General features: G+C 71.2%; 51 protein-coding genes and 5 pseudogenes (2 of these 56 only partly in view). 20 read left to right on the top strand and 36 right to left on the bottom strand.

Translation table 11 applies throughout. The features are described from left to right. Nucleotides 1–2 (bottom strand): annotated as a pseudogene (locus ACIP4Z_RS14005) (transposase); its annotated part reaches 124 nt to the left of the window's first position; the annotation flags it as partial. A gap of 212 nt (nucleotides 3–214) precedes the next feature. Here ACIP4Z_RS14005 and ACIP4Z_RS14000 point away from each other — a divergent pair. Further along, nucleotides 215–379, top strand: a complete 165-nt coding sequence (locus ACIP4Z_RS14000) for a hypothetical protein (RefSeq protein WP_401307592.1) — start codon at nucleotides 215–217, stop codon at nucleotides 377–379. Between the two features lie 203 nt (nucleotides 380–582). Here ACIP4Z_RS14000 and ACIP4Z_RS13995 read toward each other — a convergent pair whose 3' ends face one another. The 4 genes from ACIP4Z_RS13995 to ACIP4Z_RS13980 form a co-directional block, all read right to left on the bottom strand. Further along, the gene (locus tag ACIP4Z_RS13995) at nucleotides 583–2,436 is read right to left on the bottom strand and encodes an SGNH/GDSL hydrolase family protein (protein ID WP_401307589.1); all 1,854 of its coding nucleotides are present in this window, start codon (nucleotides 2,434–2,436) and stop codon (nucleotides 583–585) included. A gap of 1,710 nt (nucleotides 2,437–4,146) precedes the next feature. Beyond that, nucleotides 4,147–4,440 carry a VOC family protein gene (locus tag ACIP4Z_RS13990; protein ID WP_401307586.1) on the bottom strand — a complete coding sequence of 98 codons (294 nt, stop codon included), beginning with the start codon at nucleotides 4,438–4,440 and terminating at the stop codon, nucleotides 4,147–4,149. A gap of 242 nt (nucleotides 4,441–4,682) precedes the next feature. Beyond that, nucleotides 4,683–4,862: a hypothetical protein gene (locus ACIP4Z_RS13985; RefSeq protein ID WP_401307583.1), complete on the bottom strand. Its 180-nt coding sequence runs from the start codon at nucleotides 4,860–4,862 to the stop codon at nucleotides 4,683–4,685. A gap of 55 nt (nucleotides 4,863–4,917) precedes the next feature. Continuing rightward, nucleotides 4,918–5,490, bottom strand: coding sequence for an RHS repeat-associated core domain-containing protein (locus ACIP4Z_RS13980; protein ID WP_401307581.1), 573 nt, complete (start codon nucleotides 5,488–5,490; stop codon nucleotides 4,918–4,920). A 306-nt stretch (nucleotides 5,491–5,796) separates the two neighbouring features. Between ACIP4Z_RS13980 and ACIP4Z_RS13975 the strand changes: the two are divergent. Then, a pseudogene (locus tag ACIP4Z_RS13975) lies at nucleotides 5,797–5,904 on the top strand (aldehyde dehydrogenase); the annotation flags it as partial. An 89-nt stretch (nucleotides 5,905–5,993) separates the two neighbouring features. Here ACIP4Z_RS13975 and ACIP4Z_RS13970 read toward each other — a convergent pair. Next, entirely contained in the window at nucleotides 5,994–6,644 is a 651-nt protein-coding gene (locus ACIP4Z_RS13970; RefSeq protein ID WP_401307578.1) for a hypothetical protein, read from the bottom strand. Nucleotides 6,645–6,866: 222 nt separating this feature from the next. On the opposite strand from ACIP4Z_RS13970, the gene ACIP4Z_RS13965 reads away from it, so the two are divergent. The 5 genes and pseudogenes from ACIP4Z_RS13965 to mgtA all read left to right on the top strand — a co-directional run bounded on the left by ACIP4Z_RS13965 (nucleotide 6,867) and on the right by mgtA (nucleotide 13,013). After that, nucleotides 6,867–7,757 carry a helix-turn-helix domain-containing protein gene (locus ACIP4Z_RS13965; RefSeq protein WP_401307575.1) on the top strand — a complete coding sequence of 297 codons (891 nt, stop codon included), beginning with the start codon at nucleotides 6,867–6,869 and terminating at the stop codon, nucleotides 7,755–7,757. 193 nt (nucleotides 7,758–7,950) lie between these two features. Beyond that, nucleotides 7,951–8,250: a transposase gene (locus tag ACIP4Z_RS13960; RefSeq protein WP_401307572.1), complete on the top strand. Its 300-nt coding sequence runs from the start codon at nucleotides 7,951–7,953 to the stop codon at nucleotides 8,248–8,250. Further along, the gene (locus tag ACIP4Z_RS13955; protein WP_401307569.1) at nucleotides 8,247–8,681 is read left to right on the top strand and encodes an IS3 family transposase; all 435 of its coding nucleotides are present in this window, start codon (nucleotides 8,247–8,249) and stop codon (nucleotides 8,679–8,681) included. The genes ACIP4Z_RS13960 and ACIP4Z_RS13955 overlap by 4 nt, the downstream gene beginning before the upstream one ends. Nucleotides 8,682–9,360: 679 nt before the next feature. Further along, a pseudogene (locus ACIP4Z_RS13950) lies at nucleotides 9,361–10,149 on the top strand (IS5 family transposase). Between the two features lie 170 nt (nucleotides 10,150–10,319). After that, nucleotides 10,320–13,013, top strand: coding sequence for a magnesium-translocating P-type ATPase (gene mgtA, locus ACIP4Z_RS13945; protein WP_401307566.1), 2,694 nt, complete (start codon nucleotides 10,320–10,322; stop codon nucleotides 13,011–13,013). A 25-nt stretch (nucleotides 13,014–13,038) separates the two neighbouring features. Here the strand turns inward: mgtA and ACIP4Z_RS13940 are convergent. After that, nucleotides 13,039–13,728, bottom strand: a pseudogene (locus ACIP4Z_RS13940) (cation transporting ATPase C-terminal domain-containing protein). Nucleotides 13,729–13,825: 97 nt separating this feature from the next. Further along, a pseudogene (locus ACIP4Z_RS13935) lies at nucleotides 13,826–13,987 on the bottom strand (hypothetical protein); the annotation flags it as partial. Between ACIP4Z_RS13935 and ACIP4Z_RS13930 the strand changes: the two are divergent. Further along, the gene (locus tag ACIP4Z_RS13930) at nucleotides 13,979–14,308 is read left to right on the top strand and encodes a substrate-binding domain-containing protein (protein ID WP_401307563.1); all 330 of its coding nucleotides are present in this window, start codon (nucleotides 13,979–13,981) and stop codon (nucleotides 14,306–14,308) included. The pseudogene ACIP4Z_RS13935 and the gene ACIP4Z_RS13930 sit on opposite strands and share 9 nt — an antisense overlap. 154 nt (nucleotides 14,309–14,462) lie before the next feature. Beyond that, the gene (locus ACIP4Z_RS13925; protein ID WP_401307560.1) at nucleotides 14,463–15,941 is read left to right on the top strand and encodes a glycoside hydrolase family 6 protein; all 1,479 of its coding nucleotides are present in this window, start codon (nucleotides 14,463–14,465) and stop codon (nucleotides 15,939–15,941) included. Between the two features lie 1,126 nt (nucleotides 15,942–17,067). Here ACIP4Z_RS13925 and ACIP4Z_RS13920 read toward each other — a convergent pair. The 7 genes from ACIP4Z_RS13920 to ACIP4Z_RS13890 form a co-directional block, all read right to left on the bottom strand. Further along, a complete protein-coding gene (locus tag ACIP4Z_RS13920; RefSeq protein WP_401307557.1) occupies nucleotides 17,068–17,568 on the bottom strand; it encodes a hypothetical protein in 501 nt (166 codons plus the stop codon). Nucleotides 17,569–17,651: 83 nt separating this feature from the next. Continuing rightward, nucleotides 17,652–17,897, bottom strand: a complete 246-nt coding sequence (locus ACIP4Z_RS13915) for an NUDIX hydrolase (RefSeq protein WP_401307554.1) — start codon at nucleotides 17,895–17,897, stop codon at nucleotides 17,652–17,654. Between the two features lie 1,673 nt (nucleotides 17,898–19,570). Further along, nucleotides 19,571–21,088 (bottom strand): aldehyde dehydrogenase, encoded by a 1,518-nt coding sequence (gene adh, locus ACIP4Z_RS13910; protein WP_188283206.1) that lies wholly within the window; start codon nucleotides 21,086–21,088, stop codon nucleotides 19,571–19,573. A gap of 189 nt (nucleotides 21,089–21,277) precedes the next feature. After that, the gene (locus ACIP4Z_RS13905) at nucleotides 21,278–22,510 is read right to left on the bottom strand and encodes a GAF domain-containing protein (protein ID WP_355335078.1); all 1,233 of its coding nucleotides are present in this window, start codon (nucleotides 22,508–22,510) and stop codon (nucleotides 21,278–21,280) included. A gap of 305 nt (nucleotides 22,511–22,815) precedes the next feature. After that, a complete protein-coding gene (locus ACIP4Z_RS13900) occupies nucleotides 22,816–23,262 on the bottom strand; it encodes a hypothetical protein (RefSeq protein ID WP_401307550.1) in 447 nt (148 codons plus the stop codon). A gap of 186 nt (nucleotides 23,263–23,448) precedes the next feature. After that, nucleotides 23,449–25,347, bottom strand: a complete 1,899-nt coding sequence (locus ACIP4Z_RS13895; protein ID WP_401307547.1) for a coagulation factor 5/8 type domain-containing protein — start codon at nucleotides 25,345–25,347, stop codon at nucleotides 23,449–23,451. Between the two features lie 195 nt (nucleotides 25,348–25,542). Further along, on the bottom strand, nucleotides 25,543–25,962 hold the full coding sequence (locus tag ACIP4Z_RS13890) for a TOBE domain-containing protein (protein ID WP_355335071.1): 420 nt from the start codon (nucleotides 25,960–25,962) through the stop codon (nucleotides 25,543–25,545). 253 nt (nucleotides 25,963–26,215) lie between these two features. Here ACIP4Z_RS13890 and ACIP4Z_RS13885 point away from each other — a divergent pair, with 253 nt between their 5' ends. Further along, entirely contained in the window at nucleotides 26,216–26,611 is a 396-nt protein-coding gene (locus ACIP4Z_RS13885; protein ID WP_188283203.1) for a molybdopterin-binding protein, read from the top strand. A gap of 60 nt (nucleotides 26,612–26,671) precedes the next feature. Here ACIP4Z_RS13885 and ACIP4Z_RS13880 read toward each other — a convergent pair whose 3' ends face one another. From ACIP4Z_RS13880 to ACIP4Z_RS13865, 4 genes are all read right to left on the bottom strand, one after another. Next, nucleotides 26,672–27,979 carry a hypothetical protein gene (locus tag ACIP4Z_RS13880; protein ID WP_401307542.1) on the bottom strand — a complete coding sequence of 436 codons (1,308 nt, stop codon included), beginning with the start codon at nucleotides 27,977–27,979 and terminating at the stop codon, nucleotides 26,672–26,674. A 135-nt stretch (nucleotides 27,980–28,114) separates the two neighbouring features. Beyond that, nucleotides 28,115–28,462, bottom strand: a complete 348-nt coding sequence (locus tag ACIP4Z_RS13875; protein WP_401307539.1) for a hypothetical protein — start codon at nucleotides 28,460–28,462, stop codon at nucleotides 28,115–28,117. Continuing rightward, entirely contained in the window at nucleotides 28,455–28,988 is a 534-nt protein-coding gene (locus ACIP4Z_RS13870) for a SigE family RNA polymerase sigma factor (protein ID WP_355335065.1), read from the bottom strand. The genes ACIP4Z_RS13875 and ACIP4Z_RS13870 overlap by 8 nt, the downstream gene beginning before the upstream one ends. Nucleotides 28,989–29,075: 87 nt before the next feature. Then, entirely contained in the window at nucleotides 29,076–29,537 is a 462-nt protein-coding gene (locus ACIP4Z_RS13865; protein WP_401307536.1) for an SRPBCC family protein, read from the bottom strand. Between the two features lie 218 nt (nucleotides 29,538–29,755). Here ACIP4Z_RS13865 and crcB (ACIP4Z_RS13860) point away from each other — a divergent pair, with 218 nt between their 5' ends. Together crcB (ACIP4Z_RS13860) and crcB (ACIP4Z_RS13855) are read left to right on the top strand one after the other, a co-directional pair. Beyond that, the gene (crcB, locus tag ACIP4Z_RS13860; RefSeq protein WP_401307533.1) at nucleotides 29,756–30,286 is read left to right on the top strand and encodes a fluoride efflux transporter CrcB; all 531 of its coding nucleotides are present in this window, start codon (nucleotides 29,756–29,758) and stop codon (nucleotides 30,284–30,286) included. After that, entirely contained in the window at nucleotides 30,283–30,657 is a 375-nt protein-coding gene (gene crcB / locus ACIP4Z_RS13855; protein ID WP_391162691.1) for a fluoride efflux transporter CrcB, read from the top strand. Before crcB (ACIP4Z_RS13860) ends, crcB (ACIP4Z_RS13855) begins: the two co-directional genes overlap by 4 nt. Nucleotides 30,658–30,670: 13 nt before the next feature. On the opposite strand, the gene ACIP4Z_RS13850 is transcribed toward crcB (ACIP4Z_RS13855), so the two are convergent. Continuing rightward, nucleotides 30,671–31,468, bottom strand: a complete 798-nt coding sequence (locus tag ACIP4Z_RS13850; RefSeq protein ID WP_401307530.1) for a hypothetical protein — start codon at nucleotides 31,466–31,468, stop codon at nucleotides 30,671–30,673. Between the two features lie 75 nt (nucleotides 31,469–31,543). After that, complete coding sequence (locus tag ACIP4Z_RS13845; protein WP_355335053.1) at nucleotides 31,544–32,419, bottom strand: LysR family transcriptional regulator; 876 nt, start codon at nucleotides 32,417–32,419, stop codon at nucleotides 31,544–31,546. A 214-nt stretch (nucleotides 32,420–32,633) separates the two neighbouring features. Here ACIP4Z_RS13845 and ACIP4Z_RS13840 point away from each other — a divergent pair, with 214 nt between their 5' ends. From ACIP4Z_RS13840 to ACIP4Z_RS13820, 5 genes are all read left to right on the top strand, one after another. Continuing rightward, entirely contained in the window at nucleotides 32,634–34,124 is a 1,491-nt protein-coding gene (locus ACIP4Z_RS13840; RefSeq protein ID WP_401307527.1) for an FAD-linked oxidase C-terminal domain-containing protein, read from the top strand. A gap of 1 nt (nucleotide 34,125) precedes the next feature. After that, entirely contained in the window at nucleotides 34,126–35,310 is a 1,185-nt protein-coding gene (locus ACIP4Z_RS13835) for an FAD-binding oxidoreductase (RefSeq protein ID WP_401307524.1), read from the top strand. Further along, a complete protein-coding gene (locus ACIP4Z_RS13830; RefSeq protein WP_401307522.1) occupies nucleotides 35,311–36,981 on the top strand; it encodes a (Fe-S)-binding protein in 1,671 nt (556 codons plus the stop codon). 181 nt (nucleotides 36,982–37,162) lie between these two features. Continuing rightward, nucleotides 37,163–37,519 (top strand): hypothetical protein, encoded by a 357-nt coding sequence (locus tag ACIP4Z_RS13825; RefSeq protein WP_355335042.1) that lies wholly within the window; start codon nucleotides 37,163–37,165, stop codon nucleotides 37,517–37,519. A 288-nt stretch (nucleotides 37,520–37,807) separates the two neighbouring features. After that, nucleotides 37,808–38,161, top strand: a complete 354-nt coding sequence (locus ACIP4Z_RS13820; protein WP_355335039.1) for a PRC-barrel domain-containing protein — start codon at nucleotides 37,808–37,810, stop codon at nucleotides 38,159–38,161. A gap of 167 nt (nucleotides 38,162–38,328) precedes the next feature. Here the strand turns inward: ACIP4Z_RS13820 and ACIP4Z_RS13815 are convergent, their stop codons facing one another. From ACIP4Z_RS13815 to ACIP4Z_RS13800, 4 genes are all read right to left on the bottom strand, one after another. Next, nucleotides 38,329–39,609 (bottom strand): alpha/beta hydrolase, encoded by a 1,281-nt coding sequence (locus ACIP4Z_RS13815; protein WP_401307517.1) that lies wholly within the window; start codon nucleotides 39,607–39,609, stop codon nucleotides 38,329–38,331. 10 nt (nucleotides 39,610–39,619) lie between these two features. Beyond that, nucleotides 39,620–40,372 (bottom strand): response regulator, encoded by a 753-nt coding sequence (locus tag ACIP4Z_RS13810; RefSeq protein ID WP_391162682.1) that lies wholly within the window; start codon nucleotides 40,370–40,372, stop codon nucleotides 39,620–39,622. Then, nucleotides 40,369–42,600, bottom strand: a complete 2,232-nt coding sequence (locus tag ACIP4Z_RS13805; protein ID WP_401307513.1) for an ATP-binding protein — start codon at nucleotides 42,598–42,600, stop codon at nucleotides 40,369–40,371. Before ACIP4Z_RS13805 ends, ACIP4Z_RS13810 begins: the two co-directional genes overlap by 4 nt. A 511-nt stretch (nucleotides 42,601–43,111) precedes the next feature. Further along, nucleotides 43,112–43,753, bottom strand: a complete 642-nt coding sequence (locus ACIP4Z_RS13800) for a GntR family transcriptional regulator (protein WP_401307510.1) — start codon at nucleotides 43,751–43,753, stop codon at nucleotides 43,112–43,114. Nucleotides 43,754–43,925: 172 nt separating this feature from the next. On the opposite strand from ACIP4Z_RS13800, the gene ACIP4Z_RS13795 reads away from it, so the two are divergent. Continuing rightward, nucleotides 43,926–44,786 carry a MaoC family dehydratase N-terminal domain-containing protein gene (locus ACIP4Z_RS13795; protein ID WP_401307507.1) on the top strand — a complete coding sequence of 287 codons (861 nt, stop codon included), beginning with the start codon at nucleotides 43,926–43,928 and terminating at the stop codon, nucleotides 44,784–44,786. A gap of 50 nt (nucleotides 44,787–44,836) precedes the next feature. Next, nucleotides 44,837–45,712 carry an HpcH/HpaI aldolase/citrate lyase family protein gene (locus tag ACIP4Z_RS13790; protein WP_401307504.1) on the top strand — a complete coding sequence of 292 codons (876 nt, stop codon included), beginning with the start codon at nucleotides 44,837–44,839 and terminating at the stop codon, nucleotides 45,710–45,712. A 102-nt stretch (nucleotides 45,713–45,814) separates the two neighbouring features. On the opposite strand, the gene ACIP4Z_RS13785 is transcribed toward ACIP4Z_RS13790, so the two are convergent. Both ACIP4Z_RS13785 and ACIP4Z_RS13780 read right to left on the bottom strand, forming a co-directional pair. Then, nucleotides 45,815–46,582, bottom strand: coding sequence for an enoyl-CoA hydratase family protein (locus ACIP4Z_RS13785; protein ID WP_401307501.1), 768 nt, complete (start codon nucleotides 46,580–46,582; stop codon nucleotides 45,815–45,817). A gap of 72 nt (nucleotides 46,583–46,654) precedes the next feature. Beyond that, nucleotides 46,655–47,620, bottom strand: coding sequence for a LysR substrate-binding domain-containing protein (locus tag ACIP4Z_RS13780; RefSeq protein ID WP_401308147.1), 966 nt, complete (start codon nucleotides 47,618–47,620; stop codon nucleotides 46,655–46,657). A 90-nt stretch (nucleotides 47,621–47,710) separates the two neighbouring features. Here ACIP4Z_RS13780 and ACIP4Z_RS13775 point away from each other — a divergent pair, with 90 nt between their 5' ends. Then, nucleotides 47,711–49,177, top strand: a complete 1,467-nt coding sequence (locus ACIP4Z_RS13775) for an aspartate aminotransferase family protein (RefSeq protein WP_401307498.1) — start codon at nucleotides 47,711–47,713, stop codon at nucleotides 49,175–49,177. Nucleotides 49,178–49,263: 86 nt separating this feature from the next. On the opposite strand, the gene rpsR is transcribed toward ACIP4Z_RS13775, so the two are convergent. The 9 genes from rpsR to ACIP4Z_RS13730 all read right to left on the bottom strand — a co-directional run. Further along, on the bottom strand, nucleotides 49,264–49,527 hold the full coding sequence (rpsR, locus tag ACIP4Z_RS13770; protein ID WP_391047842.1) for a 30S ribosomal protein S18: 264 nt from the start codon (nucleotides 49,525–49,527) through the stop codon (nucleotides 49,264–49,266). Between the two features lie 59 nt (nucleotides 49,528–49,586). Next, nucleotides 49,587–50,747, bottom strand: a complete 1,161-nt coding sequence (locus tag ACIP4Z_RS13765) for a CobW family GTP-binding protein (protein WP_401307495.1) — start codon at nucleotides 50,745–50,747, stop codon at nucleotides 49,587–49,589. Then, the gene (locus tag ACIP4Z_RS13760) at nucleotides 50,744–50,998 is read right to left on the bottom strand and encodes a type B 50S ribosomal protein L31 (protein WP_355335009.1); all 255 of its coding nucleotides are present in this window, start codon (nucleotides 50,996–50,998) and stop codon (nucleotides 50,744–50,746) included. The genes ACIP4Z_RS13765 and ACIP4Z_RS13760 overlap by 4 nt, the downstream gene beginning before the upstream one ends. Before the next feature lie 62 nt (nucleotides 50,999–51,060). Then, nucleotides 51,061–51,231: a 50S ribosomal protein L32 gene (gene rpmF / locus ACIP4Z_RS13755; RefSeq protein WP_355335007.1), complete on the bottom strand. Its 171-nt coding sequence runs from the start codon at nucleotides 51,229–51,231 to the stop codon at nucleotides 51,061–51,063. A 330-nt stretch (nucleotides 51,232–51,561) separates the two neighbouring features. Beyond that, nucleotides 51,562–51,765 (bottom strand): hypothetical protein, encoded by a 204-nt coding sequence (locus ACIP4Z_RS13750; RefSeq protein WP_401307491.1) that lies wholly within the window; start codon nucleotides 51,763–51,765, stop codon nucleotides 51,562–51,564. Further along, entirely contained in the window at nucleotides 51,762–52,052 is a 291-nt protein-coding gene (locus ACIP4Z_RS13745; protein ID WP_401307488.1) for a hypothetical protein, read from the bottom strand. Before ACIP4Z_RS13745 ends, ACIP4Z_RS13750 begins: the two co-directional genes overlap by 4 nt. 240 nt (nucleotides 52,053–52,292) lie before the next feature. Continuing rightward, nucleotides 52,293–52,901 (bottom strand): Fe-Mn family superoxide dismutase, encoded by a 609-nt coding sequence (locus tag ACIP4Z_RS13740; protein ID WP_391047834.1) that lies wholly within the window; start codon nucleotides 52,899–52,901, stop codon nucleotides 52,293–52,295. 340 nt (nucleotides 52,902–53,241) lie between these two features. After that, nucleotides 53,242–53,958 carry a FadR/GntR family transcriptional regulator gene (locus ACIP4Z_RS13735; RefSeq protein WP_401307485.1) on the bottom strand — a complete coding sequence of 239 codons (717 nt, stop codon included), beginning with the start codon at nucleotides 53,956–53,958 and terminating at the stop codon, nucleotides 53,242–53,244. Between the two features lie 377 nt (nucleotides 53,959–54,335). Beyond that, on the bottom strand, nucleotides 54,336–55,723 hold the 3' portion of the coding sequence (locus ACIP4Z_RS13730; RefSeq protein ID WP_401307482.1) for a phospholipase C. 175 nt of this gene lie beyond the right edge of the window; 1,388 of the gene's 1,563 nt are visible here — the last part of the coding sequence; the start codon falls outside the window, past its right edge; the stop codon is at nucleotides 54,336–54,338.

The raw sequence follows: 55,723 nt of genomic DNA, 5'->3' as shown, positions 1-55,723 counted from the left end.
CGGCGACCGACAGCACGAGCGCCGCAGCGGTGAACGCACCGCCGCAGTGTCCTCGCAGGTAAGAACACCATCGTCAGCGCGGAGTGCCGTCCTGAAGCAGTACCGGGCTCGGTCGACACGGCTCAGGCACACCAACGATGACAGAGACGACAGCAGGATAAGACCGTGAGGATCGCGTGGACGCACGAAGCTTCCCGCAGCGCCGGAGCCCGGCGTGGCCTACAGTCCGGCGGCCGCCGACGACTACGAGACGCGTAATGAGGCCAAGGTCGGCGTCTCCGACGTTCGGCGCATCGTTCCGCTCGAACACCCACCGGGCTGGCTGCGCCAGGACCAGCTGTGCCGTCTCAGTAACCACCAGGTGCCTTCAACGGTGTAGGAGACGTGGCACAGCGGCCCGATCAGCGTCTTCACCCGCGTCGGCGTCCACGGCTGGTCCGCCCATCCGTGGACTAGCGGACCGCGCTGCAACTCTTGCTCCAGCCGGGCGATCTGCGCGTCACTGAGGCGAGGACGGCCGGGCGAACCCTTCAAGGCCACTCCAGCCTCGCGACACTCACCGGCGGTGTGGCCTGGTGGTGGTCAGACGGCGTCGATCACCCGCCGTACTGCGGATTCGATGGCGCGTTGTCCGGCGGGTAGGGGGTGGCCGCGGTTGTCGCCGCCGTTCCGGCCGACGTCGTAGACCCATGGTGAGGCGCTGCACAGTTCGTGACCGTCGAAGCTGTTCAGGACCGAGACGTAGGTAACGTGAGCGCGGGCGGCCGCGGCCCGGGTGGCGGCATCCATCTGCGCGGCCAGGTCGTTGAGATTGGAGCGCTCAGAAGGTGTGAGCCAGCCGCACCGCCTGGTGGCCGACTGCTGCGCGGGGAACAACCGCGGATAGCCGACCACGACTACCCGGGCATGCGGAGCTGTCGTTTTGACCAGCTGATAGGCGCTCAGCAGCTTCCCCGGGAGCGTCTGGCTGATGTAGCTCCTCGCGTGGGCGAGGGTGCGATCCAGGACGCAGTCGCTGAGGAAGCAGTGGGTCAGGATGCGGGAGAAGCCGACATCGTTTCCACCGATAGTGAGCGTGACCAGGTTCGGTGCGGGCCGAAGGGAACGCAGACGGGTCGTCACCTGTGCGGGTTCCCCCTTGAACGTCGAGCTGAGCGCCGAGATTTCCGCCCCTGAACACGCCAGGTGCGCTACGAGATGCACGGCCGCGTCGTCTACCGCCAGCAGCCGGGGCCACGCCTGCGGGCTACGATCGCAGGCGTGGGAAGCGGCATCGAACGGCGGATTGCCCTCGCCAGAGGAGTAGGAGTCGCCCAGCGCGACAGTCGAGACCGGCGCCGGAAGCGGCGCACTGGATTTCAGGAGCGTGGCGCGAGGTTCGTCCATCCCCAGCCCCGGGCGCGGCATGGACACCAGCACGGTCTGCCAAGTGCCACATAGCCCGTCCGGGGCGGTGCACTGGACTTGTTCGACGTAGAGACGGCCTTCGGCTAGGGCGTACTGGCTGCTGTTTCCGCCTGCGCCGGAGTCGAGCGCGGAGGTGTCGAAGGAGTCCACCGGCGCGCCGGTGGTGTGGCTGTAGGTGTCTACCTGAAAGCTGGTGGAGGTGTACGCGTTATAGGTGACATTGCGCAGCAGCACGATGTGGCCGCGGCTGTCGGCTTGGACGGCGACCGGTGCGTAGGCGCGGTCGCGGGCGTCGTCTCTTTCGGGGACGGTACGGGTGAACAGCAGATGGCCCCTGGGATCGACAGCGATCAGGCGGTCGGTGCTGCTTCCAGCCTGAGTGACAGTCAGCAGGACCGGCACCCCCCACGAGGCAGCGGTCCAAGCGTTGATGAGTGGGTCGGCGCAGTATGGCAGGGCGTAACGGCCGGTGCGGCCACTGATGTTGAACACATCGAGGCGGTTGACCGGGTCGTACCGCCAGCAGTCGGGTTTGGAGGTGGGGCCGCTGCGGTTGGTGAGGTACGCGAACACGTAGCCGTCGGGGTTCACAGCGAGCCGCTGCGGCATCTCGGCAGCGGCGGACACCACGCGAACGCGGCCGATGTCGTTACCGTGGTAGTCGATGTACCGCACGCCGTCTCCGGCGTAGTTCTCCACTACCAGGCCCCGCCGGTAGGCCCCGACGATGCCGGAAGCGTCCGCGGACCGGTTGGCGAACAGCAATGCCCCGGTCGTCGCGGATATGCCGAAGATCACGGCTTGCCAGCCGCAGTTGGTGTACGCGGTGCCGGCGCCGTAGATGTTGCCGTCCGCGCCCGGGACGAGCTGTCCGTATCCGATAGCGACAGGAGACTGGCCGCACGTCACGCTGATGGGGCGGGTCCACTTCAACGCCGCGCCCTGGTACGCCGCCACGACCGAAGGATCGGTGCCGTCGCCGTGCGGGCGTGGGCGGATGCCTACCGTCAGACCACTGGCACTCACCATGCTGACACAAGACGCCAGCGCTCCTGCGGGCGCGCCGGGAAGCGGAGACCCACCGGCAGTGAACCGCTGCACCATCGGCCCTGTGCTGTCGTTGCCCGTGCATCCCTGGACGCTGGAGTTCCCCTGCAAGTCCGTATGGAGCAGCCCTGAACTCTCAACGGGCTGCTGCCATGCCGCAGCCGACGGCTGCGGCATGTCCTGCGGGAGTTCGGCACGTGCCGCGGGTGCCATGAGCCCCGCCGCTAATAGCATTCCTGTCACCGCTGCGACCAGCGCACGTCGTGTCCCCGGCATGAGTCCCACCCCTCAGCTCACCTCCGCGGACCGCCGGGCGGATCACCCGGGCCAAGCGGAATCAGGCGATGTTAGCGGCCGATGTGTCCTTATGAGCCCTGTTCGCCGTTATTGCCTGTCAGACGCTCATTTGGCATCTCCTCCGATACGCACTGACAAGCACCTGCCTGTCAGCAGGCGCGTCCGCCCCACCGACTCTCCGGTGCCCTCTGCGCCGTCACAGGCCCCGGGCCCGGACGGGTCCCGCTTCGAAATTCCCCGGGCCCGCTGTCACCGTGGATGACCCGTCTAACCGAACTAAGTTGATCGCATGGAGTTGACCTGTGTGGACTTGATTGAGTGAGACGGCTGCGTGTTGCGATTCCGTGGACCAGTACAACACCTAACTGTTCGTTCCCCACCAGCACACGCCCCCCTCACCCCTCGCGCGGACTGAACACGCTATCCGCCGACTCCCCCCGGCCGCTGGCCAAGCGAAGGACCCACCTCGGCGCAGCAACCCCACTCTGAGAACGCGGCCTCATTCCGTCACCCCGCACACGCCATTTCGTCGGTGCTCCTTCGTGTTGGCAGGGACTGGAGCCGGATGACAGCGCCTCCCGGTCAGATACCGGCCGACGTCCCGGAAACCAGAACCGCCGCTCCCTCCTCGGCAGCAGCGGCTCGATCCGCTCCTACAGCTCATCCGACACAATCCACGGCGAGGCACTAACGACCAGCCCAACGCTCAACTCATAAGCCGGGCCCGGCCACCAAAACCGATTCACCTCATTGTGTTAGCCGTTGTATCAACTCGTCTACGTGTGACGCACCGACCGTGCAGCGGTGGCCGCACGAGTCTGCCCGCCGAGCGAGCAGAGCGCGACGACCAGCTGTGAAGCTGACGGCATACCGTCTCGCAGCCCCGGCCGTCCACGCCACCGGGTAACGCCCGGGTCTCGATTCCCTCCGATTCCAGTGTGGAATCCAGGTGGGCGCCTGGGTGCCGGCGCGCGGAGGGCATAGAGGCGGTCGGGGTCCCGGGGCGGGTTTCGCCGACTGCGGCGAGCAGTGAGATGAACTGGTCGGCGAAGTAGGGGCTGGGCACGGGCAGGCCGACGTCTTCGGCGAGCAGTTTGCCCGCCGTGCGGGATACCGCCCGCTCGATTCGGGGTGCCGGGCCGGGATGCGGCTTGTACTGGCCGAGCCATGACGCGGCTGTGGGTTCTCCGCGTGCCAGGTGACAGGTACAGGCAGTGGGAGGCTGCGCGGTCCTCACCGGCGGCGTACTGCCACCACCGGCGGGCGTCGTAGGTGGCGTCGGCGAGGTTGAGGATGCAGCCCAGGACGCGGGCCGCAGCGTTGTCGGCAGTTGCTCGGTGACCCATTCACTGAGGTTCACGGCGTCCTGGGCCATGACGGCCTCGCCCAGTTGCGTCAGCGGCGCGGCGGGGCTCTGTGGGCCTGTTTCGCTGCCGCGTGGTCCAGGCCCACCCGGTCCTCGCTGAAGCGGTCCGAGGCGACCGGGCGCAGCCCGAGCAGGGAGTCACCGAGTCGGCAGCTGACGCCGCCGTAGAGGAACGACAGTTCCTCGCGCGTCTTGTCGTCCGCGTCCGCGGGCAGCTCGAAGGCCACGGGCAGTCCGAAGAGGTCCTCGTAGAAGGCGCGGGAGCGGTCGACGCCGGTGACCGTGAGGCAGATATGGGCGAAGGCGCGCGGAGTGATCTGCATCCACCCATCATGTGGCCCAGGCTACGGAACGCCCGGTAATCGGGGAAGCGTGAGCGTTCCGGGTGTTGGTGGCGGCCCGAACGGTATGGGCTATTTTCGACGTCGGATGATGATGTAGTACCCGACGACGATTGCCAACGAGGCGAGGAACACTACGGCAACCGCCTGTCCGGCACCGGGCTCCGGCGTTGAAACGAGGCTGAGCTGACCGAATGCCTGTGTGGGATCAGGGATGCGATGACTCATTTATTGCCAGCGGCGGAGGCGCGGTGGCTGATCCACGCTATAGCCCCGATCATGCCTATACCGAAGAAGAGGGGGATGACGGCCAGCGCCCCGTTGCCTTTTATCGCCGCGCTGACACCCAGAACGATAAGAATGACCGCCGCGAAACCTGCGATCGTCAGAAGCGGTTTGACCATATGTATCTCCTCGCGAGGGTGGGTGCCGCGTGACACCCACCCTCGCCACGGTTTATTACTGAGCGGCTTCTGTGCCAGCGGTGGCCGCCGCAGCGAGGCCGGATGCCAGCACGGTGCAGCCCGTGATGCCTAGGCCGATACTTGCTCTCAGAGTAGGCGCGGCTCCTGCAGCGGCGGCTGCATCGCAAATCGCTTCTGTTCCGATTCCCACAAAAAATCCGACTTTAGCAGCGAACGCTCCGCTGTCGTCTTCGGTTATTAATTTCTTCGTCAAACTGACGAAATATCCGAACTTTGAGGCTTTGCCGAAGAATGATCTTCCATTGGGGTCGGTGTGGTTGATGGGGTCATCGGCGAGGGCGGTGTAGGGGTTGGTTTCCTGGCCGGAGGGGTCGGTTTGGGTGAAGTGGCCGGGGGTGGGGTCGTAGTAGCGCGCGCCCGTTTTGTACGGGCCGCTGGGCTGGAGGTAGGTGCTCTGGAGGCGGTAGGGCTGGGGCACCGCTTCGACGGGGGGCGAGGCGTCCTGGCCGTAGGGGTTGTGGTTGTGGGTGCGGGCGGCGTTGGCCAGGCCGTGGACGGAGGCGTCGATGTCGGTGAGGTAGTAGTACGAAGTGCCCCCGGTATTCATGGAGTTGAGTGTGCCCTGGGGATCGCGGGTGTATCCGGTGTCGGTTCCTGCGGTGGTGGAGGCGGCGAGTCCTTCGGGTCCGTTGTGGAAGGTGGTCGCGCCTAGGCGGGTGCGTTCGCCGTTGTCGGTGCCGGAGTATGCGGCGGTGAGGCGGGTGAGCTGGTTGAAGGCGCAGGTGGTCCTGGTGTCGGGGCACGTGAAGAGGGTGTCGACGCCGGTCGTGTTGCCCGCCGCGTCCAGGCAGTAGTGGATGGCGGTGGGGGTGTCCGCTTTGGTGAGCCGGTTGTCCGGACGGGGCTACCGGGCGCCGAGCCGTCGTTCATCGTCTCGCACGAGCTGCCCCTGTACGCCGACGCCTACCGGCACTTCGACGACCGCGACCGGGGATGGACGAAGGTCGTCCTGAAGCCGTGACCCGGCGCAGTGCCGCGGCCGGGCGCCGTCCAGACGGCGCCCGGCACCGGGACAGGCGCTCAGGACGAGCCCTCGGCCCGCGCTCCAGGTCAGTGGCAGGCCGGCAGGTGGGCGGCCTGGACGAAGCCCCAGCGGCCGGACGCGGGGGCGTAACCCAGGATCCAGGCACGGGTGTTGTGCTTACCGCAGTGCTCGGTGGTGAGGTAGAAGGCATCGCCCGCCCGGACGTTGCCGATGGCGAAGGACTTCCCGGCGTCGCGCAGGGTGCCGACCTGCCCGGTGCCCACGTGGACGAGCCCCCGCTTGGACTTGCCGGCGTGCGGGGCGCTCATCGCCACCGACTTGACCGCCCCGCTGCCGCCCACGGCACGACGGTCGGGGAGCTGGCGGTGGTGCGTGTCGTAGGCGTGCGGATCCGTCAGGCAGGATGTGGCGACGAAGCCCCAACTGGGCTCCCCGGCTGCTCCGTAGTCCTTCACCAGCGCGTAGCCGCGGTAGGTGTACCGGACTCCCACGTGGTAGGAGCCGCCCTTCGGTGAGCGCTGCGGCTTCGTCCATCCCCAGTCAGCGATGCCGGCCTTGGGGTAGTTGGCATGGATGAAGCAACTCGGCTGCGAAAGAGTGGTGGAGTGGGTGTACTTGTCGCCCTGCCCGTTGGCGGCGAAGGCGGGGGCCGCCAGGACGGAGGCGGACGCCGCTACTGTGGCGGCGGCGAGTGCGAAAGGCTTCCACAGACGCATGGGGGATCTCCTGATGTCGTGTCGTCGAGGTGTCGTCAGGTCGTCGCGCCGGTGCGAGCCTGGGCGTCCGGCCGGGGCGGCCGGGCGTCCGCCGGACGGCGGCGCCACTGACAGGTCTAGGTGTCCAGGGGGGTGTCCGCCCAGCTCTCCGTGTCCGCGGACGTCCGCGGACACCGGCGGACACCTGACGCGGGCAGAGCTTTCGAGGAGACGAGGAACGGGATGACACAGGCACCGGAGCCGGTCGCGGCATGGCACGACCTGATGGCGGCACTCGTGCGACGATCCGGGCTGAGCGTGCGCCAGCTCGCCGCCAGGGCGGGCTACAGCAGCACCTACTGCAACGAGGCGACCAACGGCACGCGCGTCCCGCCGTGGCCGGTGGCCGAGGCGATCATCACCGCCCTCGGGGACGGTGCCGAGGCCCGATTACCCGCCTGGCGTGCCGCTCGCCAGGCCCTGGGGATGTCCGCGGACACCGGCGAGAACGCCGACGCCGGCCCGCTCGTCCCCCCGGCCGCCACCCCGCCGGGAGTGCCGGGAGCAGCCGCGCCCCGCGGGCCGGCCGAAGTCCCGCCGACGCCCCCGGCCGAGGCTCCCCCGGGGGTGCCCGCCACCCCTGACCCGCGCCCGGCGTCCGCCAACGGGCCCGCGGCCCCTGCCGCCGGGCCGACCGCACAGCCGGCGCCGCCCGGAGCCACCCCTGCGCCGCCGTCACGGCAGCGGCGGGTCCTGCTCACCGCCTCAGTGACCGCGATCGTGCTCGCGGCGCTCGGCTACGCGGCCGTCGCGTTCCACCCCACCGGACACCGGAACGGCGCCGTCCCGTCCGGTCCCGGCCGCACGCCGGGGCGGTCCCAGCCGGACGACTTCCCCTGCCGCGCCACCCGCCAGTACGTCGTCACCAGCGACGGCGACGTCCTCGACGCCCACGGCGCCCCGGTGGGCGACGGCATCCACCGCGGCGACTACTTCGACCTGGCCCCGGAACAGCCGCACAGCCACTACGCCCACCGCTACTACGGCTCCGTCGTCGGACGCGAACTCTCGGGCTACGTCGACCAGGCCAGGATCCACCTGAGCGGCACGGTATGCCTCACCCCCCGCCGCTGAGACGCCGGCAGGCCAACGGATCGCGCCGTGGCCGACCGGCCCCGCGGACGCCCAAGTGCCCCCGCGCAGGCAGAGGTCGCTGGTCTGCGCCGGGGTGACGGGGTGACGGGGCAAGCGCGTACGGGCCTGCCCCCTGGTCTTGGACACACGAGACACGGGATCCTGAGGACCTGAGGACGGACATCTCGTGGTCATGAAGAGCTATCCGCCGCAGTTCAAGGCGGACGCGGTCACGCTGTACGAGTCGCGGCCCGAGGCAGCGATCAGGCAGCTTGCCGCTGATTTGGGGATCGACCCGGAGACGTTGCGGAACTGGGTCCGGGCGGCCGGAGTCGGCCGGCCACGGGGACGCCGGGCAGCGGCACCCGCGGAACCGCCGACGCCGTTGGAAACGGAGAACACCGCCCTGCGTAAGAAGGTCCGCGAACTGGAAGAGGAACGGGAGATCCTGCGGAAGGCGGCCAAGTATTTCGCCGGGGAGACGCGCTGGTGAGTCGCTTCCAGTTCGTCGCCGACCACCAGCGCCGCTACGGCGTCAAGCGGCTGTGCGCCATCCTCGGCATCGCCCGCTCCAGCTTCTACTCCTGGCACGCAACAGCCGGTGCACGGTCAGCCCGGCAAGCGGCAGACGCTCACCTCGCCGCCCGGATACGGGAAGTGCACCGCGAATCGGACGGCACCCACGGCGTCCCCAGGATCACCGCCGAGTTCCGGAAGGCGGACGAGTACGTCAACTACAAGCGCATTGCGCGCGTGATGCGGAAGATCCCTCGGTCAGGCTTTTCAGCAGGTATCGTGAACATCGCTCAATTCCTACTAGCGGCTACCAGGCCAGCAGTTACAGGTCCGATACTCTTCTTGATTTCTTCCATTGGAAGGCCTGATCCGGCAAGGATTTCGATTACTCGAATCTTCACTGCTTGACGAACCTCCGAACTGGGGGAAGTGACGAGCTCTTCAAGGAGGCGAGCACATCTCACCACCACGGGGTCACCTGGTAGCTGCCTCTCTAGCGCAGGGACGAGCACAGGCCAGACAAACGCCTCGGACAGCAGCGAATAAATCCCTATTTCCTGCGGAACTAGACCTAGGTCGCGCGCCGACTCGACCTCAGCGGCCTCCAGCTCCTCAACCAAGGGAAGGCACTCGGGCAGCCAGTGGAGCAGAGCTGCGCGCACGTACTCGCCATCAGAAGATATTTTTTTAGACACGGGCACAGTCACCTCGCTGCATCATCGATTTTTTGGGGCTACGCCACAGGGGAGGCCCGCAGTCCCCGCCAGAAATCTCACAATAGATCATCCCGCCCCTCAGGTACTGTACAACGACGTCGACTATGAGGAGGCTATCGGTAATGCCACCTAGCGTACTCAGCATGCCCGATGTTCTCAGGCTCGGGCCGCTGGTCCGGAGCACGGGCTTGTATGGCCTCTCCTGGAACTGCGAACCTGTGACCGATTCAAGCGCTGGCGAATTCGCAACTCGGTTAATTGCACCGCGAATAGCCCTAGCAGCCTCAGTGGGTTCCTTGAGGTACGTCGTAACCTCGCCAGCCTTGTCGACGGATTCGTCCGTTCGTGATGGCGTGAGCAAGAAGCCATGGATCGTGGATGACGGGTTGTGGGCTCGGATCGAGCCGCTGCTTCCGGCATGGCCGAACCTGTCGCCGGGCCCGCGGCCTGTGGATAATCGGCGCTGCCTGCAGGGCATCCTATTCGTGCTGTACACCGGCATCACCTGGCAGCAGTTGCCGCTGGAGCTCGGCTTCGGCTCCGGGCAGACCTCCTGGCGGCGCCTGGGTCGCTGGCAGGCGGCCGGAGTCTTCGAGGACCTGCACCGCACACTCCTGGCCGAGTTGAACACGGCCGGCCTGATCGACTGGACACGCTGCGTGGACGCCTCCCACGTACGCGCGAAAAAGGGGGCGAGGCGACAGGCCCCTCGCCGGTTGACCGCCGCACGACCGGCAGCAAACACCACCTGATCAGTGACGGCGGCGGCATTCCGTTCCACGTGATCACCACCGCCGCCAACGTCAACGACGTCACCCAGACCCTCGACCTGGTCGACGGGATCCCGCCCGTCGCCGGCCGAGTCGGGCACCCCCGCAAACGCCGCGACGCCCCTGCTCGGGGACATGGGCTACGACAGCAACCCCAACCGGCGACAACTGCGCCAGCGCCGGATTCTGCCGGTCATCTCCCGCAAGGGATCACGGGACATCGTCGGCCTCGGCAGGCTCCGCCACGTCGTCGAGCAGACCTTCGCCCAACTCCACGAGTTCAAGCGACTTGGCGTCCGCCGGGAACGACGCCTCGACCTCCACAACGCCTTCGTCTCACCCGCCTGCGCACTCATCTGCTGGCGACGCCTCAACAACGCATCCTCATGATCGTGTTACGAGTTCTCAGGTGTCAACGCCCGCTTCGGTCGCATGTCAACGCGGGCGAACCTGCCCGCACGTTGGCGCGCGTGGCCACTCACCGGTGACGCGCGTACGGTTGGCACGATGCCCCGGTCCCCGGCAGCGGGTTTTTGATCTGTCTGGAAGAGGCGCATCGGGTGCATGTATTTCACGCAAACCCAAGGGCGCGTGGGCGCGCAACAGCGGCGCCCGGGGGCATCGACGCCCGGACGCCGCACACGGTCACTGCGGCGGCCAGTCTTCCGGCCGACCGTGTCGTCGGCGAACTGGCCGCCAGCAGGGACGGTCTTCCCGTGAAGGCGGCGGCGGAGCGGCTGCTGCGATGGGGGCCTAACGCCGTGTCGTCACACCGTGCGCGGGCGCTTCCCGTGCTGTGGCGGCAACTGCGGTCTCCGCTGCTGGGACTGCTGCTGGCTGCCGCGGCCGTCTCCTACGGTGTCGGAGAGCGCAGCGCCGCCGTGATCATCGCGGTGATCGTCGCCCTCTCGGTGGGCCTCGGCTTCGTCAACGAGTTCCGGGCCGAGAAGGCCGCCGAGGCGCTGCACAGCCAGATCCGCCACCAGGCGATCGTCTTCCGCGACGGCAAAGCGGTGAGCGTTCCGGTGACCGACCTGGTACCGGGAGACGTGGTCAGCCTCCGGCTGGGTGACATCGTGCCCGCCGACGTGCGGCTGCTGGAGGCGACCGACCTGGAATGCGACGAGTCCGTCCTCACCGGTGAGTCGCTGCCGGTGTCCAAGGCGACGGACCCGGTTCCGGCCGGGACGGCGCTGGCAGACCTGACCTGCTGCGCCCTGATGGGCACGGTCGTCCACTCCGGCAGCGGCCGCGCTCTGGTGGTCTCCACCGGCGCCGATGCCGAGTTCGGGAAGATCGCGGTCGGGCTGAGCGGCCACCAACTGGAGACGGAGTTCCAGCGCGGGCTGCGCCGATTCTCCATGCTGCTCGTCTACGTCGCGGGCTCCCTCACCGCGTCGATCCTCGTGATCAACGTGGCGCTCCACAAGCCGCTCATCGACTCGCTGCTCTTCTCGCTCGCCATCGCGGTCGGCATCACCCCCCAACTGCTCCCGGCTGTCGTCTCCACCAGCCTGGCCGCCGGGTCGCGGCGCATGAGCCGCCGCAAGGTACTGGTCAAACGCCTGGTCTGCATCGAGGACCTCGGTGACGTCAACATGCTGTTCACCGACAAGACCGGCACCCTGACCCTGGGGCGCATCGACTTCATGCGCGCCGTGCCCGCAGGCGACGACTCTCCCGAACAGGTACTGCGCTGGGGCCTGTTGAGTACCGAGAGCAATGCCGCCGACGGCTCGGCGGTGGGCAGCAATCCACTGGACGCCGCCTTGTGGGGCTCACCCGCGGCGCAGACCCAGCACACGGCTCTCGCCGCCTGGACGCAGGTGGCGGTACTGCCGTTCGACCACCAGCGGCGGATGGTCTCCACCGTGGTCCGCGACGGCTCCGGCACGGCGATCCTGGTCACCAAGGGCGCCCCGGAGAGCGTGCTGGAGCGCTGCGTCGACGTACCGGACACCGCCAGGAAGGCGCTGGAGACCGAGTTCGCCGCGGGCAACCGCGTCGTGGCCGTCGCCACCCGGCCGGCTCCCGGCTTGCGGAAGCCCACCGCCCCGGACGAGAACACCCTGCACCTCAGCGGCCTGCTGGTATTCCTCGACCCGCCCAAGCCCGATGCGGCAGCGGCGCTGCTCCGGCTCGCCGGCCTGGGGATCGACGTCAAGATCGTCACCGGCGACAACCCCGCGGTGGCGGTCCGGGTCTGCCACGACCTGGGTCTGCCCGCTGCCACCGCCCTGACCGGGACAGACCTGAACACGCTCGACGACAACCAGCTCATCGAGGCGATCGAGCGCACCACGGTGTTCGCCCGCGTGAGCCCGGAGGACAAGGCACGCATCGTCCGTGTCCAGCGCACCACCGGAAACGACGTGGCGTTCCTCGGTGACGGCGTCAACGACGCCCTCGCCCTGCACGCCGCGGACGTCGGGATATCCGTCGACTCCGCCACGGACGTGGCCAAGGACGCCGCCGACGTGATCCTGCTGGAGAAGGACCTCGACGTCCTCGCCGACGGGGTCACGGAGGGACGCCGGATCTTCGCCAACACCATCAAGTACGTCCTCATGGGCACGTCCAGCAACTTCGGCAACATGTTCAGTGCGGCCGGTGCCTCGCTCTTCCTCAGCTTCCTCCCGATGCTGCCGTCGCAGATCCTGCTCAACAACCTGCTGTACGACTCCAGTCAGCTCGCCATCCCCACCGACAACGTCGATGAGGCGCAACTGCGCCGCCCCTCGCACTGGGACATCGGGTTCATCCGTCGCTTCATGATCTGCTTCGGGCCGATCAGTTCGGTCTTCGACTTCGCGACCTTCGGCGTCATGCTGTGGGTCTTCCACTCCGGTGCGACGCAGTTCAGGACCGGCTGGTTCGTCGAGTCACTCGCCACCCAGACGCTGGTGATCTTCGCCATCCGTACCCGCCGCATTCCGTTCTGGCGCAGCCACCCCAGCCTTCCCCTGGTGCTGGCGGCGTTCGGCGCGGCTGCGGTCGGCGCCGTACTACCGTCGACTCCGCTGGCCCACACCCTCGGATTCCAGCCTTTGCCGGCAGGGTTCTTCGCGGCGCTGGCGGCCCTGACCGTCTGCTATCTCGGACTGATCGAAGCGGGCAAGTGGCTCTTCTACCGCACCTTGCCGTCGCCGGACACTGTTCCCTTGCCACACGCGGGTCACCGGCGCCTGCTGCGACGGCGGGCCGCACGCTTCAGCTCGCTGAAGCGTCCAGCAGGCGGCACGGCCCGGGTGTAGGCGTGTACTGACCCTGAATCGATGACTACGGCGGCCCGGCCCTCTGGCCTGGTGTGTTCCGGCGGCGGAGCCACCGGAGCAGTTCGTCGGCTCCCCAGACGATGAAGGGGAACGGCGCGATCACGGCCAGCTGTGACGGGCCGAGCGACGCGGTGCCGAAGAGGTCCTGGAGCGGGGACGTATAGACGACGGCTGCCGTGAAGGCCAGTTCGAAGGCGATGCCCCACGGCAGGCGCGGGTTGGACCGCAGGCCGATGGTGAACAGCGAGGCGTCGTCGGTCCGGGCGGCGAACGCCGTGCTGATCTGGCAGGCGACGATGCCGGCGAAGGTGATGGTCGTGGCCTGCAGATAGGCGTGGTGAAGGGCCGTACCGCCGCCGGTGGGGTCGCCGGGGTGCCAGCCGGCCCGTCAGAGGGTGAAGAAGAAGCCGCCCATGACCAGGACTGCCGAGATGCTTCCCAGGAACGCCCAGGCGCGGATGAGCAGCGCCCGGTCGATGACTCCGGCGGTGCGGGGTCGCGGCGGCCGGTCCATCACTCCGGGTTCGGCGGGCTCGCGTCCCAACGCCGGCGCGGGCAGCGTTTCCGTTCCGAGGTCGATGGCGAGGATCTGCAGGACCGTCAGCGGCAGCGGCACCGCGCCACCGGACAGCGCGACCACTTCGCCGCGGGCCTGCACCGCCTGGGCGACATCTTCGCGGGGCGGGTCGGCCATCGCCACCAGACCGATCAGGGTCAGCCCGGCTTCGGCTTCCTGCCTGTTGTCCAGAGCCCCGGGTACGACGCGCCGGGCGACGGGTTTCGAGTGCGCCCTTGGTGTGCACCACGAGGTCGCCGGAGGTCTGGTCCACCGTCGACATGCGCTTGAGGTGGGCGTCGAAGTGGAAGACCGCCCGGCGTGCGGCCGTACGCTGCGATGAGGTCACTCCTACCCCGAGCTCCGATGCCAGCCGCCCGCCAGGGACATGGTGCACGACGGCCTCGACTTCGACGGTGTCTTCTGCGCGACCGGCACGGTGGCGATGGGCGTGCCGCGCGGCCTCGCCGACTCAGGGGTGCGGGTGCCCGGTGAGGTCAAGCTGATCGGCCTCGACAACGTCGAGACGAGCGCATACCGCGCCCCCTCGCTGTCCACGATCGACCCGGACGACGACGCGAGGGCACAGTCCGCGGTCGGCCTCCTGGCCCGGCGGTCGCGTCGTCGGTCAAGGACCAGGAAGGGATCGTCAGCCGCGTCACTCCGGTGGCCAGGGAATCGAGCTGCCGATGAGGCCAGATGGACCGCGGCAGAGTGAGCCGACCCGAAAGTGCGTCCCGCGCAGGGGATGACGGGCCCTCGTCGTACTCGCTAGGCTCAATCCAGCAGTGGGAGCGCTCCCACGTACCCCGTCGCATCTGGCCCTCGCTCCCTGAGGGCCCTCTCCCCCCACGAGAGCACGGAGGAAAACTGTGACACCCCCCATCGGTACCCCACGCCCGGCCGAGGCGGTCAAGGCTCCCGCGCGCGGGTCGCGGCTGCGCAAGGCCATGGCGCTCGGCGTAGCCGCAGGTCTGGCCGCCACCGGCATCGTCCTGAGCACTGAGATCACCGCAGGCGCCGCGGCGCAGGGCAGCCTCCCGACCGGGACCCAGCTCTACGCGGACCCCAACTCCCAGGTCGTCCGCTGGGTTGCCGCCAATCCCGGTGACTCCCGCCAGCCGGTCATCGCCCGGCGGATCGCAAGCCAGCCGCAGGCGATCTGGTTCTCCAACTACCGCCCCTCCACCGTCACCGGTGACGTCCGGGTGGTCACCACGGCCGCGGCCACCGCCGGACAGGTGCCGGTGCTGGCCGTGTACGAGATCCCCAACCGTGACTGCGGCGGCGCGTCCGCAGGCGGCGCACCGGACCTGGCCTCGTACGACGCCTGGGTGCGCAACTTCGCCGCCGGGCTGGGCAGTGGCCGGTCGATCATCATCCTGGAGCCCGACTCCATCGCCCTGACCACCTGTCTGACCGCACAGCAGCAGGCCGACCGGTTCGCCTCGCTCTCCCGGGCGGGAGCCGCCATCCACGCCGCCGCACCCAACGCAAAGGTCTACCTGGACGGCGGCCACTCGGCCTGGAACAGTGCCTCGGAGCAGGCCAATCGGCTGCGCAGCGCCGGCATCCTGACGAATGCCGACGGCCTCTTCACCAACGTCTCCAACTTCAATACCACGGCCAATGAGGTCAACTTCGCCAAGAACGTGCTGGCCGCGCTCGGCAACCCGGCCAATCTGCACGCCGTGGTGGACACCAGCCGCAACGGCAACGGTCCAGCGGGCGGCGGGGCATGGTGCGACCCGTCTGGCCGGGCGATCGGCGCCTATCCCACGACCAACACCGGCGACCCGGCGATCGACGCGTTCCTCTGGGTGAAGCCGCCAGGGGAGGCGGATGGCTGCGCCGGCGCCGCAGGTACCTTCCTGCCGGACGTGGCATACGCGCTGGCATCCGCCGGAACCTCGGACCCCGTTCCGCCGACGACCCCGCCGACTACCGCCCCGCCGACCACCGTTCCGCCGACTACCGCCCCGCCGACGACCCCGCCGACCACGGCCCCGCCCACGACTCCGCCGCCGACAGGTGCGGCCTGCTCCGTCAGCTACAAGATCGTCAGCGCCTGGACGGGTGGCTTCACCACGGACGTGACCCTGCGCAACGCCGGCGGCAGCGCAGTCAACGGCTGGTCGCTCAAGTGGACTTTCCCTGCCGACCAGAAGATCACCAGCGCATGGAACGCCACGACCACCCAGTCCGGCGCCACCGTGACCGCCACCGACCTGGGCTACAACGGCGCCGTCCCCGCGGGCGGCTCCACCAGCTTTGGTTTCCAGGGAACAGGCTCCGGCACCGCCTCGCCCACCGCGTTTACGCTCAACGGCGCTGCCTGCACCGTCTCCTGACGCACCATCCGCTCTACGGCGGTGGCCGGCCCGGAATCTTCCCGGGCCGGCCGCCGCAGTACGCCCGGCATGGGCGATCGATTGGACGAGCCCCCGTGCGGGGGAAAGCGGTAATGATCGCGTCTTTGAGTCTGACTGGGGCCGGCCCTGCCGACACCGGCTGACAAGGTCAGGCGGCCGCGCACACCGTTCCGTTGACAGGGAAGCTGTGCGGCACGACGTTGCTTGTGCGGTAGGCGGCGGTGAATCCGATGTCAACGGTGCCGCCGGATGCCAGGGGGGCGATGTATCCGCGTCCCGTGCCGGGACGGTCTGGCCACTTCGGGGCAGTACGCCGTTCCACGCTTTGCCGATCCGCTGGTCACCGCCGAAGACCCAGGTCGCGCCCCAGTCACTGGTGACGGTGTAGGCGGCGGATCAAGGTCGGGGCCCGGTATGCGGGATGAATCCCAGAAGGTGTCTGGGGTTGGTCCACCCACGACCCAACCCTGTCAGTCCGTCACGAACATACCTTCGGGGAAGAACGTGCCCCCGACGGGAACGTCGACCTCGAAGAGCTCGTTCGTGGACAGGACGAATCGCAGACGTTCGTTGTCGCCGCAGTGTCGGGATGAGTGGCCCAGCAGCAGGAAGTGCTCGTGGGGCCTGAACTCGAACTCGCCCTTGGCCGGGATGACGACCTTGTCCAGGATGACCTGCTACAAGCCCGGTGAGCAGTCCAGGCTGATCTACGCGATCCGCGAGTACCGGGGCCGCAAGGACGAACCGAAGGGCTTCGGCTGGAAGGACTACCGCGACCTGGTCATCCGCGCCCACACCCAGCTCGGCGGCCCGATCGTCCTGGTCTGGGACAACTTGCGCATGCACCTGGTCGCACCCCTGCGGGCGTTCTTCGAAGCCGACACCGCCTGGCTCTCCGTGTTCCAGCTACCGACATACGCTTCCGGACCTCAACCCGCAGGAGGGCGTCTGGTCACTGGTCACACGCGACATCGGCAACCTCGACGCCGCCGACCTCAGCCAGATTATCCGCGCGGTGAAACGCAAGCTCAAGATGCTGCAGTACCGACCGGAGGTCATCGATGGCTGCCTGACGGGCACCGGCCTGAACTTGTCGGGGTAATCGTCAGAAGTAGCCGAAGAAGCGATTCCACCAGGTGGGCCGCTGGATGTGCGGGTGCAGTCGGCTCGGCCCGTCGTAGTCGCTCTCCAGCAGTTCCTCGGGAACCACGACGTAGTCGAGCTCTTCCAGCGCCCGGTTGACCCTGGCGAGGTCAGCACCGTCCAGCTCACCCTCAGCCTGCGCGTCGTCCGTCCCGAGGAAGGCACCAGGATTGTCCGCGCACACCAGCGCCAGTGAGCCGAACTGGCTCACACAGACGACGATCCGGGTCCCGCACACAGTCGCGTCCCCGGGCACGTAAATACGTCCGTACTCGCTGGAGTCCTGATTCTCCTGCCCGGCCACGGTCGTGCAGGGAGCTGCGAAGCCACCTTCGAGTCGGTCTACCAGCTGACCGAAGCGCACGGCGATCTCGCGACGGTCGAAGTCCCGCGGCCACTCCAGCCACTCAGGATCATCCAGCTCACGTAGCAACACCAGCAGATCCGCGTTGTTCTCGGTCATGCACTCATCCTGCCGCGACGCCTCCCCGGGAGCCAGCGTGGGCAACGCGATGCACACCGCTCCCCGACAACACCCGTTCAGGTTCAATAGCCCAGGGACCGAATCGCGGTCGCGCATAATCCCGTTTCTTCGCCGGTCTCGCGGACCGCCGCATGCTGCGGGTTTTCGCCGGGCTCGATGCGTCCGGCGGGGAACTGCCACAGCAACGTGCCCTCCGGAACCGTGCGGCGCACCAGGAGCACGCACCCGTCATGAAGGATCACGGCGGGGGCGACCGATGGCTCGTGCCCAGGGCGCAGACCCGCAGCGGTGGTGTGTGTCCCGGTCATGGTGAACCGGCGGCAGTGGTGAGGAGACGGCTGGTGGCGCCGTGGCAGCGTGCAGGCATCGAGGCGATCCTCCCGTAGTCGTTTGGGTGGGGATGGCCGCGCCGCGTGGGCGGCGCGGCCATCGGTTACCGGCCGACGTGACGCCGCCGGCTAGTGGGGGTGGCTATCCCTGGACCGGTTTGACGCTGCCGGTAGTTGGGGGGCCAATGTCGGAGCGTGCTCCGGGCGGTAACCCGATACGGAACAGACGCAACTGCACGACGTGGGGGTCTGCCGCACGATTGGGTGACATCTTGACCTGACCTGTCAGCCAAACGTGCAGCAGACTCCGAAGGCCACCTCACGGTCGTCCGTGGCGACTGACAGCTGACCCTTGCGCGCCGCCCACCGGCCGATTCCCGGCCACCTGATGGGCTATTGCGGCAAGGCGCTTGCTGCGCGCCCCTCATCGGCTTCCCGCATGTGCGCCAACTGCCTTCGCTTGGTCGAGTCCCTCGACCGCTTCCGGCAGCGGGTACCTGAGCTGGACCTGCCCGAATCGGAACCCTGCCACGGCGACACCCACCTGTGGACCGTCAAAGGCCAGACGAACCCGGTCACAGGACACCTTCGCACCGGTCTCGTCGGGACCTCCTGGCCCCAGCGCCGCCAGCTCGACGTCTTCGGCGGGCCCGCCTGCGCCCTGCGCGCGGGCGACGCCTACCGCCTGTCGGGCTGCGCGCACACGCACGCACTACGTCGAGGCTGCAACCGATCGCAATTTCTATTGTTGCGAATGGTATTCCCACCTCGTTTGGTGAACTCCGATGGTGGGGCGGGTGCAGTCTCTTCTGTGTCCGCCCCGCAAGTGCCGCTACTTGCAGTTGCTCAGAATTGAATCGACATCCGGGATGCTGACCCCGAATGTGATTCCGATTTTAGCGATCGAACGCTTGTTGCTCCGACGATGAGGCGAGCGGCATTTTCTACACCCTCCAGTTCCCGAATCGCGCGCTTGATTTTCAGGATCTTGGCGGCGGGCAGCTACAGTGATGCTACGACAAGGCCATGGCGCTGGCGAACTTGAGGATTCTCCAAGCTTTGCGTGATCGGCAGGATATCCGTAGCGATTCGGCGAGACGTCGGCGACCGGATCATTTTGCAGGAATCGTCCAGATGCCGGATCGTAGAGGCGTACCCGGAAGAACCGTGATGACGTCCAGATCGCCGTCAATGCCGTGGATGGAAACTCGCAATATACCCCTGCCGCCGTTCGCTATGGCTGGCTCGGGGGCGAATAACGTAGGTCTTGATACTCGGGAAGCGGCCGTATGACCTTCGGCACGCGGGCGTCTCTTTCTGGCTGGTTTCCGGCGTTGAACCTGCGAGTGCGCCCGAAGGGCCGGGCGTCCAGGTGATGTTCAGCTACTGCGCCACGTTCCTTGCTGGAGCGCAGGACTACGCCGACGGTCGCATCGAGGAATCCATGCGCCGATGGGCGACGGCCACAGACGCCGCCGATGACCAGTCTCAGAGCATTTGGCCCGGAAATGCCCCGGGACAGCTGGTCAGAGGGGGGGAAACCAGGGGGAGATGTCGGGAGAACACCGGGCGCCGTACACCGACGGCGCTGAGGACACCAAGGCGGCGCCCGACCTGGCGAAAGGCCAGGTCAGGCGACATATTTGAGGAGTCTAGAAGAAGCCGAGTTTCTTCGGGGAGTACGAGACCAAGAGGTTCTTGGTCTGCTGGTAGTGCTCGAGCATCATCTTGTGGTTCTCGCGGCCGATGCCGGAATTCTTGTAGCCGCCGAAGGCCGCGTGGGCCGGGTAGGCGTGGTAGCAGTTGGTCCAGACGCGGCCCGCCTTGATCTCGCGGCCGAGCCGGTAGGCGGTGTTGCCGTCGCGGGTCCAGACGCCCGCGCCGAGGCCGTACAGGGTGTCGTTGGCGAGCTTGAGGGCCTCGTCGGTGGAGTCGAAGGTGGTGACCGAGACGACCGGGCCGAAGATCTCCTCCTGGAAGATCCGCATGTTGTTGGTGCCGCGGAAGATCGTCGGTTCGATGTAGAAGCCGCCCTCCAGGCCGGGGACGGTACGGCTGGTGCCGCCGGTCAGGACCTCGGCGCCCTCCTGCTTGCCGATGTCGAAGTACGACAGGATCTTCTCGTACTGGTCGTTGCTGGCCTGGGCACCGAGCATGGTCGCCGGGTCCAGCGGGTCGCCGCCGACGATGGCGCGGGTCCGCTCCAGACAGCGGGCCATGAACTCGTCGTAGATCGAGGAGTGGATCAGCGCGCGGGACGGACAGGTGCAGACCTCGCCCTGGTTGAGGGCGAACATCACGAAGCCCTCGATCGCCTTGTCGAGGTAGTCGTCGTCCGCGGCCATCACGTCCGGCAGGAAGATGTTCGGGCTCTTGCCGCCCAGCTCCAGCGTCACCGGGATGATGTTCTCGCTGGCGTACTGCATGATCAGCCGCCCGGTGGTGGTCTCACCGGTGAAGGCCACCTTCGCCACCCGCGGGCTCGACGCGAGCGGCTTGCCCGCCTCCACGCCGAATCCGTTGACGACGTTGAGCACACCGGCGGGCAGCAGGTCGGCGATCAGCTCGATGACGACCAGCAGGCTGACCGGAGTCTGCTCGGCGGGCTTGATGACCACGCAGTTGCCCGCGGCCAGCGCCGGCGCGAGCTTCCATGTGGCCATCAGGATCGGGAAGTTCCACGGGATGATCTGGCCGACCACGCCCAACGGCTCGTGGTAGTGGTACGCGACGGTGTCGGCGTCGATCTCCGAGATGCTGCCCTCCTGGGCGCGCAGCGCGCCCGCGAAGTAGCGGAAGTGGTCCACCGCCAGCGGCAGGTCGGCGGCCAGCGTCTCGCGGACCGGCTTGCCGTTCTCCCACGTCTCGGCCACCGCCAGCCGTTCGAGGTTCTCCTCGATCCGGTCGGCGATCTTGTTGAGGATGTTCGCCCGCTCCGTGGCCGAGGTGCGGCCCCACGGACCGGCGGCCGCGTGCGCGGCGTCCAGGGCCAGCTCGATGTCCGGCGCGGTGGACCGCGCGACCTGGCAGAAGGTCTCACCGGTCACCGGGGACGGGTTGTCGAAATACTGTCCCTCGGCCGGTGCGACCCAGTCGCCCCCGATGAAGTTGTCGTACCGCTGGGCGAAGCTGACGATGCTGCCCTCGGTGCCTGGCTGCGCGTAGACCATGGCGGCGCTCCTCGGTGTACCGGTGTGCGGGTTACGGTGTCAGCACTCACTGTGGTGGCCCGAGGTTGGCAAAAGGTTGGCGCCGCGGGGCCTGTGCGGACACCGGGGCACGCAAGGTTGGCGGCGCGGGGCCTGTGCGGACACCGGGGCGCGCGGGCGCCGCTTCCCGCACGGCCGGAGACCGTCGCGTCAGCTCCGCAGCGCCGCGTTCAGCCGGCTCGCCGCGATCCCGCGCCGCGCGTCGCCGGGACCGAGCAGCCGCAGCGCGTGCTCGTGCACGGCGGCGTCGTACGGCGCCCGCTCCCCGTACCGCAGCGCGTGCTCGGGGCGGGTGTCGGCGAGCACCGCCTCGCGGACCACCACTTCCAGATGCTCGCGCCAGGCCACGATGCCCGGCGCCTCCGACATCGGCAGCAGCGGCCCGCGGTAGTGGCCGACGGCCGCCGCGATGTCACCGCACTCCAGCGCCCGCAGCACCTCGGCCGCGTCGCAGCTCACCGGCACCGTCAGCGCGTACCGCCTGGTCGCCACCCCTCCGTTCAGCGCGCGCCGCAGATGCGACAGCTCGGCCTTGAACGTGGACGCGGTCACGCAGCGGTCGCCGTACAGCGACGCGCGCAGCCGGTCGGGCGCGAAGCCCTCGGGCTCCAGGGCGAGCAGCGTCAGGATCTCCAGTTGGCGCGGCGGCAGATGCAGCGGCTCACCGTCGCTGCTGGCCTGCGCCGTACCGAGGCAGCGCAGTTCGAGACCGGCGGGGCGCTGCGGCTCCGGAGCGCCGTCCAGCAGCCGGGCCTCGATGGCGGAGGCCAGGGTGCGTACGGTCGGCAGGGCCAGCGGGTGCGAGCGGTCCCAGGTGGTGGAGAGGTCGAGGACGCCCAGCACCCGGCCGTCGGGGGCGTGGATGGGCGCGCAGTAACAGACCCAGCCGTGCAGGGCCGCGACCAGGTGCTCGGCGGAAAAGACCGTGCTCGGGCGGCCGGTGCGCAGCGCCAGGGACAGCGCGTTGGTGCCCATCGCGCGCTCGTCCCACCGCCCGCCCGGCGCGAAATTGACCCGCTCCGCCCTGCGCCGCATCAGCCTGCCGCCGCACGTCCACAGGATCGTGCCGGACTCGTCGGTCACCGCCGCGACGAAACCCGCGTCCTCGGCGATGCTGTGCAGTTCCCCCGACAGGTCGGCGACCGGCGCGCGCAGCGGCGAACCCTTCCACCGCGGATGGACCGCGCCGTCCTCGGAGACCGGCGCGCTGTCCCGCGCGGGATCCACCGTGCCGACGCTGCGCACCCAGGAGTCGGTGACCTCACGGCGCAGCGGAGCCGGGCCCGCCGGATAGCCCCCCGCCGACCTCAACTGCGGTACGCGGCGGGCCCATTCGTTTTCCAGTACGGTCCTGCGGTGCTGGAGCGCACCCTGCTCTGCCATGGCCTTCCCGACTTCTGTGTCGTCTTCGTCGTCGACATGGATGTCCGGGCACTGCCGGGTGCCACCTCGTAGGGGAGGCGGCGTGATCCGCATCATAATCGGACACCTCGCCCGCAGGAAGGCTGTTCGCGGCAGTCCGCACCGCGTTCACGTCCGGTCGGCAGCAGAACGGCTCGGGCCGCTCGTACCGCTCGGGCCGCTCGTACCGCTCGCGCGGCCCGTACGGCTCCCAGGGCGCGACGGAGGGCGGCGCCCCCCGTGACACGGGGGGCGCCGCCCTCACGGCATCCGAGGACCGCGGTCGGTCAGTGGCCGAACAGGTGCCGCACGTGACGGTGCCGCGGTGTGGCCGCCGTCTCGGAACCGTCGGCGCTGTCGGCCGCCGTGGAACCGCCGTACGCGTAGTCGGTCCCGGTGTCCCCGGCCGGTGCGGCCGTGGTGTCCGCCGTCTCCAACCGGGCCGCCAGCGCGTCACGTTCCCTGGCGTTGTCCTTCGCGGCCCTGCGGGCCTCGGTGAGCTTGCGGGACTTGCGCCGGTGGCTCACTCCGCCGCCCATCGCCATCGCGGCGCCGAGGCAGAAGATCAGGGCGAGCGCCAGACCGGCGCAGAAGATCTGAAGGGTGTTCATGGTCGCGATGGAGTGCCCGAGCACCGACACGTTGTACTCGGGACCTCCCGACGTGTTGTCGGCGATGGCGAGGCCGGTGAAAGCACCGGCACCGGCCAGGAGCAGCAATCCCAGGACCAGCATTGCGGTCACCTCCGATGGTGAGCTGCGTACCCCTCGGCTACCCGCCGGACGGCATCACATACGTCCCGCCCGTATCGGCCGCCGATCGCCCGCCGCACACGCCGCACGCGCCGCCCCGGCGACGCGGCGCGTCACCGGGGCCCGTCACCACGCGTCACCGCCCGCCACCCGGGCGTGCGCGCGGCGTCAGTGCGTCGGCGGGTAGCTCACCACGTCCACCGGGACCGTCGCCGAGCCCTGCGCCGCCGCGCCGTAGTCGTTGATGACGTGGTCGATCACGCCGTCTCCGTTGAGCGAGACGGTCAGCAGGTCGTGGAACCGTACGCCCGGGCGGTCGGGCACCTCGAAGCTGTGGGCGTTGTGGATCGTCGGGTCCACGTTGAAGAAGCAGTAGCTGCCAAGACCCCAGCCCTCGTGGTGCCGGACCGAATCCGCCACCTTGTACGCGGCCCAGCCCGCGACGCCGTGATGCCCGTAGGCGGCCTGATTCGGCGGGTCGTACGGCAACTCGTTCTGGAACATGACCGTCCGGCCGTGGTCGCCGTTCCAGATGACGTTGTACTTCTGGTAGTGCTCCACGAACAGGCCGGTGGCCAGGACGTGGTCACCGTTGACGACCACGCCGGTCTCCGCGGTGTTCACCGTCCAGCCGACGCCCGTACCGTGATCCGCGCGCCAGGCCCAGATGTGGTCGAGCAGCACATTGTCACTGTTGACGACCAGGCTCGTGGTGGCCTTGCCCGCGCCCGCGCCGCCGATCCGGAAGAACACGTCCTGGAGCGAGGTCGGATCGCGCGGGTCCGTACGGCCGCCGCGCCTGCTGCCGACCTCCAGCAGGGCGGGGGAGTTGGTCTTCCCCGCGTCGAAGAGCAGCCCCGCGACGCGGACGCCCTTGACGTCCGCGACCGTCATCGGCACCGCTCCGCCGACCGGCGTGAGGGTGGGGAAGCCCAGACCGAGCACCACTGTGCCCGACCACTTGACCTTGATGGACTCCGCCAGCCGGTAGACGCCCGGCGTCAGGAGCAGGTGCTTGCCCTGCGCCAGCGCGCGGTTGATGGCGCGCACCGAGTCCGTGGGCTTGGCGATGAAGAACCGGTCGATGGGGACCGAGGTGCCCTCGGTCGTACCGCCGGACCAGGACGCGCCGACCGCAGCGTGCCGCAGCGACGGCAGGAACACCCGGTAACGGCCCGCCGAGTCGACGTACAGGAAGGGCTTCTCGCGGCTGAGCGGGCTGGTGGCCAGCGTCGTGTACGGCGGGTCGGGGAAGGACTGCTCGGGGGCGCCGACGACACCCGCGAAGACCTGGTTCCACACGCCGTTGGACCAGGAGCCGACCGAGCTGTCCCGCGTCAGCCACTGCTGCTGCGAGGCGTTGATCACCTGCCCGTCCACCACCGAGTCGGCGATGAAGCCGCCGCTGGAGTAACCGCCCTGCCGGGGGAAGAGGAAGAGCTGGCCGCGGATGTGCACCCGGCGCAGCGGCGCGGCCTGCGACACCGCCCACCAGTTGATGCCGTCGGTCGGGTTGACCGCCAGATTCTCCGCCGAGCGCCAGAAGTTGGTGAGGGCGCTGTCGCCGCCGCCCGGCTGCGCCTGCCCCTCGACGCGCACCGCGCCGTTGATGGTCACGTCGTCGGGCGACAGCCCGAGGCCCGCGACCGAGGTGTAGTAGCCGAGTTGCGCGTCGACGTCGTACGTGCCCGGCTTGAAGAGGAAGGCGTAGCGCTGCGTGCCGAATTCGTTGGCGACCTGTACGGCGGTGGCCGCGTCCAGCGCGGCCTGGATGTCGGCGGCGGGCATGCTCGGGTCGAAGACGGTGACGTTCGGGCCGAAGTCGGGTTCCGTGGACGGCGAGTGGCCGCCGGGGGAGTGGGAGCCGGGGGAGTGCGTGCCGGCCGACCGCGCCGCGGCGGGGGTCGCGGCACCCGCCAACGGCACCACACCGGCGAAAGCGGCCGTGGCGATCAGCGAACGGCGGCTCAGACCGCCGCGCTCCCCGGATATGTGCTGCGACTGCGATGGCGCCTGCGGCTGCTGCGAGTTGGGAAGTGCACTGTCTGCGGCCCTGAACGAAGACATGAGCTACGACCACCTTCTGACGGCGAGGGGGGAATTGAGAGCGCTCTCTTGGAGACGTACCCTCGCGGGCCGCGCGACTGGGTGTCAAGCACGAAGAGAGCGCTCTCTCGCAGCGAATCGGCTGGTGACTCCACCGGGTTCACCGGCACACCACTGGCCTCAGGAGTGCCGCCGCGGCCACCGGCGGACGGGTCGTCAGACGGTCGCGAGCGAGATCTCCGTCGACTTGATCAGGGCGGTGACGGCGGTGCCCTGGGCGAGTCGGAGGTCGACGGCCGCGTCCTTGGTGATCGCGGAGGTCAACTCGCCGCCCTCGACGGAGATCTTCACCGCCGCCATCGCGCCGCCCGTGGCGATGTCCGTGACGGTGCCCGGCAGTTGATTGCGGATGCTGAGCCCCGAGACCGGGCCCGTGGCAAGGGAGACCTCGGTGGACTTCACCAGGGCGCGGACCGCCGTGCCCTCGGCGAGGCCGAGTTCGTCCGCCGCCTCCAGGGTGATCGCGGCGGTGATGTCCTGGCCGCCGTCCAGCCGTACCTTGACGGTCGCCATCACCTCGCCGGGGGTCACGGACGCGACGGTGCCGGGAAGTTGGTTGCGGATGCTCAGGCTCATGGGGATACGCCTCGATCTCCGTATGGAATGTCGGATTTGCCGGGTGCGGCTCTGGCACTCTAACCGGGCGCCGTACGCGCGCCGGGGCGCGAACCGGCCCGGCGCGTCCGCCGTGTCGCCGCCGCCTGCCGCCCACCCCCGTGCCGCCCGCCTCTGGCGTCCGCCGGAGTCCGTCGGAGTCCATTGAGGGGCCGCCGTGTCGCCGCCCGTGGTGTGCGGAGCCGGGTGGCGGGCTGCGCTTATTGTCTTCCCCATGCAGTCCTACACGATCGGCCAGGCCGCGCGGCTCCTGGGCGTCAGCCCCGACACGGTCCGCCGCTGGGCGGACGGCGGCCGGGTCGCCACCCACCGCGACGACAACGGCCGCAGGCTCATCGACGGCCGTGACCTGGCCGCGTTCTCCGTCGAGATCGCGCAGTCCGACAGCGCGGACGAGGACGCCTCGTACACCTCGGTCCGCAACGCCTTCCCCGGCATCGTCACCGCCGTGAAGCTCGGCGACGTCGCTGCCCAGGTGGAGATCCAGGCCGGGCCGCACCGGCTGGTGTCCCTGCTGACCCGCGAGGCCGTCGAGGAACTGGGCCTGGAGGTCGGGATGCAGGCCACCGCCCGCGTGAAGTCCACGAACGTGCACATCGACCGGGTCTGATCCGCCGCGCCTTCGTCCGCGCCACCGTCGCGCCTCAGCGTGTCGTCGCGCCCGCTGGTGTCAGCCCGCCCACCGTCCCGAGGTGAAGGCGACCGTGAGGACGGTGGCCAGCGGCGCGGCGACGCACACGTACGCCGTGGTCAGCCAGGGGCGCCGTACGCTCCAGGCGGCCAGCCCCGTCCACAGCGGCCACCACAGCAGTGAGGCGCGCGGCACGGACATGTACCAGTACGAGGTGCCCAGCGCCCACAGGCTGAGCCCGAGGTAGACGGCCTCCGGCCAGCGGCGCCGCTTGAGCAGCAGGCAGAGCAGCGCCAGACCGACCGCCATGGCGACGAGTTCGAACTGGAACAGCAGCGCGTACGGCGTGGCCTGCGTGTGGTCGAAGGCGCCGTCCCAGGTGTGCCGCCACGCCTGCCACGGCGAGTGGAACGTCCGGTACCAGCCGCGTTCCTCCGCGTGCTTCCAGGCCATCCAGTCGCCGGTGCGCGCGTGCAGATACCAGGCGTAGACGAGCGCGGGCAGCGCGGAGAGCGCCGGCCAGTGCAGCAGCCGCAGCCGTTTGGTCAGCGGCCCCGAGGTCAGGAGCTGGACGACGAGCGCGGCGCCGAGGAACAGACCGCTGATCCGGACGGTGGTCGCGGCGGCGGCCAGCGCGGCGGCGAGCGGCCAGTTCCCGCGCTTGGCGGCCAGCCAGCAGGGCAGCGCGAAGGCGAGGAACAGCGCCTCGGTGTACCCGGCGGCGAGGAAGACCGCGCAGGGGGAGAGCAGCAGGAAGAGCACGGCGCGCGATCCGGTGCCGTTCCCGTCGTCCGGGAGCCGGTCCGCGCCGCGCCCGGCTACGGACGTACGCGCGGACCGGCCGTCCAGCGCGGCGATCCGGGCCAGCGACAGCACGGCGACGGCCCCCGCCACGAACGAGATCAGCAGCCCCGCCGCGGTCCAGTCGCGTATCAGCAGGTGCACGGCGCGCAGCAGCAGCGGGAAGCCGGGGAAGAACGCCTCGCGGTTGTCGGGTGTGGCCGCGCCGCTGCCGAGAACGGCTCCCGGCACCGGCGCCGGGAAGTAGCCGTCGCGCGCGATGTGCAGGTAGTAGCCCCAGTCCCACTGCTCCCAGCGGGACATCATCGAGGGCGCCCGCTGTGCCTTGCCGTCGCCGGTGAACAGCCGCCCCGTGCAGTACGCGGTCGTCCAGACGCCGACCCGCGTGAGCGCGTACAGCCAGAGCACGGCGCGGTCGGTGGGGCCGAGGCGGGGGAGCGGCAGACGCCCCGGGAGCCGGTGGCGGAGCGGGACGGTACGGTCCGGCGGCTCGGGCGGTACGGGGCGGGGCGCGGTCGCGGGCGGGGAGAAGGCGCTCTTGGGCATGGTCGTGCTCCTGAGGGGGCTGCCACGGACCGCTCGGGCGACGGCGCGGGCGACGACGTACGGGTGACGGTTCCGGGCATGCCGGACTGCCCGGCCGACCGGTGCGGCCGGGGCGGGGTGCGACAGGGGGAGTGTTTAGCGGGCTGTCGTCATGTGGACCGTGCCGGTCGGCGGGTAGGTCCGGACCGGGTAGTCGGAGGTCGCGGTCGACGACGGGAGGCCGTTCGGGCCGGTGGTGGCGGGCCCCGGGCTCGTGGCGGGCGGGACGGCGCCGCCGTCACCGGGCAGCAGCGTGACCAGCGACGCGGTCGTACCGCCGATCAGGACGCAGGCCACCGCGGCGACCGTCGCGAGCCGCTGCCTCCGCTTGCGGTCGCCGCGGGCGCGGACGACGGTCGGGGGCGCGGGCGTCGCCGCGCGGTGACCGTCCGCCGCGGCGTTCTTGAACGCGGACCTCAAGCGCTCCTCGTGGGTATCAGGCACCAGGGGGCTCCTCTGCGTGCGGTTCCGGCAGATGCTGGGCGAGCGTGGCCCGGCCCCTGACCAGGTGCGTCTTGACGGTGCTGCTGGACACACCGGTCTCCGCGGCGATCTGGTCGACGGACAGGTCGCACACGTAGTGCAGGGTGACGCTCCGCCGCTGTCCTGGCGGCAGTTCGCGCAGCGCGGAGACCAGGGCGACCGTGCCGGGGCCCGGTTCCTCGACGGACGGCGGGCCGCCGTACCGCTGCCACGCCTCCTCCGAGCGCCGACGGCCGCGCCAGCGGCTGACCGCGAGCCGCCAGGCGACCGTACGGATCCAGCCCTCCGGGTTGCCGTCCCTCGCGAGCTGCCGCCGTCGGCTCCAGCCCCTGACGAACGCTTCCTGCACCACGTCCTGCGCCTCCGGCAGATCGCCGAGCATCACATAGAGCTGACCGGTGAGCCGTCTGACCGCGTGGGCGTAGAACTCTTCGAACTCCTCAGCGGTCAACAACAGCTCCCAGTTCTCTTCGGCCTCATCACGCATACGCCTGGGGCCGGACGTCCGGTCGACATCCACGGGAGAGAATCTGCTGTGACGGCCGCCACATGAGGTGGCGGCGCGCCGTGGCCGCTACTCCGCGGCGGGCGACTCGGCGCGTTCCTTGAGGCCGCGGGCCTCCATCTCCAGGTACCTGCGGGTCAGGCCGCCCGCCACCAGGCCGACCAGGCCGGACAGCGCGCCGCGCTGGGTGAGCACCAGGGTGAGGCGGGTGCCGTCGCCCTCCGGCTCGACCAGGTGGTCGCCGCTCGTGGTCACTCCGGGACCCGCGGACCGCCATGAGAACCGGGAACCCTCGTCCAGCGCCGTGACCGTCCACACCGCCTTGCGCAACTTGGGCTGCTCGACCGCGAATCGGCGCCCGACGGCGACGACGTGGTCCGCGCTCCCGCTCCGGCTCGCGCCGTCCGCGTCGAGCGGGCGGACGGAGGTCATGGACGCTGTGAGAGCGGGCCAGTCCTCGACGGCGACGAGCACCTCCCAGACGCATGCGACGGGAGCGTTGACGGTGATCGAGGTCTGGTAGGTCGGCACAGGGACTCTCCCTCGCGGTCGCGTGGCTCCGGCAGGAGACAGACTCCCACGCGCCCCTCGTACCCCGCCGGGTAGCATGGCGGTCTGCGGCGCTCCCCGGAGCACCGCGCGGCGGTGGGGCCCGCCGTACCCGAACCACGGCGACACAGCCGTCAACGGTCCCTACTTGCGACGCGCGCACGCCAAGCTTGGGCGTGCCCGGTGAGTAGGAGACGAAGGTGGCAGAAGTCCGGCCCGTGACGCCCGACGAACCCGTGGACCCCGACATCGATCTGCACGACCCGGCACAGCGCGAAGCGTCGCGCGAGGGCCAGGCCCCGGTCGTCGCCGTGGTCGCGGTCGGCGGCGCGGTCGGCGCGTGCGCCCGCTACGGGGCCGCGCTGCTCTGGCCGACGGCCTCCGGCACCTTCCCGTGGACGACGCTGATCGTCAACGTCGTCGGCTGCGCGGTCATCGGTGTCCTCATGGTGCTGATCACCGACGTCTGGAACACGCACCGTCTGGTGCGGCCCTTCTTCGGCACCGGCGTGCTCGGCGGCTTCACCACCTTCTCCACCTACGCCACCGACATCCGGGCCCTGATCGACGGCGGGCAGGCCCGTACCGCGCTCGCGTATCTGGCGCTCACGCTGCTCGCCGCCCTCGCCGCGGTGTGGCTGGCGGCGGCCGTGACCCGGCACGTGGTGCTCGGGCGGCTCGCGGACCGGGCCGAGCGGGCACGGCGGGCCGACGAGGCGGAGGCGCGATGAACTGGCTGCTGGTCATCGTCGGGGCCATGGTCGGCGCTCCGATGCGCTACCTCACCGACCGCTCGGTCCAGAGCCGGCACGACAGCCTCTTCCCCTGGGGCACCTTCACCGTCAACGTCGTCGGCTGTCTCGTCCTCGGCGTCGTGACCGGCGCGGTCACCGAGGGCGCCGCCTCGTCCCAGGTCCAGGTGCTGCTGGGCACCGGGCTGTGCGGCGCCCTCACGACCTACTCGACCTTCTCCTACGAGACGCTGCGGCTGGCCGAGAGCGGCGCCCGCTTCTTCGCCGCGGCCAACGCGGTGGCGAGCGTGGCGGCCGGGCTCGGCGCGGCCTTCGCCGGTACGGCGCTGGCGCGGGCGCTCTGGGGCTGAGCCGCGGGGTTCGTCAGCGCGCCGACAGCACGCTCATCAAGTGACGTACGGCGCGGGGCAGTTGGGCGCCGAACCGCTTCGTGTCGACATGGGGCGGGGGTTCGGGTGAGCCGCCCGCGTCCGTCGGGCGCTCGCCCGCGCCGATCCACTCCTCGGTGGCGCCGGCCTCGATCGAGAACACGGCGCCGCCGTGCAGGACGTCCACGGTCTGGCTCGTGGAGTCACCGGTGAGAAAGGCGCGGTCGCCGAGGCCGGTGACCGGCCTGCTCGTCCGCGGGTCGTGGACCATGACCACGCCGCTGCCGGCGGCCGGCTCGGCCGGGTCGGCGTCCCGCGCCTTCAGCCCGTCCTCGAACTCCGTCCGGGGGTCGGTCTTCTTGTGCAGGTCGACGCTGACCGAGATGGTGTACGAGGTGATCCAGCCGTCGTTCTCCGACGTGTTGCCGACCAGGCGGCACGCGATGTGGTCGAGCGTCCTGCCGACGTTCATCGGTCCGGGGATCTCGCTCATCGAGGACAGGCCGATCATGTCCACGAGGGGCTGGAGCGCCGCCACGGTGCACGGATCCGCGAGGCGGTATCCGTGCAGGTCGGGCGGGGCCGTACGGCCGTAGTCGGCACCCCGCAGCGCACCGGCCCAGGCCGCCGACGCGACGACGGCCCCGGCGAGCGCCCAGACCCAGGGCCCGCGCCGCCGGCGCACACCGGACAGCCGTCCGCCGCGCGGCTCCCGCGGCCGGTCGTCGTCGCCGATGACATCGACGGGCCGGTCGTCGCCCGACCCGTCCGTCAGCTCGGGCTCGGTGATCACGCCGCCCCCCTCGTCGCGTTGGGGCCACCCTATGGCGGGGGCACGGCGCGCGGACGGGGGACGGGCGTGATCCGGTCAGCGGTCCAGGTACGACAGGAGTTCCCGCGCGGCCGGTCCTGGCCGGTCGTCGTCGGGCAGGGCGACGGAGACCGGCCAGCCCGGGTCCTCGGCGCCGGTGATCGGCACGGCGCACAGCGATGCGGCCGACTCCTTGCGGGCGATGGGGCGCGGGACGACCGCGATGCCGAGCCCGTAGCGGACCAGGTCGATCACCGTGTGCACGTCGTACACCTCGAGGGCGACCTGGCGGGAGGCACCGCAGGCGGCGAAGGCCCGGTCGGTGAGCTGCCGGGCGCCCCAGTCGGCGTGGAAGTCCACGAAGGTCTCGCCGTCGAGGTCCGCCCACTTCACCTGCGGCTCGCCCGCCAGCCGGTGGCCGGGGTCGCAGAGCAGCACCATCGGCTCGGTGGTCAGCGGCAGCAGGCGTACGCCCTCGGGCGGCGCTCCCGGCAGGGTCACGAAGGCGACGTCGAGATGGCCGTCGGCCACGTCGCCAGCGAGCACGGTCGAGCCCGCCTGGCGCAGCCGGACCTCGACATTGGGGTGCCGGGCGCGGAAGCGGGCCAGCAGGTCGCCGATGTCGATGGTCACGCACTGCTCGATGCCGACCGAGAGGGTGCCGCGCAGGAGCCCCTGCACCGCGGCGACGGCCTCCCGCGCGGCGCGGGCGCCGGCCAGCGTACGGGTCGCCTCCACGAGCAATGCCCGCCCGGCGCCGGTGAGTTCGACGCTGCGTGTGGTGCGGACGAACAGCGGCGAGCCCAGCTCGCGCTCCAGCGCGCGCACCGAGGCGGACAGCCCGGACTGGGAGACCAGCATGCGCTGGGCGGCCCGGGTGAAGTGCCGCTCCTCGGCGACCGCCACGAAGTATTCGAGCTGGCGCAGTTCCATGATTCAGCACTCTAGCTGCTGAATCGGGCCCCATTGTTCCAAGCCCGGACGGAAGGCGGCGGTCGCGGCCTGTGGCCGCATGGGGCGGGAGGGGTGGTCCGTGCGGGGGTGACGAATGCCACCCGCCACCCTTGACGTGCTCGGAAGGCGACGGCATTCTTCCATCATTCGGTATTCAGTTACCGAGGAGTGGAATCAAGCGGAGGAGTGCGCGATGACCGCCGTCCCGGCCGACGCGGACCGGCCCACGCCCAAGGCGCCAGGGCTCGCGGCTCGGCTGCGCGCCTCCATCGGCGCGGAGAAGGTCCTCACCGACCCCGCCCAACTGCGCACCTACGAATGCGACGGCCTGACCAACTTCCGGGTACGGCCCGCCGTCGTCGTCCTCGCCGAGCACCGCGACGACGTCGTGGCGGCCGTGCGGCTGTGCGCCGAGGCCGGAGTCCCGTTCGTCGCCCGCGGCTCCGGTACCGGGCTGTCCGGCGGCGCCGTCCCCGTCGCCGACGGCGTCCTCATCGTGCTGTCCAGGCTCCGCCGGATCGTCTCCGTCGACCCCGACAACGCCCGCGTCGTCGTCGAGCCCGGCGTGATCAACCTGTCGGTCACCCGCGAGGCCGCCCCCTACGGCCAGGCGTACGCGCCCGACCCGTCATCGCAGCAGGTCTGTTCCATCGGCGGGAACGTCGCGGAGAACGCGGGCGGCGCGCACTGCCTCAAGTACGGCTTCACCGTCAACCACGTCATGGGCGCGGAAGTCGTCCTGCCCGACGGCGAGGTGGTGCACCTCGGGGGCACCGCGCCCGAACACCCGGGCCTCGACCTGCTCGGCGCGTTCGTCGGCAGCGAGGGCACGCTCGGCGTCGCCACCGAGGTCACCGTCCGCACCATCCAGGCGCCCGAATCCGTACAGACCATGCTCGTCGGCTTCCACACCGTGGAGGACGCGGCCGGAGCGGTCAGCGACATCATCGCGGCGGGCATCCTGCCCGCGGCCATCGAGATGATGGACGCCCTCGCCATCGAGGCGGCCGAGGCCGCGGTCAACTGCGGTTACCCGCGGGGCGCGGTCGCCGTTCTCGTCATCGAACTCGACGGCCCCCACGTCGAGGTGGACGAACAATTCGTCCAGGTCGAGCAACTGGCCGCCGCGCGCCACGCGTTCGAGACCCGCATCGCCCGCGACGCCGCCGAGCGCGCCCTGATGTGGAAGGGCCGCAAGTCCGCCTTCGCGGCCGTCGGCCGGATCAGTCCCGCCTACTACGTCCAGGACGGCGTCATCCCGCGCACCCGGCTGCCCGAGATCCTCACCGAGGTCGGCCGCCTCGCCGAGCGCGCCGGGATCCGCGTCGCCAACGTCTTCCACGCGGGCGACGGCAATCTGCACCCCCTCATCCTCTTCGACGACACCGTCCCCGGCGCCGCGCACGCCGCGGAGGAGCTGGGCTTCGCCATCCTCGACCTGTGCGTCGACGCGGGCGGCTCCATCACCGGGGAACACGGCGTCGGCCTGGAGAAGAAGTCGCGGATGGCCCGGCAGTTCACGGACGAGGACCTGGACACCATGCAACTCGTCCGCTGCGCCTTCGACCCCGACAACATCGCCAACCCCGGCAAGCAGTTCCCGACCCCGCGGCTGTGCGGGGAGCGCCCCGGCGTCCGCACCGCCGCCGACACGCACGACCCGGCGCTGGGCGAGGTGTTCTGACATGACCGCACCGCACCGCGCGCGTCCGGACACCGCGCAGGCGGGGGCCGTACGGTCCGAGACCGTCGAACCCGTGGCCGCCGCCGAGGTCGTCGAACCCGCGACCGCCGCCGAGGTCGCCGAGATCCTGCGGAGCACCACCGGCACCGTCGTCCCGGTCGGCGGCGGCACGAAGACCGGCTGGGCCGCCCCTGCCACCTCCTGCGACCTGCTGCTGCGCACCAGGGGGCTGGGCCGGGTCGTGGAGTACGCGCCCGGCGACCTCGTGGTCGTCGCCGAGGCCGGGGTACCACTGGCCGACCTGCAACGACAGCTCGCGGAACACGGCCAGATGCTCGCCCTCGACCCGCCGGAAGCGGGCGCCACGCTCGGCGGGATCGTCAGCGCCAATGCCTCGGGGCCGCGCCGACTGCGCTACGGCACCGCCCGCGACCTGCTCATCGGCGTCACCGTCGCCCTGGCCGACGGCACGCTCGCGCGATCGGGCGGCAAGGTCGTCAAGAACGTGGCCGGATACGACCTCGGCAAGCTCTACACCGGAGCGCACGGCGGCCTCGGCGTCCTGGTCTCCACGACCTGGCGCCTCCACCCGCTGCCACCGGTCACCGGCGCGGTCACCGTGCCCGTACAGGACAGCGCCGAAGCGGGCAGGTACGCCGCGCTGCTCGCCCGCTCCACGCTCACCCCCACCGCAGTCGAACTCAACTGGTCCTCGCGGGCGGGGGAGTTGACCGTGCTCTTCGAGAGCAGCGCCGCTTCCGTACGCGCCCAGTCGCGCGCCGCGATCGCGTTGCTGGGGGCGGGGGCGGGGGCGGGGGCGCACGCGGACGAGGTCCCCGACTGGTTCGGAGCGCGGCCGACCGGCGGCCTCGTCCTGCGGCTTGCCCACGAACCCTTCGCGCTGCCCCGCGTGCTCGACGCCCTCCCGGACGGCGCTTCGGGCACCGCGTCGGCCTGCACGGGAGTGGCGTACATGGCGGTGCCCACCGACACCGACCTCGCGGCGCTGCGGGCGTCGATCGCCCCGTACGACGGCTCCGCGGTGGTGATCGCCGCCGACGACGCGCGCGACGCGCTCGACCACTGGGGGCCGGTCGCCGACTCGTTCGACCTGATGACGCGGGTCAAGGACCGCTTCGACCCGGAGCGGCGTCTGTCGCCCGGCCGACTGCTCGGAGGACTCTAGATGGCCGCTGACACCCCCAACGGGCCCCTTCCGCACGGGAATTCGGCGGACACGTCCAAGGACGCCTCCAAGGACGCCTTCAAGGGCTCCTCCAACGGGTCGCTCCCGGACGGGGGTTCGGCGGGCGCCTCCAACGGGTCGCTCCCGCCACGGGGTTCGGGGGAGCCCCCGGTCCCGGTGCCGCCCGTACTCGGTGTGTCCGTCGCGCCCAGCGCGGGCGCCGCCACCGTCGCCCTCGGCATGCCGGGCAGCGCGCCACCGCCCGGCAGCGCCTTCGACGCCCACCACCCGCCGGACGCGGCGCTCGTCGGGGACTGCGTGCACTGCGGATTCTGCCTGCCCACCTGCCCGACGTATGTGCTGTGGGGCGAGGAGATGGACAGCCCGCGCGGACGCATCGACATCATGAAGGCCGGACTCGAAGGCGACGCTTTCGACGCGGGCAGCGTGCGTCACCTCGACCAGTGCCTCGGCTGCATGGCGTGCGTGACGGCCTGCCCGTCCGGCGTGCAGTACGACAAGCTCATCGAGAGCACCCGCGCCCAGCTCGAACGCCGGGTCCAACGGCCGCGCGCCGAACGGCTGTTGCGCGCCCTGATCTACGGCCTGTTCCCCTACCCCCGCCGTCTGCGCGCCCTGCGCGGACCGCTGCGCGTCTACCAGGCGAGCGGTCTCGGGCGGCTGCTCGCCCGCGGCGGAGTGCTGCGACGGCTGCCGCGCCCCCTCCAGGCCATGGAGTCGCTGGCCCCCAGGCTCGGCCACGTCGACAAGCTGCCGGAACACACCCCCGCCGTCGGCGCCCGCCGCCGTACCGTCGGCCTGCTCACCGGCTGCGTCCAGGGGACCTTCTTCCCCGATGTGAACGCCGCGACCGTACGCGTCCTGGCCGCCGAGGGCTGCGACGTGGTCGTACCGCGACGTCAGAGCTGCTGCGGCGCGCTGTCCGCGCACGCGGGCCGGGCCCCCGAGGCGGAGGGCTTCGCGAAGTCCGTCATCGAGACGTTCGAGGCGGCCGGGGTGGAGACCGTCGTGGTGAACGCCGCGGGCTGCGGGTCCAACCTCAAGGAGTACGGCCACCAGTTGCGCGACGAGCCCGACTGGGCGCGGCGCGCGGAGGCGCTGGCCGCCAAGGTCAGGGACATCACCGAACTCCTCGACGAATTGGGCCCGGTGGCCCCCAGGCACCCGCTCCCCATGACCGTCGCCTACCAGGACGCCTGCCATCTGGCGCACGCGCAGGCCGTACGCGACCAGCCGCGCCGACTGCTGCGGGCCGTTCCCGGCCTGGAGACAAGGGAGTTGGCGGAGGCCGAGATCTGCTGCGGCAGCGCGGGCACGTATAACCTGCTGCACGCGGAGCCCGCACGCGAACTCGGCGAACGCAAGGCCAAGGCGGTCCTGGCGACCGGCGCGGACATCATGGTCACCGCGAACCCCGGCTGCTGGATGCAGGTCGCCACCACGCTGGCCCGCATGGGCGAGCGGCTGCCCGTCGCCCACACCGTGCAGGTGCTCGACGCCTCGATCCGGGGTGTCCCCGTCGACCGGCTCCTGGCCCGGGCACTCGAAGGACCCGGCACCGTCATCTCCTACGCCACCCCCGGGACCCGCGCCACGCGGCGGAGCTCTCGTGAGGCGGAACCGCCCGGGCGCGCCCCGGTCGGCCGATGACGCGTTGACATGCGGTGACGCCCGGAGTTCACTGGCCAGTACGGCGTAGGGCGGTACGCGGCGCGCCTTCGGCACGCCACAGCCTTCAGCTTCCACCGATCTCATGGTGTTCGGGTGGGCGTCGGCACGACACCACGGCCCGGATCACGACCCCGCACGGCAGAGAGAAGTGGCACTTCACATGATGTATGACGCCGAACGCGCACGGCAGCCCGCGACCGGGGCGGAGAATCCGGCGTTCACCGAACGGTGGGCCAAGCGCGAGTCCCGGCCCGAGCCACTGCTGCCGCAGAAGGAGCGCGACGACTCCGCCGCGCTCCTCCAGCGGGCCGCGGGCTCCTTCGGCGAGAGTCCGCGCCAGGCGCTGGACGAGGCCGACCAGGCCCTCGACGCGGCCAGCGGCCACCTCGCCGAGGTGCTGGCCGAGCGGCTGCGCGTCCTGCGCGCCCGCTGGCAGGACGCAGACGGCGTCCCGGACGGCGCCGTGGGCCTGCTGCGCGACTACCGCGAACTCACCGAGCGCCTGCTGCGCCTCTGACCGAGGGCCCGAGGGCCGCGCGAAGCCCGCTGGCGGAGAGCGATTCTCCGGCCCGGCGGGCTTTTGTCGTGACCCCAATCACACCTCGACGCCGGGCGTCCGGCCGGAGCACGGCGCCATTGCCGCTGCTCAGACGAATATTTGCCGCACGGCAATAATCTTCGGCATATGAGGTGTGCGTGCGGGACGGGCGGGCACGCGACGGTGTGAGTAAGCGTCACTGACTATCGGATGACACAACGTCACTACCGCGAATCGGGACGGAAATTGCGATAAAGGAGCCGCGACATGAGTGACAATATCTGGGGCTACGAGCAGACCTCCGGCCACACGGCGGGAACCGACCTGATCGGATACAAGGTCGAGGCGACCGACGGCCACATCGGAAAGGTCGACAAGCACTCCGATGACGTCGACTCCGCATATCTGGTGGTCGACACGGGTGTGTGGATTTTCGGCAAGCACGTACTGCTCCCGGCCGGCACCGTGAGGTCGATCGACGCGGCGGACCAGAAGATCTTCGTCGAGCTGACGAAGGAGCAGATCAAGAACTCCCCTGAGTTCGACAAGGACAAGCACGTCGGCGACGCCGGATACCACCAGCAGGTGGGCGAGTACTACGGCAGCCACCGTAACCGCTGACACAGCGAGCGGCAGGGAAATATGGGGCCGCCCCGGCACTCGCCGGGGCGGCCTTTTCCCGTGGGCACGTGAATTCCGTGGGAGCGTGAAATGCCCCCGGGGGTTTGTCACCGCACGGGCATCGCACGCTGGCATCTCACGGCATCTCACGGCATCTCACGGGCGCCTCACGACGGCGGAGCCGTCCCGGTGTAGGGCCGCAACGGAAGCGGCCGGTCCAGCAGGAAGGCCACGAGCGCCGACTCGTAGACCGCGGGCCGGTCGATCGCGATGGCGTGCCCGGCGCCGGGCACGTACACCAGGGTCGCGTCGGGAAGTGTGCGCTTGTAGTCGTAGGTGACCTCCCACTTCTTGTAGTCGCACTCGCCGCGCATGATGAGCGTCGGTATGCGCGCCGTGCGCAGCCGGGGACGCGGGTCCGGCAGGTGCTTGGCGTCGTCGATGGTGAACTGGTTGACGTAGAAGCCCGTGCGGTTGTCCGGGAGCCGCGCCGGGGGCCGGCCGGGGCACTGGGCGGCGGGCAGTGACGTGGTGAGGATCTCCCGGAAGCGCTGGTCGGCCTCCCGGTCGCCGACCAGGTGGTGCGCCGCGTCGGGGTTGACCGACTGGAGCAGGGCCATGGCGATCATCCGGGGAGTGTTGGTCAGCTCGTCGACCCGCTTCCTGGCCTCCGGCGTCAGCCGGTCCCACAGCTCACCGGTCTCGCCGTCGGGGAAGGCCCCGTACCAGAGCACGCCCGGCGAGCTGAGGACGGCCTTGGCCACCCGGTCGGGATGCGCGGCCATGTAGTGGGCGGCGAGCGAGCCGCCCCAGGACTGGCCGACCAGGATGATCTTCTCCGCGCCTATCGCCCGGCGGATGGCGTCCAGATCCGCCACCTGCCGGGCGACGGTGTACTGCGTCACGTCGCGCAGCCTGCTGGAGCGTCCCGAGCCGACCTGGTCGTACGCGTAGACGTCGAAGCCGTCGGCGGCCAGCGCGCGGCCCGCCTGCGAGATGTCGTCATTGGCGGTGCCCGGACCGCCGTGCAGGAAGATCACCGGTGCGGGCCTGGCCGTGCCTGTGGCCGCCGCCTCGCGGTACGCGATCCGGGAGCCGGTCGGCAGCGCCCAGAAACGCACGTCCGGCGGCACTTTCCCGTCCGCGGGCCGCGGCATCGGCCGCAGGACGGTCGCCCCCGACAGCGCCGCGGCCACCACGGCGAGCACGGTGGCGGAGATCACCGCGGCCCGGCGCCGACGGGCGACGCCGAACAGCACGAAGCCGGGCCACGCCACGAGGAAGGTGACGCCGAACAGGACGGCGAGGGCCGCCGCCACCAGGAGCGGGACGGAAGCGGTGGCCGCGCCCGCGCCGACGAAACCGGCCACGGCCGCGGCGAGCCCGAGAACCGCGGCCACCAGAAGAAGCAGGACGCCAGCGGTGCGGCGTAGGAGTGTCTGTGCCATGTCGGAAACGCTATGAGCGCCCCTGGCCGCGTTCCTCCTGCTCAGGGGCCGGATCGACAGGGGGGCGCGACGGCCGGACGGCGGGGACCGACCCCGCCGTCCGGCGGGGTCGGCGTACGCCCGGCCGGATCAGCCCCGACTCGTACGCGGCGATGGTGGCGTGGACGCGGTCGCGTACGCCCAACTTGCCCAGGACGACGGCGACATGGTCCTTGACGGTGGCCGCGCTGATGCCGAGCGCCTCGGCGATCTCCGCGTTCGTCCCGCCGCGCGCCACCTGGACGAGCACCTCGGTCTCCCGGGGCGTGAGCGCGGCCAGCGGCGCCGCGTCGTCGGGACCCGGCGCGGACGTGAAACGGTCGATCAGACGGCGGGTGATGCCGGGGTCCAGCAGGGCGTCCCCCGCGGCGACGACCCGCACCGCGTCGATGACGCGCTCGGGTTCGGCGTCCTTGAGCAGGAACCCCGCGGCCCCGGCCCGCAGCGCGGCGAACACGTACTCGTCCAGGCCGAAGGTCGTCAGCACCAGGACGCGGGTCTGCGGCACGTCGGCGGTGATGCGCGCGGCGGCGGCGATGCCGTCGAGCCTCGGCATGCGGATGTCCACCACCGCCACGTCGGGGCGCAGTTCGGCGGCGAGGGCCACGGCGGCCTCCCCGTCGGCGCACTGGCCCACGACGCTCAGATCGGCCTCGGCGTCGAGCACCGCGGCGATACCGGCCCGCACCACGGCCTGGTCGTCCGCGACCGTCACCCGGATCATGCCGGCACCACCTCGGGAAGCCATACGCGGACCGTGCCGTCGCCGGTCGTCGCGAGCGTACCGCCGACGGCGTCGGCCATCGCGTGCAGCCGCCGCAGCGACGGTCCGGCCGGGGGTCGGCGATGGACGACGACCTCGACCCCGTCGGCCGCGTAGTGCACGGTGACCCGCGCCTCGTCGGACATCAGCGCCTCCGCCGACCGGTAGGCGGCGACCTCCATCGCGGCCGGAAGCGACCGCACGCGCCCGGTCAGCCGGGCCGTCGCGCGGTGCCTGGCGGCCAGGGCGGCGATGCCCGCCACCGTGGGCGGCGGTACGTCGTCGTCGGCGTCGAGCGGTTCGCGGACCTCGGTCAGCAGCTCACGCAGCGCCCGCAGACCGCCGCGCGCCTCGGCCAGCACCTGCGGCAGGTCGGCGGCGTCGGCCGCGGCCACCATGGCCGCCACCGGGCGGCGCGCCGTGGCGCGCAGTTCGGCGGACAGCCGCAGCCGTTCGGCCCGCGCCGCCTCGGCCGCCGCCCGGTTCAGCGCCGCTCGCCGGGCGCTCTCGCTGTCGGCTCCGGTGCGGCGGCGCCCGCAGGACCGGACCCCGCACGCCCAGACGGCCGCCGCGGGCACCGCTGCCAGCGCGCCGAACACCGCCCAGCCCAGCGCGACCCGCCGCACGTCCTCGCTGACCATGGCCAGCCCCGCCACCGCGGCGACGCCGAGCACCGCGGGCCAGGTCCGCCGCGCGCCCGGGGCGGTCGGCGCGCGGGCCGCGACCGAGTACAGCAGCACCAGATCGCCCCACCAGCACCACAGCAGCAAGTCCGTGGTGTGCGGCGCGGTGACGCCCAGCCGGTCGCAACCGAGCCACAGCAGCACCACGGCCGAGGCCGCCAGCAGGCCGCTTCGCGGAGCCGTACGCCGCCGGGCGAGCGGCAGCGCGTGCAGGACGAGCAGGGCGAGGAGCGCGATGTGGCCGGTGACCCCGGCGCCGCCGGGGAAGACGTCGGGGCCGCCGCCGGGCACCAGAGCGGCACCCAGCGGAACCGCCAGGGCGAGCAGGGCGAGGGCCGCGTCCAGTGCCGCGGGGCCGCGCCGACCGGACCTGAAACGGGCGCTTTCGCGTACGGCGGTCGGCCCGGTCGCCAGCGGCAGCCGTGCGCTGACCCGCCACCCCGTGCCCACCGGGCCCGCCGTCAGCCGCCCGCCGTCGGCCGCGACCGCCTCGGCCAGCGCGGTCAGGCCGGTGCCGCTGCCGAGGTCGGCGACCGCGAGCGCGCCGCCGCTGTCCCGCACATGGACGACGAGGTCGCCGCGTTCGAGGGCCAGCCGCACCTCCACCGTCGCTCCGGCCGCGTACCGGACGGTGTTCGTCAGCGCCTCACGGACGACGCGGAAGGCCAGCGAGGCCGTGGCGGGCTCCACCGCGGGCTCCAGGGCGGCGACCGTGCGGGTGTAGCGGACGCCGGGGAAGGCCGCCACCAGGGCGTCGACCTCCTCCAGACGGCGGGGCACCGCGAGCGCGTCGGCCAGCGCGTCGAGTTCGAGGAGCGCCAGCCGCCCCTCGTGGCCCGCGTGCCGGGTGGCCTCAGCCATCAGGTCCTCACGTCCGAGCCGCAGCGCGGCGGCGGCCGACACCGTGACACCCGTCAGCCGGTGCGCCACCACGTCGTGCAACTCGGCCGCGAAACCCCGGCGTTCACCGCGCGCGGTGTGCCGGAGCAGGTCGGGCGCCCGCCGGGCGTACTCCTCCCGCGCGGAACCGAGAGCCCGGCGCCATCGGCGGGACCGGCCCCGTACCCATACGGCCGCCGCGCCCGCACAGGCCAGCAGGGCGCCGGCCGCCACGATCCGCGGCTGCGCGCCGTGCCACAGCACGAGGCAGCCGACGGTCAGGGCGGCGAGGAGCGCCCCGAGCGCCGACGCGCCCGCGGTACGGCGCAGGGCCAGTGAGTACAGCGCGACGAGCACCGCCGCCACGGTCACCGGCGCCCAGGCCAGGACCCGCGAGACATCCGCGCCCACCACGGCGGCGACCGCGGCGGCCAGGGCCGCCGCCGGGGCGGCACGCCGGAGCGCCATCGCACCGAGGGCGACCGCGACGGCCGCCGCGGCCAGCGCCGTACGGACCGGACCGGGCGACGCGTCCCGCCCCAGCGCGGCCACAGCCCACCAGAGCGCCTGAAGGACAGCCAGGATCCCCGGCACCAGACGCGCCGAGCGCTCGCGATGCTCTCCCATGGCCCGGAGATTACCGGCCGGGCGACGCCCAGAGCGGAGGGTTCGGGCCCGTACGACGCCACGCGGCGCGGACGCGGGGCGAGCCTTCCGCCGATGCCGATCAGGTGCCTGGCGCCGCAGCGGTCGCAGATGCCGCCGTCTCGGGTGCGGCTGGGCGGCCGAAGCGAGGGGCGTGCCCTCCGGGGGGAAGAGTGCCTGCGCGGGTGATCGCCCTGCCACGAGTCAGAAGAGCGGTGGCTCGCCGCGGGCCCTGCGGCAGACGAGCCAGGAGCGGATCCCGGCCCTGCTGCTCGCCCGCGGGCCGCCGCACCGCGCCGGGTCGGCCCGCCATGCGGGCGTGTCCCGGACGACGGCCGCCACGATCGTCAGCGGTCTGATGGCCCGTGTCCGGGCGTCGAGTCCGACGCGGCGCGCCACCGGGTCGACGTGCGAGAGGCCACGGCCCGACGTCCCTGCTCTGTCGGCGGGGAGGAGGCCAACACCGGCTCCCCGTACCGGAGTCGGGCTCGCGTCAGCGGCTCTCGTGGTGCCGGGCCAGCAGTTCGCCCGCGTGCCGGACGTGGTCGGCCATCGCCGTACGGGCGGCGTCCGGATCGTGGTCCGCCAGTGCGGTCAGGATCGCCTCGTGGTCGTGCGCGGAGGCCTCCGCCCAGCCGTCGACGCCGGAGAAGAACATCCGGGGCGCGTAACGCGACGCGGTCCGCAGGAACCACAGCAGGCGCGGGGAGCCCGCGGCCCGGTTGATCTCGCGGTGGAAGAAGTGGTTGAGCCGGGCCACCCGCGCGGCGTCACCCGCCCGGTGTGCCGCGACGAGCTCTTCCTGGAGCGCCACGAGCCCGTCCAGCGCCTCCGCGGTGAGGCGACGGCTGGCGAGCGCGGCGAGTTCACCCGAGACGAACGCGTGCACCCGGTAGATGTCCTCGATGTCCGAGCGGGACAGCGGCAGCACGACGAAGCCGCGGTTCGGCTCCAGTTCCACGAATCCCTCGCCGCGCAGCAGACCCATCGCCTCGCGTACCGGCGTGACGCTCAGCCCCAGCCGCTGGGCGAGCGGTTCGAGCCGCAGGAACTCACCCGGCGCGACCCCGCCCGAGACGATCAGATCGCGTACGTACGAGGCGACGTCGTCGGACCTCCGGCGCCCGTCCGTCACCGGCCGCACCCACTCTCTCCGCTGATCCTCTGCCGGGTTCTCCGCCGGTTTCCCCTGCTGGGACGGCGTTCACCCTACATCATGTACGATCTGGGGAAATCGTATATGAAAGGTCGGTGGCCATGGCGTCGAGCGTGCGGGGGCGCGGCCCGGTCGTGGGCAGGAGAGGCCGTTGACCGCCGCCGAATTCGAGAAGATCGCCGCCACCTGGCGACCGGAGCCCGCGCAGGTCAGCGGCGCGGTGGAGCGGGGGACCACCGACAAGCTCGCCGCGCTGTTGGACGTACCCGCCCCCGAGGACGGCGCCGAACTGCCGCCGCTCTGGCACGAGGTGCTGCTGCGCGACGCCGTCGGGATCGAGCGGATCGGCGCCGACGGCCACCCCGAGGGCGGGGCGCTGCTGCCGCCGCTGGCCGACCGGCGGCGGATGTTCGGCGGCGGCACGGTGGAGGTCGTCGCGCCGCTGCGGGTCGGCGACCGCGTCGACCGCATGAGCCGCGTCGCCGACGTCCGGGTGCGCGAGGGCCGCTCCGGCGTGCTGCTGCTGGTCACCGAGGACCACGTGTGGTCGGTCGCGGGCGAGGACCGGATCAGGGAGCGGCGCGACATCGTCTACCGCCGCGCGGCCGACATCGGACCGCCCACCGCCACCACCGGAGGCGCGGTGTCCCCGGTCACCCCGTCGGCCACCCATGTCCCCGACGAGCGCTACCTGTTCGCGTACAGCGCGCTCACCTACAACCTGCACCGCATCCACTACGACGCCCCGTACGTCCGCGAGGTCGAGCACCACCCCGGCCTCGTCGTCCACGGCCCGCTGCTCGCCCTCTGGTGCGCCGAACACGCTCGGTACCGCCTCGGCGCCGCGCCGACGCACCTCACCTACCGGCTGACCTCGACCGCCTACGTCGGCCAGGAGGTCACCGTCGGCTCGGCCGGGCGGGAGGACGGCGCCCTGTCCATCGAGGCATGGTCACAAGGGCGTTGCTGCGTACGGATGACCGCGCGGGACGCCGCACCCGCCGCCGACTGAACCGGCCGCGCCGTCGCCGCCGGGCACCATCGAAGGAGAGCGGATCAGCCATGGCACCTTCCGAGGACAACGAGAGCGCGGGCCCGTACGGCGGAGGCGACCGTACGGGTGTCGCGGACGCGCTGGGCCGCGCCCGGTCCTTCCTGTTCGTGCCGGGCGACCGGCCCGAACGGTTCGACCGGGCGCTCGCCGGCGGTGCGGACGCGGTCGTGGTCGACCTGGAGGACGCGGTGCCGCCCGACGCGAAGGAGGCCGCGCTGGCCAACGCGACGGCGCTGCTGGGCCGGGCGCCCGGCGTGGTGATCCGCGTCAACGACCCCCGCACGCACCGTGGTTCGGCGGATCTGGCGGCGCTCGGCGCGGCGGGCGCGCCCGTCGCGGTCGTCGTTCCCAAAGCCGAGGACGCGGCCACGGTCGCGGCGGTCCTGGCCGCCCTGCCGCCCGGCTCCGCCGTGCTGCCGCTGATCGAGACGGCGGTCGGCGTCCTCGACGCCCGGCTGATCGCGGCGGCGCCCGGCGTCGTCCGGCTGGTCTTCGGACACCTGGACCTCTGCGCCCAGTTGGGGCTGCGGCCCGACGACACCGCGCGGCTCGTCCCCGCCAGATTCGCCCTGGTCGCCGCCTCGGCCGCCGCGGGACTGCCCGGTCCCATGGACGGCGTCTGCACCGAAGTCCGCGACCGGGAAACGGTGTTGGCGCAAGCCCGTGTGTCCCTCGACAGCGGCTTCACCGGCAAGTTGTGCATTCACCCCGCCCAAGTGCCCGCCGTCCACGAGGCCCTCGCCCCCGACCCGGACGAACTGGCCTGGGCCCTGCGGGTCCTCGAACTCACCACGGAGGACGAGGTGAAGCTCGTGGACGGCCACATGGTCGACCGCCCCGTCCACCTGCGCGCCCGCTCGATCGCCGCCCGCGCCGATCGGTGACGTGTCGGCGTGGCGGCGGTCCACGGTGGTCGGCGGCGGAAGCGGAGGTCGGCACCGGGACACTGGCCACGCCCAGGCGGTCCGTGGCCGTACCGCGTGGAGTCACCCGGCGGCGCGCCACCGGGGCGGGCGGCGTTCCATGAACGCGCGGATGCCCTCCTGCGCCTCCTCGCTGGCGAACAGCCGCGCCGACAGGGCGGTGAGGCCGCTCGCGTCCGCGGCGATCCGCCGCCGCCGGTCCGCCGTCAGCAGCTTCTTCGTCTCGGCGGAACCCTGCGGTGAGGTCTCGCGGACGGCGGCGGTGAAGCGGGCGACGGCGGCGTCGATCCCGTCGGCCGGGGCCGCCGACGTGATCAGGCCGATCTGCGCGGCGCGCGCCGCGTCGAAGGTCTCGCCGGTCAGGTAGTAGTGCGCGCCCGCGCGCGGTTCCATGACGTCCAGCGTGCACAGCGAGATGATCGCGGGCGTGACGCCGATCCGCGCCTCGGTGAAGGCGAAGGACGCGCTCTCGTCGGCCACCGCGATGTCGCACGCGCCGACGATGCCCATCCCACCGGCCCGTACATGCCCGGTGACCCGCGCGATGACCGGCTTGGGCAGCTCCACGATCAGGCCGAGCAGCGAGACGATCGCCTGCGTCGCCGCCGTCATCGAGCCGCCGCCCGCCTCCGACAGGTCGGCGCCCGCGCAGAACGTACGCCCGGTGTGGGTCAGGACGACCGCGCGCACATCGGCGTCGGCGCCCGAGGACTCCAGAGCCTCGGTCAGCTCCGCGACCAGTCGGGAGGAGAGCGCGTTGCGGTTGTGCGGCGAGTCGAGAGTGATCGTCGCGACCTGGTCGCGTACGACGTGACGGACGAGCTGCGTCATGGAGGACACCTCGGGTTGGCGGCGGTCGACGGTCCCTGCGGTCGGGACGATGCTAGGGCGTGTCCGGTGGAACTACCGGTCGCGGTGCCGGGGAGGCTCGGGGCGGGCCCCGCCCGGCGGCCCGGCCGCGGAGCCGGGGAGGGGCAGGGGGAGGTCCGTGATCTGGCGCAGGGCGTCGAGGACGACGTGGACGGCCGCGCGGGGCGGGGAGCCGCGGCGGATCGCGGCGGTGATGGTACGGGAGACGGGGGTCGCGAGCTCGCGGGTGGCGACGCGGTAGCGGCTGTGGGCCACGGTCAGGCCGGGGAGAAGGGTGATGGAGAGCCCGGCCTCGACGTGCTGGAGGGTCATCATGTAATTGCTGAAGCGGCAGACCACGCGCGGTTCGAACTGGGCCTGGCGGCACAGCCGCAGGGCCAGCCCGGCCATGTACGACTGCGGCATGTCCAAGGACCACGGCTCGTCCGCGTACGCCGCGAGGTCCGCGGCGCCGCGTCCCGCCGCGGGGTGCTCCGGCGGTACGACCAGCAGGATCGGGTCCCTGGCCAGCGGGACGAGGTCGAGGTCGGGGCCCAGGGGCAGCTCGTCGAAGTCGGTGGTCGTGATGATGACGTCCGCGTCGCCGCCGCGCAGCGCGGGCATGCTCTCGTGCGGCTCCAGTTGCAGCAACTCGATGTCGAGGCGCGGGTGTTCACGGGCCAGTCGGGTCACGACCGGCACGGCCATGGTGTGGATCGCGCTCTGGAACGCGCCCAGGCGTACGAGTCCGGCGGGCTCCTCGCCGAAGCCGTGCAGCTCCGCCTCGACGCTGTCCATGTGGTCGAGGACGGCGCGCGCCCGCCGGGCGAGGATCAGCCCGGCCGAGGTCAGCCGCACCCGGCGTCCGGTGCGTTCCAGAAGCTGCGTACGGGTCTCGGTCTCCAGCACGGCGAGCTGCTGCGACACGCTCGACGGGCTCAGGCTGGCGGCCTGGGCCACGGCCCGGATGGTGCCGAGCGTGTCGAGCTGGGTGAGCAGCCGCAGCCGCCAGGGATTCATCACGGGGCCATTCTTGTGCGGATCTACCGAACAGGACAGCCGGAAATGTGCGATGGACGTGTCGCTCGCGGGCCGCCTACCGTCGAGGCCATGGCTGCTTCCCGCACTGGCACCCCCACGTCCACTACCGGCACCTCAACCGGCACCTCAACCGGCACCTCAACCGGCACCTCCACGGGCGCTTCCACCGGTACGACCGCGGGCACGACCCCCGGCGTGATCACCGGCCCCGCGACCGTCCCGTCCGCCCCGCCGTCCGCCGAGAGCTTCTGGGCCGACGCCGAACGGCATCTCGTGCGCTACGGACCCGAGTTCACCCCCGAGATCATCGAACGCGCCGCCGGAAGCTTCGTGTACACCGCCGACGGCCGGAAGATCCTGGACTTCACCTCCGGCCAGATGAGCGCGATCCTCGGGCACTCGCACCCGGCGATCGTCGCGACCGTCCGGCGGCAGATCGCGGACCTCGACCACCTCTACAGCGGCATGCTCAGCCGGCCGGTCGTCGACCTCGCCCGGCGGCTGTCCGACACGCTGCCCGCGCCCCTGGACAAGGTGCTGCTGCTGACGACCGGCGCCGAGTCCAACGAGGCCGCGATCCGGATGGCGAAACTCGTCACCGGCAAGCACGAGATCGTCTCCTTCGCCCGCTCCTGGCACGGCATGACGCAGGCGGCGGCGTCCGCCACGTACAGCGCGGGCCGCAAGGGGTACGGGCCGGCCGCGCCCGGCAACTTCGCCATCCCCGTACCGAACGCGTACCGGCCCGACTTCACCACGCCCGACGGCGCGCTCGACTGGCGCCGCCAACTCGACTTCGCCTTCGACCTGATCGACGCGCAGTCCACCGGCAGCCTGGCCGCGTGCCTGGTCGAGCCGATCCTCAGCTCGGGCGGTGTCATCGAGCCGCCGCCCGGCTACTTCGCGGCCCTGCGCGACAAGTGCCGTGAGCGCGGGATGCTGTTGATCCTGGACGAGGCCCAGACCGGTCTGTGCCGCACCGGGACCTGGTACGCGTTCGAGCGCGACGGCATCGTCCCCGACATCCTCACCCTGTCCAAGACGCTCGGGGCGGGACTGCCGTTGGCGGCTGTCGTGACCAGCGCCGCGATCGAACAGGAGGCGTACGACCGCGGGTTCCTGTTCTTCACCACGCACGCCGCCGACCCGCTCGTGGCGGCCGTCGGCAACACCGTCCTCGACGTCCTGATCGCCGACAGGCTCGACGAACGCGCCCGCGCGCTCGGCGCGTTCCTCCGTGAGGGCCTGGCGGAGATCGCCGAACACCACACCGTGGTCGGCGACATCAGGGGCCGCGGCCTGCTGACCGGACTCGAACTCGTCGTCGACCGCGACACGAAGCAGAGCTCCGACGAGCTGGGCGCACGCGTCACCCGCCGCTGCCTCGAACTCGGCCTGCACATGAACATCGTCCAACTCCCCGGAATGGGCGGGGTCTTCCGCATCGCCCCGCCCCTGACCGCCACCGAGGACGAACTCTCCCTAGGCCTGGCCGTCCTCGACCAGGCGATCGGCGACGCGTCCGCCACGCTCTGAGCCGCCCTCACGGCCTGGGCCGCCGCCATGCTCTGGACCACGCCCCCGCTCCGAACGACCGCCGCGCGAGCGGCTCGTGTGGCGGTCTAGCGCGGGGAAGCGCTCCCCTTCGGCGGAGTCGAGGCGTAGGGGAGCAGCGCCATCTCGCGGGCGTTCTTGACGGCCTTGGTGATCTGGCGCTGCTGCCGCGCGCTGATCCGGGTGACGCGGCGGCTGCGGATCTTGCCCCGGTCGGAGATGAACCTGCGCAGCAGATCGGTGTCCTTGTAGTCGATGTACTCGATCTTCGCCGCGTCCAGCGGGTTGGGCCGGGGCGTAGGGGCCTTGCGGGGCTCGGGTCGGCGGGGCATGGGCGGCACTTCCTCGGTCGGTTCGGGTCCCGGCCGCTCCGGCCGGGGGAAAGGGCGGATCAGGACAGCGGGGAGAGCAGTTCGTCGAAGGCGGCCGGGAGGGTCCGCCATCCGGCGCGGCCCGCCGCGTACTCGGCGTCCGTCAACAGGCAGGAGTCCAGGAGGTCTTCGAGTCCCGACCGGTCGAGGCCGGGGGAGGTGAAGACCAGATGCTGGCAGCGGTCGCCGTGCTCCGGGTCCCAGTCGAGGGACGCGGCGGCCGTACGGACCGGGGACTCCAGCTCCCAGGCCGCGTCCGGCAGCGACGCCAGCCACGGGCCGACGCTCTCCATGCACAGGGCGCCACCGGCCGCGTCCCACGCCAGGAGCGTGTCGGGCCGATCCGCGAGCCAGAAGCGGCCACGGCTGCGGGCGGCGGCGCAGGCCAGATCCTCCAGTGCCGTGTACAGCCGGCCGGGGTGGAAGGGGCGGCGCCTGCGCCAGACCAGGGTGCCGACCCCGGCCTCCTCCGCGTCCTGCGGCAGCCGTGAGCAGGCGGGGTGCTGCGCGGCGGCGGCGCCTGCGACGTCGAAACCGGCGAAGGCCATCCTGGCCAGCTCGGTGGTGCCCGCCGCCACCTGCCGCGCTGTCGGGTGGAGTTGACGCAGCAGGGCGCGCTCCTCGTCGGTCGGCTCCTCGTCCTGGACGACCACCAGCACCGGCGAGTACTCCAACTGGCGGGCCCAGGTGTCGCCGACCGTGCGCCGGTCCTGCGGCGCCACCGCGAGGCCCGCGTCGCCGAGGTCGTCGCCGTTGGCCAGGCAGGGCAGGACGAGAGCGGGGTCGACCGCCGTCATGACACCGGCCAACTCCAGGAAGCCGGAGCCCAGTTCGGCGATGATCTCGGCCATCCCCTGCGGCTCGACGGAGTCCCACAGCTCCACCACCGCGAGCCGCGTCAGACCGCTCGCGGCCAGCCGCTCCAGCTCCGGCACCAGGTCCTCGCGCAGAGCGCAGCACGCGCAGTCGTTGACCAGCGGTGTCTCGCCCTCGGACACGAGGCCGTCCGCGTCGCGCACCGTACGGCGCACGACACCGCGTTCCGCGGCCCGCGACAGGTCGTGGTGCAGGGCGACGCTGTCGGGGACCATCGACAGCAACTGCCCGACGACTGTGCGGCGCGCGTCGCCGTGCATACCGGCCACCACGACGACCGGCAGCCGGTCGTACCCCCGCGTCATCGCGGACCCCGCCGCGCGTACCGGCGCTCGAAGCGCTCGACGCGGCCCGCGGTGTCCAGGACGCGGGCGGTGCCGGTGTAGAAGGGGTGGCTCCGCGAGGAGATCTCCACGTCGATGACGGGGTAGGTCCTGCCGTCCTCCCACACCACCGTCGTGTCGCTGGTGGCGGTCGAGCGAGTGAGGAAGGCGAAGTCGGCGGCCTTGTCGCGGAAGACGACCGGGCCGTACGGGGGATGGATGTCGGGCTTCATGGAGGTGTCCTCGTCGTGAGTCGTCGGCTGCGGGGTCCGGTTTCTCCGGCCGCGGTGTCGGGTCAGCGCGCGGGGTCGAGCAGGCCGCGCTCGTAGGCCCTGACGAGCCGTCGGGGGACCGCGTACGCGACGCCGTCGATGGTGACGGTGACCAACCGCGGTGCGGCGGCCTTCCATTGGGCGCGGCGGTGCCGGGTGTTGCCGCGAGACATCTTGCGTTTGGGAACGGCCATGACGGTCCTCCGTGAGGTGGGCGGACGGGCGAGCCACCACACTATATGGAGATGGATATCGTTTTCAATTAGAGGTGCGTGGACGGGCGCGATCCCGGACACGCCGGTGCGCCGGGACCCTGTCAGCGGGTCCCGGCGCACCGGTCGAGCGGGTCGGACGTGGCCAGGCGCGGTCAGGCCGGTTCGGCGTAGCGGCGGCGGGCGAAGTGCCTGACGGCGGGCTCGACCTCGCCGGGCTCGCGCAGGCGGCGCACCGCCAGCAGGGCGTACGTCTCATGGCCCGTCGACCACGTGGGTGCGCGGCAGGGCGAACCTCTCCCCGGGGACCGGTCAGACCAGCAGCCACAGGTGCCTTTCCGAGGTGTACGGGCGCGGGCCGACGGTGACCGCGGCGATCTGGTCCCAGCGGAAGACGAGGTCGGTGGCGCCGAAGTCCCGCATCGCGATGCCCTCGGGGCCGATCCGCAGGCGCAGCGGACGCAGCCACCGCAAGAAGAGCCAACCGCTGCCGTACAGACCGCCGAGCCCGGTCAACGGCCCGAGGGCGACGGCCTGTTGGCCGCCCCCGACGGGTCCGCCGGTCCGTAGCGCAGCCCGACCCCTTCGATCTCACCCCAGCCCAGCCGGTGCTCATCGAGGGTGATCCCGTACTCGTCCACCCGCAGCCGGAACGGCAGGCTCGCCCTCCGCAGCGACCGCGCACCCGCGAGGACGGACAACACGGCCAGGAGCAGGGCGATATAAGCCGTCTGCCGGGAATCGCCGCGCGCGAGCGCCGCCCATGCGGCGGCGCCGACCGCCGCCAGTGCCCCCCACCCCACCCAGCGTCTGCCGCTCTGGCGAAGCCGCCCGCTCCTGGTGAACTCCACCGTGCCGCCCCCCTGTTGCCGTCCCTCGGCCGCGTCCGTCGCGACGCGTCAGGGGAGACGACGGGACCGCGCGCGGCAGTTCCTGTCCGCGCGGGAACGGTGGGGGAGTGACAGGGAAGCGGCCGGGGGCACCGCCGTGGTCGGCGGTGCCCCTGCGGCGTACGGCGTCCGGTGTGCGGCGTGCTACGAGGGTCAGGCGCCGGTGGCCTTGGCGTAACGGGCGCTGACGTCGGTCCAGTTGACGAGGTCCCAGAGCTTGGTGACGTAGTCGGGGCGGACGTTCTTGTACTGGAGGTAGTAGGCGTGCTCCCAGGCGTCGAAGACCAGCAGCGGGGTGGCGCCGTGGCCGACGTTGCCGTGGTGGTCGTAGACCTGTTCCACGATCAGCCGCTTGCCGAGCGGCTCCCAGGCCAGGACGCCCCAGCCGGAGCCCTGGACGGACGCGGTTGCGGCGGTGAGGTGCTTCTTGAACGCCTCGAATCCGCCGAGGTGCTCCTCGATGGCGGTGGCCAGCGCGCCGTCGGGGCGGTCGCCGCCGTCGGGGGACAGATTCTCCCAGAAGATCGAGTGCAGGACGTGGCCGGAGAGGTTGAAGGCGAAGGTCTTCTCCAGGCCCACGAGCCGGGCCGGGGCGAGCTGTTCCTTCTCGCGGGCCTCGGCGATCTGCTCCAGCGTGTCGTTGGCGCCCTTGACGTAGGCGGCGTGGTGCTTGGCGTGGTGCAGCTCCAGGATTTCGCCGGTGATGGCCGGTTCCAGAGCGGAGTAGTCGTACGGCATGTCAGGAAGCGCGTAGGTGCCCATCAGGCACGGCCCCTTTCGACAGAGTGAGAATACGTGCCGCGACCCACCCTATGACCTTATTGCGAGAGAGTTGCAATAGCGCCACAGGTGCAGCAGCATGGTGTCGGGCGGGGTCGGCCCGACAGCATCCCGGGAGAGTCGCTTCCTCGACGCTGATCGTCTTTCCAACCGGCAACCCGCCGGCCCGCCGGTCCCGCCCGCCGACGTACTGCTGTGCCCGCCGCCCGCGCTCCGATGCCGCCGACCTGGGCGGGCAGGGGGGCCGAGAACGCCGGAGCCCCCTTCGGCGCGGATCTCCGCGTCGAAGGGGGCTCGGCCACGCGTGCCGGAAGCCGGCCGCCTACTGCTTCTTGCGCCGCCCCGCCGCCTTGGGTTCGTCCAGACAGAGCCGCTCCGCGGTCCTGCTCAGGTGCTCGCGCATGATCCGCTGCCCGGTCTCCACGTCGTCCGCCCGGATGGCCGCGATGATCGCCCGGTGCTCCTCCATGCCGCGCTTCCCCCTCTCGGGCGCCGTCCGCTGCGCGGTCGCCGGCGATATCAACTGCGGCCCGTGGAAGGAGTGGATCAGCATCTCGAACGCGGTGTTGTGCGTGCTCGCCGCCAGCCGCGTATGGAATTCGGCGGACAGCGACACGTCGTAGTCGCCGCCCTCGACCGCCTCCTCCTGCCGGTCGCAGATCGCCTGGAGCGCGGCGATGTCCTCGTCGTCCGCGGTCGCGCACAGCAGCGGCATGATGCCGACCTCCAGGACCAGCCGGACCTGAGTCACATCGGCCGCCGACACCGAGGAGAGCGTGAGCAGATCGGTGATGCTCGCCCCGATCCGGTCGCTGGTCGGCGTGGTGACGAACGCCCCGCCGTGCGCGCCCACCCGGATCTCGACCAGTCCGCCCGCCTCGAGCACCCGCAGCGCCTCGCGCACCGTCACCCGGCTGACCCCGAACCGCTCGCACATCTCGCGTTCCGGAGGGAGCCGGTCGCCCGGCGTCAACTTGCCCTCATGGATGAGCGAGCGCACCTGGTCGACGATCAGCGCGGAGATCCGTCGGTCGTTCACGGGGCTGAGGAGCCGGCCGGACTGACCGTCCTCGGTCCTCGCTGTCGGACGGCGAGCGGCCATAAGGGTTCCTTCCCTAGACGCGGACGACCCCATAGTAGCTGATTAAGGTATGACCAATAGGCCCTGGTCGGGGCCCGGCTCGTGCTCCCCCGTGAGGTCGGCCTCCGGGCCCTATCGACTCCGTGTGCCCCGGTATTGAGCCTTTCCCGCCTCCCGGCGCGCGGATGTTCTCCCGGTGTGTTCGATCGCGCCGCCCGGCCCCCTCCCCAGCCTCCTGGCGATAGCGGGCGCCCTGCCGCCGCCCTGGGCGCTGACGGCCTGCGCGGGCGAGCGGCCCGGTCACAGCCCGAGATGGACCCGCCGCACCCGGCGGGTCAGCGCGGGGGAGGGAAGGACTGGGTGGCGCCCGGTCGCGCGGGCATGGGCTGGGTGGAGGCCGCGGTCTGGGCGGCGAGGTGGGCGGCCGTCGTGGCGGGGGCGAATTCCGGGCTGGTCGGGGCGGGTTTGCGGTCCTGGAGGCGGAGGGCGCCGGTGAGGTCGCCGAAGGTGCGGCGGCGCCACTTGCTGATCGGGGTGAAGGTCACCGGACCGTGGCCGGACAGGCCGCCCGCCGCGGTGATGGTCTCGATGAACCGGAGCGCCGAGGTGTGGTCGGAGACCTCGGAGAAGATCCGGCCGCCCACGGTCCAGGGGGAGACGATGACGCACGGCACGCGGAAGCCCGCGCCGACCGGCAGCCCCCCGCCCGGAGTGCCCTTCGGCGACGTCAGGTGGACGAACTCCTCCGGGTACGTACGGGGATTGGGGACGGGCGGCGGGACGTGGTCGAAGAAGCCGTCGTTCTCGTCGTAGTTCAGGACGAAGACGGTCGAGTTCCACAGCTCCTCGTTGGAGGCCAGTGCCTCCAGCTTGGACGCCAGGTACTGCGCGCCGGCCGCCGGGAGATTCGGCGGGTGCTCGTCGGCCTCGCTCGGCATGTAGAGCCAGGACACGTCCGCGAGGACGCCGTTGGCGCAGTCCTCCTCGAAACCGAGCGCCGGGTCGGACGCCGGGGACGGGTGGGTGGGATCGCCGACCCGTCCCGGTGTGCCGTCGCCGTAGAGCGTGCCGCCGGTCATGACGGCGTTGCGGAGGGCGACGGGAAGGGTCGCCTTGTTCTTGAAGCTGGCGAACCAGGCGAAGACGTTGAACCCGCTGGTCGCGCCGGAGAAGTACGTCTTGACGCTGTACCCCGCGTCGTAGAGGATCTCCGCCGCCGACGGGTGGGTCATCGGGTTCGGCGTGACCGTCTCCAGCACGGGGCCGCCGAATTTGCCCTCCGGGTCGTTGGTGCCGGACATCCACACCAGCCGGTTCGGGTCGGTCGGGCCCAGAACGGAGCAGTGGTAGTTGTCCAGCAGCGTGAAGGACTCGGCGAGCGCCCAGTGGAACGGGATGTCCTCGCGGGTGAAGTAGCCCATCGTGTACGCGCCGTTGACCTCGCCGTCCGAGGCGATGTGCGCGGACAGCCAGCCGTCCATCGCGCCCTGGTTCCACGAGGCGTGCTGGTCGCGCCAGTCGTGGGAGAGCGACGGGATCGCGGCGGCGCCGGTGCTGAGCGTGGACATGTGGAACGGTTCGAGATACCCGTCGGGGTTGGCCGGATCGGGCTGCCGGAAGACCGAGTCGCCGTTGGGCAGCTTGATCGCCGTCTTGTCGTTGAAGCCGCGGGCACCGGGAAAGGCGCCGAAGTAGTGGTCGAACGACCGGTTCTCCATCATCA

The sequence above is a fragment of the Streptomyces sp. NPDC088910 genome, assembly GCF_044749865.1.
Classification (GTDB): domain Bacteria; phylum Actinomycetota; class Actinomycetes; order Streptomycetales; family Streptomycetaceae; genus Actinacidiphila.
Note: the sequence above shows the minus strand (reverse complement) of the source record. Positions and strands in the feature narration are given on the sequence as shown.

Bases quoted from the DNA above. Each gene is read 5' to 3' on its own strand.
- ACIP4Z_RS13995 (WP_401307589.1), bottom strand. From the start codon at position 2,436: ATGGTGAGTGCCAGTGGTCTGACGGTAGGCATCCGCCCACGCCCGCAC.
- ACIP4Z_RS13920 (WP_401307557.1), bottom strand. From the start codon at position 17,568: ATGACCGAGAACAACGCGGATCTGCTGGTGTTGCTACGTGAGCTGGAT.
- ACIP4Z_RS13870 (WP_355335065.1), bottom strand. From the start codon at position 28,988: ATGCGTGATGAGGCCGAAGAGAACTGGGAGCTGTTGTTGACCGCTGAG.
- ACIP4Z_RS13990 (WP_401307586.1), bottom strand. From the start codon at position 4,440: ATGCAGATCACTCCGCGCGCCTTCGCCCATATCTGCCTCACGGTCACC.
- adh (WP_188283206.1), bottom strand. From the start codon at position 21,088: ATGGTCTACGCGCAGCCAGGCACCGAGGGCAGCATCGTCAGCTTCGCC.
- ACIP4Z_RS13830 (WP_401307522.1), top strand. From the start codon at position 35,311: ATGGCCGCTGACACCCCCAACGGGCCCCTTCCGCACGGGAATTCGGCG.
- ACIP4Z_RS13815 (WP_401307517.1), bottom strand. From the start codon at position 39,609: ATGGCACAGACACTCCTACGCCGCACCGCTGGCGTCCTGCTTCTTCTG.
- ACIP4Z_RS13825 (WP_355335042.1), top strand. From the start codon at position 37,163: ATGATGTATGACGCCGAACGCGCACGGCAGCCCGCGACCGGGGCGGAG.
- ACIP4Z_RS13760 (WP_355335009.1), bottom strand. From the start codon at position 50,998: ATGAAGCCCGACATCCATCCCCCGTACGGCCCGGTCGTCTTCCGCGAC.
- ACIP4Z_RS13965 (WP_401307575.1), top strand. From the start codon at position 6,867: ATGACACAGGCACCGGAGCCGGTCGCGGCATGGCACGACCTGATGGCG.
- ACIP4Z_RS13785 (WP_401307501.1), bottom strand. From the start codon at position 46,582: ATGACGCAGCTCGTCCGTCACGTCGTACGCGACCAGGTCGCGACGATC.
- crcB (WP_391162691.1), top strand. From the start codon at position 30,283: ATGAACTGGCTGCTGGTCATCGTCGGGGCCATGGTCGGCGCTCCGATG.
- ACIP4Z_RS13885 (WP_188283203.1), top strand. From the start codon at position 26,216: ATGCAGTCCTACACGATCGGCCAGGCCGCGCGGCTCCTGGGCGTCAGC.
- ACIP4Z_RS13765 (WP_401307495.1), bottom strand. From the start codon at position 50,747: ATGACGCGGGGGTACGACCGGCTGCCGGTCGTCGTGGTGGCCGGTATG.
- ACIP4Z_RS13900 (WP_401307550.1), bottom strand. From the start codon at position 23,262: ATGCTGGTCCTGGGATTGCTGCTCCTGGCCGGTGCCGGTGCTTTCACC.
- ACIP4Z_RS13845 (WP_355335053.1), bottom strand. From the start codon at position 32,419: ATGGAACTGCGCCAGCTCGAATACTTCGTGGCGGTCGCCGAGGAGCGG.
- ACIP4Z_RS13835 (WP_401307524.1), top strand. From the start codon at position 34,126: ATGACCGCACCGCACCGCGCGCGTCCGGACACCGCGCAGGCGGGGGCC.
- ACIP4Z_RS13980 (WP_401307581.1), bottom strand. From the start codon at position 5,490: ATGAATACCGGGGGCACTTCGTACTACTACCTCACCGACATCGACGCC.
- ACIP4Z_RS13890 (WP_355335071.1), bottom strand. From the start codon at position 25,962: ATGAGCCTGAGCATCCGCAACCAACTTCCCGGCACCGTCGCGTCCGTG.
- rpsR (WP_391047842.1), bottom strand. From the start codon at position 49,527: ATGCCCCGCCGACCCGAGCCCCGCAAGGCCCCTACGCCCCGGCCCAAC.
- ACIP4Z_RS13930 (WP_401307563.1), top strand. From the start codon at position 13,979: ATGGTGCACGACGGCCTCGACTTCGACGGTGTCTTCTGCGCGACCGGC.
- ACIP4Z_RS13970 (WP_401307578.1), bottom strand. From the start codon at position 6,644: ATGCGTCTGTGGAAGCCTTTCGCACTCGCCGCCGCCACAGTAGCGGCG.
- ACIP4Z_RS13820 (WP_355335039.1), top strand. From the start codon at position 37,808: ATGAGTGACAATATCTGGGGCTACGAGCAGACCTCCGGCCACACGGCG.
- ACIP4Z_RS13740 (WP_391047834.1), bottom strand. From the start codon at position 52,901: ATGGGCACCTACGCGCTTCCTGACATGCCGTACGACTACTCCGCTCTG.
- ACIP4Z_RS13880 (WP_401307542.1), bottom strand. From the start codon at position 27,979: ATGCCCAAGAGCGCCTTCTCCCCGCCCGCGACCGCGCCCCGCCCCGTA.
- ACIP4Z_RS13790 (WP_401307504.1), top strand. From the start codon at position 44,837: ATGGCACCTTCCGAGGACAACGAGAGCGCGGGCCCGTACGGCGGAGGC.
- ACIP4Z_RS13915 (WP_401307554.1), bottom strand. From the start codon at position 17,897: ATGACCGGGACACACACCACCGCTGCGGGTCTGCGCCCTGGGCACGAG.
- ACIP4Z_RS13840 (WP_401307527.1), top strand. From the start codon at position 32,634: ATGACCGCCGTCCCGGCCGACGCGGACCGGCCCACGCCCAAGGCGCCA.
- ACIP4Z_RS13805 (WP_401307513.1), bottom strand. From the start codon at position 42,600: ATGGGAGAGCATCGCGAGCGCTCGGCGCGTCTGGTGCCGGGGATCCTG.
- rpmF (WP_355335007.1), bottom strand. From the start codon at position 51,231: ATGGCCGTTCCCAAACGCAAGATGTCTCGCGGCAACACCCGGCACCGC.
- ACIP4Z_RS13775 (WP_401307498.1), top strand. From the start codon at position 47,711: ATGGCTGCTTCCCGCACTGGCACCCCCACGTCCACTACCGGCACCTCA.
- ACIP4Z_RS13810 (WP_391162682.1), bottom strand. From the start codon at position 40,372: ATGATCCGGGTGACGGTCGCGGACGACCAGGCCGTGGTGCGGGCCGGT.
- ACIP4Z_RS13780 (WP_401308147.1), bottom strand. From the start codon at position 47,620: ATGAATCCCTGGCGGCTGCGGCTGCTCACCCAGCTCGACACGCTCGGC.
- ACIP4Z_RS13960 (WP_401307572.1), top strand. From the start codon at position 7,951: ATGAAGAGCTATCCGCCGCAGTTCAAGGCGGACGCGGTCACGCTGTAC.
- ACIP4Z_RS13905 (WP_355335078.1), bottom strand. From the start codon at position 22,510: ATGGCAGAGCAGGGTGCGCTCCAGCACCGCAGGACCGTACTGGAAAAC.
- ACIP4Z_RS13895 (WP_401307547.1), bottom strand. From the start codon at position 25,347: ATGTCTTCGTTCAGGGCCGCAGACAGTGCACTTCCCAACTCGCAGCAG.
- ACIP4Z_RS13985 (WP_401307583.1), bottom strand. From the start codon at position 4,862: ATGGTCAAACCGCTTCTGACGATCGCAGGTTTCGCGGCGGTCATTCTT.